This is a genomic window from Flavobacterium turcicum, assembly GCF_011365745.1.
In the GTDB taxonomy this organism is placed as follows: Bacteria; Bacteroidota; Bacteroidia; order Flavobacteriales; family Flavobacteriaceae; genus Flavobacterium; species Flavobacterium turcicum.
In genome coordinates, this window is sequence record NZ_JAAOBY010000007.1 from 1 (window position 1) to 57,671 (window position 57,671).

A 57,671-nucleotide genomic window follows, 5' to 3' on the forward strand; every position below is an offset into this window, starting at 1 on the left:
TTTATATAGTCTTCACTATAGTTTTGTTTTCGTCTATATATATGTAGCTATTGAAAAATTCGTCTATCATACGTGAAGCTCGCGTTAGGGATAGCAGCGGAAAGCCCACAGACACGACCGTTTTGAGGGAGTGTCGAGGACTTGTAGCGCATAGCCCGACGACTTTCTTGATCTTGCCCTACCAAAAGGCAAGAGCAAGAGGGGCGGAAAGCCCTACTGTGCCTTAGCAGCTTTGTTTATCCAGGACTCATTAAGATTATCAAAATCTACAGGTTGTGCAGGTTTTTGATTTTGTAATCGGCCCGATTCAAAAGCGCGCACCAATATTGTCTCTATTAAAAAATCTTCATTTACGGTGTACGGTTGGTATTTGGTCTTGAGATTGATATCGAATAAACTGGCAGCGGTGTTAGACCAAAAGGCTTTCCAACCGCTTTTGAGGCTTTTGACAAGTTCATAAGTTGTATTACCCGTTTGGCGGTGGATCAACTTAACTAAAATTTGACCTTGTTTGCGAGATAGTTTTTTAAGCTTGGCCTCGAACTCATTGGTTAAATAGGTCTCTACTATCTTGAAATACTTTTTCTTTTCCTTGTTCGTTTTTAAATTTGCCATACCTATATTAAGGTTAGTCAATCGCTCCGAAGCCAACTTGGCATAAGGATAAGTTTTGAGCACTCTGTTTTGCAGGAGTAAAAACTGTTTTTTTGCCTCCGGATCTAGTTTCTCTTTCGAGACAATGATTTCTGGAAGTTGAATGGTATCATTGGGATTAAAATCATCATCCAACTCATAGCCGATTTGAGTAGTATCTTTTGGTATTACTTGACTAAAAGCAGGCGCTAAACCAATTAAAAAGAATAAGAGGAAAAAAACTTGTTTCATGGGTAAAAATTTCAAATCAAAATTATGCAATATATCTGCAAGTGTAGTGCCAAATTTATAATTTAGCAAAAAAATAATTTTATGAGCAGTACATCTATATTAAAGGAGTCGTCTTTGGCCTTTTTAGAACAATACTTAAACAATGCTTCACCTACAGGATACGAAAGCAGCGGGCAACGCATTTGGATGGATTATTTAAAACCTTATGTGGATACCTTTATTACCGACACATACGGAACGGCCGTGGGAGTAATCAATCCTGATGCTCCTTATAAAGTAGTTATTGAAGGACATGCTGACGAAATTTCATGGTATGTAAATTACATCACTGAGGACGGATTAATCTATGTGATTCGAAATGGCGGTTCAGACCATCAAATTGCCCCGTCGAAACGCGTTAACATTCATACTAAAAATGGTATCGTAAAAGGAGTTTTTGGTTGGCCTGCCATTCATACCCGTATGAGAGATAAGGAAGAAGTTCCTAAACTAACTAATATTTTCATTGATTGTGGTTGCGAAACCAAAGCTGAAGTAGAAGCGCTTGGAGTACATGTGGGTTGCGTGATCACCTACCCAGATACTTTTACAGTTTTGAACGGCAACAAATTTGTGTGTAGAGCTATTGACAACCGCATGGGTGGTTTTATGATTGCCGAAGTAGCGCGCTTGCTGCATGAGAACAATATTAAGCTTCCGTTTGGTTTGTACATTACCAACTCGGTGCAAGAGGAAGTAGGATTGCGCGGTGCCGAAATGATTACCAAAACTATCAGACCAAATGTAGCCATCGTAACTGATGTTTGTCACGACTCAACTACTCCTATGATTGACAAAAAAATTGAAGGAGACACCAAAATAGGAAAAGGTCCCGTTGTAACCTATGCTCCAGCAGTTCAAAACAATTTAAGAGAACTTATTTTAAACACTGCAGTTGAAAAAGAAATTCCTTTTCAGAGATTGGCTTCTTCGAGAGTAACAGGTACTGATACTGATGCTTTTGCATATAGCAATGGCGGCGTTGCATCGGCGTTGATTTCATTACCATTACGCTACATGCATACCACTGTAGAGATGGTACACCGTGACGATGTTGAGAATGTCATCAAATTGATTTACGAAACATTACTAAAATTAGAGAACGAAGACACTTTTTCTTACTTCAAATAATTTTTAGGAGCTCATCCCGCTATCCGCTGTATCTTTTCCTGGCTAAAGAAGCCAGCAAAAGGATGCCGCTTTTATCGGGGCTAGCAAACCGGAATTCAATACAGAACTTAGTTTTTTTTCTGTACAACTCAAAAGATACGTTACTAAAAAACGCCATTCAAAATTTTAGTTTTGAATGGCGTTTTGATATTTAGTACAAAATAGGATTTAGCTCTTTGCTGATAAATATTCGTTTACATTTTTTGCTATACGTGCATCAATTTGTGTAATATCTGCTTTGACGAATTTTTCACCCAAAATATTCTCATACAATTCAATGTAACGTTCAGATACTGTTTCAATATATTCGTCTGTCATTTCCGGAATTTGTTGTCCTTCCTGACCTTGAAAACCATTTTCGATCAACCAACGACGAACAAATTCTTTTGATAATTGTTTTTGCTCTTGTCCGTTGTCTTGGCGCTCTTGGTATCCATCAGCATAGAAATAACGAGAAGAATCAGGCGTATGAATTTCGTCAATTAAAACAATAATTCCATCTTTTGTTTTCCCGAATTCGTATTTGGTGTCTACCAAAATCAATCCGCGACTCGCTGCAATTTCAGTTCCTCTTTGGTACAAAGCACGCGTATATTTTTCTAAAACCACATAATCGGCTTCAGTTACAATTCCTTTTGACAAAATTGCTTCGCGAGAAATGTCGGCATCATGTTCTCCATTATCCGCTTTTGTAGTTGGTGTAATAATTGGTTCCGGAAAACGATCGTTTTCTTTCAGACCCTCTGGCATAGCTACGCCGCAAAGTTCTCTTTTGCCAAGAGCATATTCTCGTGCTGCATGACCAGACAAATAACCACGAATTACCATTTCTACTTTAAAAGGCTCACATAAATGACCTACTGCTACATTAGGATCAGGAGTTGCAATTAACCAATTAGGAACAATATCCTGAGTAAGCTCCATAAATTTGGTAGCAATTTGATTTAGAATTTGACCTTTATACGGAATTCCTTTTGGCAAAACCACATCAAAAGCCGAAAGCCTATCTGTAGCTACCATAACCAAAAGATCGTCATTGATGTTGTAAACCTCTCTTACTTTTCCGCGATACACCGATTTTTGGTTCGGAAAATTAAAATCAGTAGTTGTAATTGTGTTGCTCATTGTGTTTGTTGTGTGTGTTTTTATGGATGCAAATTTAAAACTATTTCAAAGAGTTTCGCAAAGAAAAACTCGGAAGCTTTACTTACTTGCTTTTATTTATTTTTTAAGTAAGGTGCTGTTGAACAAATCAAGGATTCGGCTGTATTCATCAACCCAAGAATAGGTTTCCTTGAAACCGTGTGCTTCAACTGGAAAACTAGCTAAACTCCATTTTTTCTTGCCTAATTCAATGAAACGTTGTGACAAACGCACAATATCTTTGTACTCCACATTATCATCTACCATACCGTGTAGCATGAGCAAATCACCTTTTAAATTATCTGCAAAATAAATTGGCGAACTTTTTTTGTACGCTTCTGGATCTGTTTCAGGGAAATTTAAAATATTTCCTGTGTAACCGTGGTTGTAGTGTGCCCAATCTGTAACTGAGCGTAATGCTGCACCCGATGCAAATTCACCCGGCGTTGTAAGCATTCCCATAAGTGTGATAAACCCTCCGTATGAACCTCCGTAGATTCCTACTCGAGCTGGATCAATACCTAAATTGTTTATTAAATATTTTTTACCATCTATTTGATCTGTTAAATCTTTACCTCCCATAAAACGGTAGATTCCGGTTCTAAAATCACGTCCGTAACCATCGCTACCTCGATAATCCACATCCAAAACAGTGTATCCTAAATCGACCAAAAGGTTATGAAACATATATTCTCTGTGGTACGTACTCCAAAAATTGTGTGCGTTTTGCAAATATCCTGCGCCGTGAACGAAAATAACCGCTGCTTTGTTTGCATTTGCAACCTCCGGTTTGTACAAACGAGCATTTACAGGAGTTCCATCTTGTGCTGTAATCGTGATCACTTCAGGTTCGCGCCATGCGTATCCGTTGAAAGCTGATGTAGTTGAATTCGTAATTTGTTGCAACTTTGGATTGGAAGTATTTGGACCAATAAATAATTCCCAAGGTTTATTTTTGAAGGAATAGCGAACTAACAAAGTACTTTCGTCAGGAGAAAGTGATACTTCGTGCGCTCCATCTTTTACCAAAATTGGCTGTAAAACTGGTTTATTCGAATCTAATTTGTAAAAACTTCTGTTTCCAGGATGCGTTGTTGTGGTAGTCAAGTAAAAAGTCTTTTCGTCTTTGGCTAACAATGCAGAACGAACTTCCCAGTTGCCTTTTGTGAGTTGTGTTTTATTTTTACTTTTTAGATTATAAGTGTACAAATGCGAATAACCTGTCGCTTCTGATTGAAAATAAATAGTTTCATTATCTGCTAAAAAACCCAATGTTCCTCTGCCAAATGCGTTCGAAGGAATTCCAGGTCCTCCTATCCAAGCTTCGTCATGTTGGTGTTCTATTTCTTCAAAAGTTCCGTTTTCTAAATTCAAACTTACAATCCAACGGTCTTTGTTGTCTTGGCTGCGAATGTCAAATACCGCAAAAGTTCCTTCGTCATTGTAAACGGGTTCTTGTACCACGATTAACTTATCCTTTTTATCAGAAGGTTTTGTAGCAGGATAATCAGCCAAATATTTAGGCACATCTTGAATGTGACTTAATTTTGAAAAATTAACAAAGTAAACGGAATCCTTGGCCACGTTGTAAATTCCGAATTTGGTATTCACAAAATTGGCCGTGGATACTTTTTCTTTGGTATTTTCGATATCGTTATACCCATCATCGGTTATAAAAACTTCCATCTTTTCCGACTTTCGCTCCGCATCTTCCACTAATCGAAAAGTAGCATAAGTTCCCTTTGGGTGCGCTTTTAAACTTCCTAAAGTATTTTTTCCGTAAAAATAAGGTTTTGCAAAATCCGATTTTGTTGCTTTGGCTGCGTTCCATTTTTTCAACGCCTCTTGATCTCTCACAAATTGGAACAACTCCGTTTGTTGTTTTTTCAAGAACGATTCTTTTTCTGTTACTTGCTCCTCGCCTCTTCCTTTTCGGAAATTGGTCAATTGCACCACAGAGCCTTCTTTTTGATTGTATTGAAAAATATTATCTCCTTGTCTGAAAAACAAAACGGCCGACTCAGAACCCAATTGTAAGTTTGCAATTGGTGTGCTCATTTGAACTAGCTTCTTAGTTGTTTTCGATTTTGCATCGTACGAAAACAAGCGCCCTTTGTCTAAATAATAATGTAAATCCGAGTTAGCTGCTTTTTTTAAGTCCAATCTCGAAAAACTAGCTTGAGCTGCTGTTGCTAATTCGGGCTTACTCATTCCTTTTTTCCAGAAATAAGTTGAAGTTCCTAATTCGTTATTGGGATTCCATTCAAAGAATACTTGTTGCCCATCAACAGACCAACGTTCTCCTTCTGGCGAAACACCAATAAAACCATTGCCTTTCATGATTTCTTCCATTTTGAGCTTTTGCCCTTGCATGGACGAAAAGCAAAGCACTCCAAAAAGAAGTAGTATTTTTTTGTTTATCATAGTTCGTTTTTTTTAGTTCAGTTTTTTAATTAGTAACTGGAAGTAATATATGCTCTTTTAAATGTTTTGCTACACTTTCTTGAACATTATCTCCTATTACTTCTAAATGAGCCAATTTGGCTTGAAGGCTTTCAGGTGCATTGCTCATAATTTTTCCTTGAGCAGCAGCGTATAACATTTGTTCATCATTGTATCCGTCACCAAACGCAATTACATTTTCGAATTTCAAGTTCTCTAATTCTAGGATTTTGTCAATTGCTGTCTTTTTATCTACCGATTTCTCCATAAACTCTAAGCAATACGGTAAACTAAAGGCATGACTGAAATGACCTTCGTGCTGTTCTAAAATTTGTTCCCGCAATTCTAAAAGTTTGCTGTGTTTGTGATGAGTAAAAAACACTTTAATTGCCGTAAAATCTTCAAGAGTTGCAAAATCAACTAATTCAGGGTGGTAATGAACTTCTGGCTGAAAAGCATTTAGTTTGTCGTTGTGCTTATTTGTCAACCAGACTTTTTCTCGAAAGAGCACCGTAGTAATTTCAGGATCAACTGCTACTGAAAGAAGCGATTGAACAGACTCACTGGGCATATTTACCGAAAAAAGTAATTCTTGATTGGGTGCATGAATTCGTGCTCCGTTTGAGGTAACCAAATAAAAAGGCAATTCAAGTTTGGATACGATGGGCATTGCATCTAAATGATGGCGACCTGTTGCTATGACAATTAAAAAATTTTGGCGGTGTAGCTCTAGAAAAACACTCTTGGTGTAGGGTGCAATTTGGTGGTGTTCATTTAATAAAGTACCGTCGAGATCTGTGACCACGACTTTTATATTGTGTTGTAAACCCATTAGTAAAAAAGAAGTTTTTATTCTTTTCAAATTTATTGCATTTTTCATAGAAATAAAAAGATTGCAACGGCTTTTATTGACGAATTTAAATTGGAATATTGAAAACTATTAAAATTCAAAAAGCGTTTTTGATTCCACTTTGAATCAAAAACGCTTTTTTATCACAATAATAACTGCCAAAAAATTAATCGTTGTTCTCGATCATTTTATAGGCATCGATTACTTTTTTAACCAAACGGTGGCGTACAATATCTTTATCATCTAGATAAATAATTCCGATTCCGTCAATGTCTTTTAGTACCAAAAGGGCTTCTTTCAATCCTGAAATTGTTCGGCGAGGTAAATCGACTTGACCCGGATCACCTGTAATCATGAATTTGGCACTTTTACCCATACGAGTCAGAAACATTTTCATTTGCGAATGCGTAGTGTTTTGAGCCTCGTCAAGAATTACAAAGGCGTTGTCAAGTGTACGTCCACGCATAAATGCCAAGGGAGCAATTTGAATAATTCCTTTCAGAATATAATCTTCTAATTTTTCATTGGGTAACATGTCGCGTAAAGCATCATACAAAGGTTGCATGTAAGGATCTAGTTTTTCTTTCATATCGCCAGGCAGAAAACCGAGATTTTCGCCAGCTTCAACGGCAGGTCTAGTCAGAATGATTCTTTTTACCTGTTTTTCTTTTAGAGCTTTAACCGCCATGGCAACACCGGTATACGTTTTTCCGGTGCCAGCAGGACCTACCGCAAAGACCATATCGTTTTTCTCGAGCGTATCAACAAGTAATTGCTGGTTAGGCGTCATGGCTTTTATTATTTTACCACCTACACCGTGAACCAAAATCTTGTCCTGCGCTTGAAACTTTCTGTCCTCTTGTGCATCACCCATGATAACTCGCTCAATAACATTTGTATCTATATTATTGTAACGTGTAAAGTGGAGCATTAAGCGCTCGAAACGTTTTTCAAATTCGTCTAAAACTTCTTTTTCACCAAAAGCTTTGATAGTTGTGCCGCGAGCTACAATTTTTAACTTGGGATAATATTTTTTAATAGTTTCAAGATGAGTGTCTTGAGCGCCCCAAAACTCTTTTGGAGCGATGTCTATGAGCTCGATAATTCGTTCGTTCAAATGATAATTTATTTAGTTGTTTTAATTTAAAGTTAATCGCAAACCTATGCCATTTGTGTTACCAACAATTTCCAAATCAGTATTATTTGTTTCATAAGTTGTTCCTAGCCGATTATTGTATTGTGATATGGAATTTTTGATCTTTTTAGAAAAACCAATTTTAACTGGAATCGCAAAAAGCATTGCTGCCAAACCTGTACCCATCATGATTTTGGGCACTGTGTTTCTAGGTTCATCATAGCCAGGATTCATACCTGAATCAAAATTAGATATAACATATGCCATTGCGCCAACACCCACAAGCACTGGACCAGCTAACAACATAGTATTACCCACTGTTTTCTTGCGTCGCCCTATGTTGTACTCCTTCAACAAATCTGGATTTTCGGCCAGTGCAATACGCACCAAATTTGGGGTTAACACTGTATTTTTTTGGTTGGTAACAGTACCACTTCCCTTGTATATTAAGGTTTGGCTCCACGATTTTAAGCACATACATAAAAAGAGTAAAAGAAAAACTTTTTGCTTCATACTGACACCTGATTCAAATTGAAAATTCTATTTAAAATAACGCTGAAAATACTTTAGCTTTGCGTTTCTCAAATTTAAGCAAATTTAAGATTACAAAACAGTAATAGTTAGAAAAAAAATTATGTCAATAATTACCCTTACATCCGATTACGGCTTGAAAGATCACTTTGTGGGTGCATTGAAAGGGAAAATTTTATCTGAATTTGGAGAGGCTAAAATTATTGATATTTCGCACGATATTGACCCATTCAACACATTAGAAGCCAGTTACATAATTGAGGCCTCGTACAGCAGTTTTCCCAAGGGAACGGTACATCTTATTGGTGTAGATATTGAACGTAATAAAGAGAATCAGCATATTGTAATGCAATGGAACGATCACTTTTTTATTGCAGCCGATAATGGTATTTTAAGCATATTATCGCAAAAAATTGTTCCACAAAAAATTGTTCAAATCAATATTCACGATCGTTTTCCTACTGAAGCCACCGATTTGGATGTATTTGTAAAAGTGGCTTGCCATTTAGCAAAAGGCGGCGCTCTGAGTGTCATTGGTCGCGAAATAAATCAAATAAAACCTTTGACTAATTTTGAAGCAACCACAAACGATTCTGGCAATACTATCAAAGGACACGTAATTTACATTGACCATTTTGGCAACGTTGTGACCAATATCTCGAAAAAATATTTTATCGAAATCGCTAAAGGCAGACCTTACGAGATTGTTTTAAAAACTAAAAACATAAAAACTATTTTACCCAATTATTCGGCAGTGGCACACTCCGACAAGTATCCAATAAAATCATACGAAGGGGAAAAATTAGCACTTTTTAACGAAGCTGGTTTTTTAGAAATTGCCATCTTTAGAAGTAATCCGTCAAAAGTGGGCTCAGCAAGTAGTCTTTTGGGACTCAATTACAGAGATGTTATTACCATTCAATTTAAAGCAGAAAACAAATAAAATCAAAAACTGTAAAATATAATTCATGTTCGTACGCATCGTAAAATTAAGTTTTCATCAAGAGCATATTCCCGCTTTTTTGAGCAACTTTGAAGAAGTAAAACACAAAATACGCAATTCACCGGGCAATCGTTTTTTAGAATTGTATCAAGATAAAAGCAACCCGAGTATTTTTTTTACTTACAGTTATTGGGAAAGCGAAGCTGATTTAGAAAACTATCGAAACTCAGCTCTTTTTAAGGAAGTTTGGGCATACACAAAAGCCTTTTTTAATGACAAACCAGAGGCTTGGAGCGTTGATAAACTAGCTTCTTTACAATAAAATCAATTATTAAGTGTTGAACAGCAAGGGTACATTTGTACTTTTTTCAATTTTTAAATACATCAAATGAAAGCAATCATTTTACGAGAAATTAAATCCTTTTTCGGCTCACCGATAGGTTATTTAGTAATCGCTATTTTTTTAATAATCAACGGCCTATTTCTATGGGTTTTTGAAGGAGAATATAATATCTTAAATACCGGTTTTGCTGATCTAACACCCTTTTTCACGCTAGCGCCTTGGATTTTGATTTTCTTAATTCCGGCCGTAACCATGCGCAGTTTTTCTGATGAGCGAAAACAAGGAACCTTAGAGCTATTGCTAACCAAACCGCTTTCAGTTTGGAGCATTGTAAATGGTAAATTTATTGGCGCAATTGCTTTAATTATTTTGGCAATCGTACCCACATTTATCTATGTTTTTAGCATTTCATCATTGGGTTTACCCGAAGGAAATATTGATATGGGGAGCACAATTGGTTCGTATTTTGGGTTGTTTTTTCTCATTGCGGCCTATTCAGCCATTGGGATTTTCACCTCTACCCTATCTGATAATCAAATCGTAGCTTTTATTGTAGCGGTTTTTTTATGCTTCTTTTTCTATTTCGGTTTCGAAGGATTCTCCTCCATTTTACCGGTAGGATCTTCGTTTGTAGCCTCGTTAGGAATGCAAGATCATTTTAAAAGTATGAGCCGCGGTGTGCTCGATAGCAGAGACATCATTTATTTTTGCAGCATTGCGGTACTATTCCTTTCGTTTACTGTTTTTAATTTAAAATCTTTCAAATCGTAATGACATCTTTTAGAAAAAATAACATCAAATCGGTACTACTCGTTTTAGCAATTGTACTTGTCGTCAATGTACTTAGTCGTTCGTTTTTTCAGCGTTTTGATTTAACGGCAGACCAACGTTACACCTTGTCTCGAACCTCTTTGGGAATCATAAAACAAGTTGATAATCCGCTATCAATTAAAGTGTATATGCAAGGCGATTTACCCGCAGAATTCAAAAGATTACAGGTAGAAACCAAACAACTTTTGGAAGAATTTCAAGCCTATAACAGCAATATTGTATTTGAATTTGTTGATCCTTTGGAGAATGAAGAAAGCAGTATGGACAACATTAAAGAGCTGTACCGCAAAGGCCTTACGCCAATCAACATTACCGTTGACGATAAAGGAAAACAATCACAAGCCATGGTATTTCCTTGGGCGATTGCCGTTTATAACAACAAAGAGGTGAATATTCCTTTGCTTAAAAACATGATGGGCGCATCGACTACCCAAAAAGTGATTGGTTCTGTGCAACACCTTGAATATTCAATTGCGGATGGTTTGAATAAAATTACCAAAGCCAAGCAAAAGAAAATCGCCGTAATTAAAGGTAACGGCGAGTTGCAGGACATTTTGATGGCAAAATTTTTATTACAAGTACGTGAAAGCTATTACATCGGACCATTTACTTTAGACTCTGTAGCCAAAAGTCCCGTTGCAAGTTTAGAGGCACTTACAAAGTACGATTTGGCGGTGATTGCTAAACCAACTGAAACCTTTACCGATTCTGAAAAACAAGTCCTTGATCAATTTATCATGAACGGAGGGAAAACCTTGTGGTTGGTAGATCAAGTGGTTGCAGAAATGGATAGTTTGTATAATGATGCTGGCGCTACATTGGCCTACCCTCGCGATTTAGGACTAAACGATATGTTTTTTAAATACGGTTTCCGAATCAATCCTGATTTAATAAAAGACGAGCAAGGAAGTCCAATTAAACTGGCTTCGGGCGAGCAAGGATCGGCTACACAATACCAAGAATTTAATTGGAAATTCGCACCGCAAGTGTATCCAACAAGCACGCATCCGATTGTGAAAAATTTAGGCGGAATCAAATTTGACTTTGCCAATCCGATCGATACTTTGAAAAACGACATCAAAAAAACAGTTTTACTGCAATCATCACCTTATTCGAAAAAAATAGGAACACCAGCCGAAGTCAACTTAAATATTGTAGCCGAAAATAGCGTTCCACAAGAATATTTGAATAAAGGAAACCTACCGATTGCGGTACTTTTAGAAGGAGACTTTCACTCGGTTTATGAAAATAGAGTACTGCCATTTGATCAAAATAACTTTAAAGGCAATGGAAAACCAACTAAAATGATCGTGATCTCGGATGGAGATTTAGTTAAAAATCAGTTAGATAAAAATTTCCAACCAGTAGAACTAGGTTTTGACCAACGCTCTGGAAATGTCTATGATAATAAAGATTTTATGATCAATTGTGTAAACTATTTACTTGACGATACAGGACTTATTAACATTCGCAGCAAGGACTTGACGTTGCCATTGTTGGATAAAGAAAAAGTATATGCCTCGTATACCCAAACGCAGTTAATCACCATTGGATTGCCGCTTGTGGTATTGCTCGTTTTTGGACTGTTATTTACCTACATTCGTAAAAAAACATACAGTAATTAGCATCAAATACTAAGACTTATTAAGTTGATTCAAACAACTTTTAAAATAGTAAAACCAACAATAGCGTGGCGGTGATAGCCACAGCAAGAACAAGAGTTTGAAAAGCTTTTTTTTAAAGAAATATGTTAATAAAAAAGTTTCCATACTAGAATAGTTTACGATATATTTGTACACCCTATTGCTTTTTTGATAGATGAAAAGGCTTTAAAAATAAAATAAAACAGATGAAATTTATAGTATCGAGTTCGTACTTATTGAAACAATTACAAGTTTTAGGTAATGTGATTAACAGCAACAATACCTTACCTATTTTAGATAATTTCTTATTTGATTTAGACCAAAATGTTTTGACAGTCTCTGCATCTGATTTAGAGACTACTATGTCTGCATCATTGACAATTGATTCCGAAAGTAAAGGAAGTGTTGCGGTACCAGCAAAATTGCTTCTAGAGATTTTAAAAACATTTCCAGAGCAACCCTTGACTTTTACTGTTGAAGAAAATAGCACTATCGAAATTAGTTCTAACTCCGGAAAGTATGCTTTGGCGTATGCACCTGGTGAAGAATTTCCTAAATCAGTTCAATTAGAAGATCCATCTGTTACTTTAGTTCCTGCTGATGTCTTGGCTACTGCAATTAGCAAAACAATTTTTGCAGCCGGAAATGATGATTTACGACCGGTAATGTCGGGAGTGTTTTTTCAGTTTTCGCCACAAGGATTAACTTTTGTTGCCACTGATGCGCACAAGTTAGTAAAATATGCTCGTACTGATGTAACTGCATCGCAAGTAGCTGATTTTATCATGCCTAAAAAGCCTTTGACTATTTTAAAAAATATTTTAGGAAGTTCTGATGCAGAAGTAAAAATTGAATATAACGATTCGAATGCTACTTTTTCTTTTGATAATTACATTTTGATGTGTCGTTTAATTGATGGTAAATACCCAAATTACGAAGCTGTAATCCCAAAAGAAAACCCAAATAAATTGATGATTGACCGTTCTCAGTTTTTGAGTTCAGTACGTCGTGTGGCTATCTTTTCGAACAAAACTACACATCAAATTCGTTTGAAAATTGCTGGAGCTGAGTTGAACGTTTCGGCAGAAGATATTGACTATTCAAACAAAGCTGAAGAAAGATTGACTTGTGACTATCAAGGTGATGACATGCAAATAGGATACAATTCTCGTTTTTTAACTGAGATGTTGACCAACTTACAATCGGATATGATTATGCTTGAAATGTCGTTACCAAACAGAGCCGGAATTTTAACTCCAGTTGATGGATTAGAAGAAGGTGAAACCGTTACCATGCTGGTAATGCCAGTAATGCTTAACAGCTAAGATTACCATTTAATATACGCTATTAACCAAACCATTTTTATATTGAAAAAAACCGCTATTCAGATTTGAAAAGCGGTTTTTTTTTGACTAATTTTCGCTGAAATCAGCATTATTACAAGATTTTTTCACCTCAAAAATAGATGCGTATTTTAGTATCTTAAATGATTTTTACTCCGTATTTCTTTTAAATCACTCCCATTTTTTTCATTAAAAAAGTAGCGCTTTTGTTTTTACAAATTCCGTCACGAAGTTTGTAATCAAAATGGAGTTCATCATTAATAATCTCTACTTCAAAACATTTATTGGCTAAAACATTTGGGTATTCATTAGTTGTTAAACACACTTCGATATCGTGAGTCGCAATGGCTCCAATGGCTTTTTTACCAATGGCTTTTTTTACCACTTCAATTGTTCCGTTTCGTTTATCATCTGAGTTTGTTCCGCGTAAAATTTCATCTAATAATACAAATGCGGGTTGACTTTCAAGCTCGTCCATAATTTGCTTCAAGCGTTTGATTTCGGCAAAAAAGTACGATTCGCTATCTGCCAATGAATCAGACAAACGCATCGAAACCAAAACTGGTAACGGATGAACATTTGCAGCAGTAGCGCAAACAGGAGCTCCAATTCCAGCCAAAACCATATTGACCCCCAAACTACGTAAAAATGTACTCTTGCCCGACATATTCGAGCCCGTTAAAATTAAAAATGACTGTGGGTGAAAAGACACCTCATTGGTTACTCTGCTTCGAGAATTTAGTAAAGGATGACTCAAATCTTTAAAATCAATTTGATACTTATCGTTTATCATCGGAAATACAAAATTTGGATTGTTATAGCTCAAATTAGCAAAACTGTTTAGCATTTCCATTTCCCCAATCACTTGTAACCATTGTGGAAGCTCAGTTCCATGCGTATTTTTCCAGTGCAAAAGCTGCCTAAATACGTGTAAATTAAATAGAAAAGTACCATTAAAAACAGTAGCTGTTACAAAATTACCGATGCTATCCATCCTAGAAAACAATTCCGACAAGTATTTTAAATGCGCGCTTGCTGTACTTTGGTTACTCGATAACTGTTGTTGTAATTGCTTTAATTTTAGCGATTTGAACGACTCTTGCTCTATCTTTTGCAGTAGCAAACTGTATTGAAAAATAATCGCATCAATTTTGGTTGAAGTAGCTACATCAGCCATAATTCGTTTGACAACACGGCCTAAAATAATTAAGTTAAATACAAAAACATAGCCTGCAAGAGTGGCATAATAAGCATTAGATGTAAAAGCATACACTAACAACAAAACCAAAAATAAGACGGGAGCAGCATACATTATTACTACAATCCAACGTGGAAGCGGTGCACTGTTGAATGATTTCCAGCGGAGCAAACTTTCGTAACTAGCAGCACTGTCGTCACCTACTTTTGCTATGGCTAAAAACTCTTGACGCCATTCGATTTTTGATGCTAATTCCTGAATGGCTTCTTGATTCTGTTCTATTTCTAAAGGAGTTGCAACAGTCAATAAACGATTCGCCAAGGTTTTCTCTCCAATATGTGTAGCAGTTCTATTTATATTTTGAAATAACGAATGCCCTCCAAAAATATCCAAATCATACGCATACGGATGCTGAAAGTCATTGTAAGCGACACCATCTTTAAAAGGGATATTGCTGCCGTTTAAATAATCAATTTCATCCTTGTTGATATCGATCAGCGCTTGATTCAATTTCCTTTTTACCCCAAGTGCAGTGTGCAATCGCATTAAAATTACAAATAGCACGAAACCAATCGCAGCTGCTACTGCATATATTAAGTCTGTTGTTTGATTATAATAGTAAAGACCCATAAAAAAAAGCACAACTACCAGTAATCTACCTATACTGATTGTGTTGTGCCTTCTTGAAAAAACGAGTGCTTCGGCAGTAAAAAGAGCATGTTTTGAATTATAAATTTGCATAGTAATAAAATTGAAAAGCAAATATAGTGAAATTGCATGGAGCGCTCCTTTCTTAAAAAAACAGTGACGCTGCTATACTACAAGTCGCACAATAACCATTACTTAAGAGTCTCCATTGATTATCAAACGATTTAAAATTCGAAATACAAGACAACCAACTATTAAACATTTACAACTATGCCACAAAACAGTTCTTTTCTACTCTACCTCGGCAGGAATGGCTAAAATTGGTAAATCAGTATAATTGGCCATTTTTCGGGTTAAACTCAAATTAAAAATACTTGCCAAAAAGCTTCTTTTGTAATGCAACAAAGTGAGAATATCAATGTCTTTTTGCTGAATAAAATCGTAAATAGAACCTTGAACGTCATCGCTAATCATAACATGAAATTCTACTGGGTCGGCACTAAACTCCTCTTCCCACGCTTTAATCGTATCTTTTGTAACATCAGAACTAGCTGTTTTTACATACAAACATTTTACTTTGGCTCCTGTTTTGCGCGCTATAGCCAAAACCTGTTTTAAAGCTTTTTTGTCTTTTTTTCTAAATCGAGTGGTAAAACAAATTTCCTGAATGGGTCTGTATGCAGCATCCCCAGGAACGCACAATACGGGAACAGTTCCGTTTGTAATAATGTTTGCCGTATTGGTGCCCGCAAAAAAATCATCCCAACCTTGCACTCCATTAGTGCCCATGACAATAAAATCAATATCTTCCTCTTGCGTAATATCAAAAATACAAGAAGTCAAATCGCCTTCAGTCAATCTATGAGATAATATAATGTGCTGCAAATTGCGTTTTTCTGCAATAGCTCGCAATTTAGGAACCTCATCCTTAAACTGTTCAAAATTAGTCAACTCGACTGAGTTGTATAAAACGGTATAATTGGGCGGAAAAATCGAACTGTCAAAACTAGGCGCATCAAAGGTGTGCAACAATACGATTTCAGCTTTTACGGTATTTGCAAATTCTAAGGCATGTACAAAAGCATTTGTGGCAACAGGAGAAAAATCGGTAGGGAAAAGAATTTTTTTCATAACATTTAAAGTTAAGAGATTAGTTGTTGTAACAAAGGTAGGCTCTTACTTGCGCTAGAATTATGACATTTATCATTATAGCATCACTTTTTCAAAATTATTTTTCAGTAGCTCAGTTGTCTTGCGCTCCCACCAATTTTGGTTACTTTTGTATAAAAATAAATCAACATGATCGCTCAAGATTCCATCGTTGCCCTTGCCACACCATCAGGCGCAGGCGCAATTGCTATAATACGAATTTCTGGTCAAGATGCTATTCCTATTGCTGATAGTGTTTTTAAATCGATAAAAAATAAAAACTTAGTCTCTCAAAAAACCCATACCCTTCATTTAGGTCATATTGTGGATGGTTTCAAAACACTCGATGAAGTATTGGTTTCTGTTTTTAAAGGACCAAATTCCTATACCGGCGAAAACACCATAGAGATTTCTTGTCACGGATCAACGTATATTCAGCAGCAAATTATACAGTTATTGCTCCGTAAAGGATGTCGAATGGCCGATGCGGGTGAGTTTACTCTGCGCGCTTTCTTGAACGGAAAACTGGATTTATCACAAGCCGAAGCTGTTGCCGATTTGATTTCGTCAGACAATGAAGCCAGCCATCAAATTGCGATGCAGCAAATGCGTGGCGGTTTCTCAAACGAAATTGCCAAATTGAGAGAAGAACTTTTAAACTTTGCTTCGCTTATCGAACTCGAATTAGACTTTGCCGAAGAGGATGTAGAGTTTGCAGACAGAACCCAGTTTCACGAATTGTTAAATAGAATTGAGTTTGTCTTAAAACGTTTGATTGATTCCTTTGCCGTGGGTAACGTAATTAAAAACGGAATTCCCGTTGCCATTGTGGGTGAACCCAACGTTGGAAAATCGACGCTTTTGAATGCTTTACTCAATGAAGAACGCGCCATTGTATCGGACATTGCAGGAACAACACGTGACACCATCGAAGACGAATTAGTCATTGGCGGCATTGGTTTCCGCTTTATTGATACGGCAGGTATTCGCGAAACCAAAGATTATGTAGAGAGCATTGGCATTCAAAAGACTTTTGAGAAAATAGAACAAGCGCAAGTGGTTTTATATTTGTTTGAAAGTTTCAGGTTTCAAGTTTCAGGTTCAGAGTACATCCTTGAAATTGAAAAAGTAAAAAATAAATATCCTTTAAAACCATTACTCGTTGTAATCAACAAAATAGATTTAATTTCGGTTGAGGAAAGAGATTCTATCAGCCAGCAACTTGACAAGTTAAACGTACAGCAAGTCTTATTAAGTGCAAAACAAAAAATTGGCATTGACGAACTCAAAAACCAATTACTTTCCTTTGTCAACACTGGTGCCTTGCGCAACAATGAAACGATTGTAACCAACACTCGCCATTATGATTCCTTATTAAAAGCTCTTGATGAAATTAGCAAAGTGAAATACGGCCTTGAAACCAACCTTTCTAGCGACTTGATGGCGCTTGATATCCGCGAAGCATTATACCATTTCGGGATGATTACCGGTCAGGTGACAAATGATGAATTGCTGGGGAATATATTTGCTAATTTTTGTATCGGAAAATAGGTTTCACAAAACATCACAAAATAAAACAAAGAATCCCAGTTAAAATGTCATAAAACGGCATTTTAACTGGGATTCTTCTTTCTGTTTATTTAGCTTTATTTGCAGATAGTTTGTTCCTTTTTGTACCATTATTGTACCACGAAAATAATTTTCCTTGTTGGATTTTTTTTTGGCGAAATTATGACACACAGAGAGACACATAGACACAATGGGACACAAAATTAGTCACATTATGAGTTCTAACATTGAGGTTATCAGAATTTGTGAGCACTGCAAAAAACAGTTCACAGCCAGAACAACGCGCACACGGTATTGTTCGCACATTTGCAACAGCCGTGGTTATAAATCACTGGTACGCAAAGGAAAAGTAGAAAAAAGCAATAACGAGATCGTTCAGCTTTTAAACACAGATTTGGAAAAAATAAAGCCTCTTGAGTTTTTAAAAATTACTCAGGCAACCCTTCTTTTTGGAATCAGCAGAAGTACGCTTTACAGGTTAGTTAACAATGGACAGCTGGACATTGCAAAGTTTGGCAAACGAACTGTTATCCGCAGATGCGATCTTGAAGCTTTTTTTGCAATTCCTATACAGGATGTGACCTTGAAAACTGGACAGCAATTTCCTGGTTTTGACAATTGCTATACTATAACGGAAATTCAACAGAAGTATAATATTTCTTCAGGAGCGCTCTATCTATTGATTCAACGGCAGGGTATAGTAAAATATTCCGTTGGAAAATTCACCTGTGTATCCAAACAGGATATTGATATAATTTTTAATGCTGCGGGAAGATGAAAAATATAAATGTTACGCTAAGAAAAAGGATGCTGCCAAGTGGTAAGATTACACTATATCTTGATTTTTTCCCTCCGGTTTACAATCCTAAGACTCATAAACTTTACCGTAGGGAGTATTTAAGTTTATACCTCGTTCCTAAACCAAAAAATAATGTTGACAAGACTATGAATTCTGAGAATCTCTATAAAGCTGAAATTATCTGTGCAAATAGGTTTAATGAAGTAAATAAGTCACAGATCTACAATCCTTTTGAGTTAGAGCAACTTCGTCTTAAAGAGATTGGCGAAAAATCATTTCTGCAGTATCTCAAGCTTGTTGCAGAGCATAAAACGGGTAATAACGGTGATATCTGGACTTATGCCATTATCCACTTTGAAAATTTTCTTAAAAATGAGGATTTACTGATACAGGATATCGATGTGACTGTTATAGAAGATTTTAGGGAGTATCTCTTAAAGGCAAAATGTATCAGGAAAAAGGGTAAGTTTTTAGCTCAGAATACAGCTTTAACTTATTTCAATAAGATCAAAGCTACTCTTCGAAAAGCTTACAAAAAAGGATTACTTCAAACGGATGTTAATGCTGCGGTTGAAAGCATAAAGGAACAAGAGTCTCAAAGGAATTTTCTAACCATGGAAGAAGCTGTAAGGCTATTTAAAACCCCTTGTAAAAAGGAAATTGTAAAACGTGTCAGTCTTTTTTCTCTGCTCACAGGCATGCGCTATTCCGATATATCAAAACTTACATGGGAAGAAGTACAATACAGTAAAAGTGAAGGATATTACATAAGATTTAAGCAGCAAAAAACTGATCGACCAGTAACCCTTCCTATATCCCCCGAAGCATTCGAGTTTTTAGGTGAAAAAGTGGATCAATATAAGAGAGTCTTTTATGATTTAAAAAAATGGGATGTTGACCGGTTGCTGCCTATATGGGTTAACGACGCATCAATTGAGAAACATATTACATTTCATTGCTTTCGTCATACGTATGCAACATTGCAGATGGCAGCAGGTACCGACATTTTTACGGTATCGAAAATGCTGGGGCACAAAAACATAAAGACAACGCAGATATATACAAAAATCATCGATGAGAAAAAAAGAGAAACAACTAATAAAATTTCATTTAAATAATTTTTTTTAAAACTGGTTAAAAAAAGAAAATGAATTCTTAGCTTTTACTTTAAAGTGGCTTTGAAAGCCACTTTAAAGTCGAAGGCAAATGGTTTATATTGCAGATTTTTTATAAAAACGGACAAAATGCTGCGAGCGAGGATTTAAAGACTACATTTTTTTTCTTGCAGGCTTTTTTATTTTTCCCGCAACTATCAAAATTTTTAAAAGTGCTCAAAATTTAAATGGCAGTATCGTAGCATTTTACCATTTAAACAAAAAAATATCTAAATTTTCTTACAAAATAAATTAAACCACTGATTTAAAATATATAAACTAGACCAACGACTTAACTGAAGAACGTCATAATTATATATTTATAATTTAAAAAATTAAATTATGATAGAAACTATAATACCATTCAACGAAGCAAAATATGAGTGCTATAGTCATTAGCACTTTGTATCTAATAAAAACCTTTTACAAATAAATACTTATATCTAAGAATATATAAGAAAACACAATAACTGTTAGGGCAAATATTGATATTGTAACTCCTTTCACTATCAGTAATTTATTTCGTTGTTTTTTTATAGAAACCTTTTTAAGACTTTCTAATTTTTCTTTAATAGGCTTAAGCACAATAACTGTACTAATCAGATTAATAAATTCGTCAATATCTTCTTCAATTGCATCTATTGATTCTTTAATATTTTTTAGTAAAATGTACCATATCAAAACAAAAAAAAGAATTGATAATATTAGAATTATGACGTTTTTGAATATTAACAAACCGCTATAGTCAAAGTAATTCAATAATAAAATAAAGCCTATTGGGATTCCAAAAATATATCCTGATACTTTACTTATTGAATCATAGATACGATCTAATAATTTCTGAAAATGTTCATTTGAAGATGTTTTAATTTTCTCAAATGAAAAACCAGCCAGATATAATTTATAGCTTTTATTATAAGAATTTAGAATAGTTTTCCAATTTTTAACAATTGTCAAATAATCACTTGAATTGCACTCTATAAAATTCACCAATTCATTTACAAATAATTCCTTTTTGTCTTTATGACTTATCGGGTCTAAAAATTCCTTTTTTAATTCCTGAAATCCTTCTAATTCAGAAAAAAAATCTAAATCTTGAATTGAATATTTTATATCAATTTCAACAATACTATTTGAAATCCTGTAAAAATAATATTTCAGCTGATTTCCTATTAGATGATGAGTATGAGATAATGAATTTAAAAAATCAATAAGTTCGATGTTTTTATTGTAGTTATTAACTATTTCATTTACAACTGCTGATTCTTCTGAATAATAATCATTTTCAGCAATGTAGAATAACTCACTTTTTAATTTAAACTTATTACCATTTAGAAAATCATTTACCGTTTCAAAATAGCAATTAATATTCCCTGTTCTTATGTCCAAATAAACTTGTTGGTTGATAAAATTAGGAATGTCCTCCTTCATTATACTCTTCATTTCATTTGGTTCACCAACGCTTAGTATATCGATTATTTCACTATCAAGCAATGAATCAAAATATTCAATATTTGTTTCAGTAATAACAAGGAAACCTATTGTAGAAATTGAATCAGCACTTTGTAAATCTATAAGTCTTCTAACCTGAACTACACTATCAAGAAGTTTTTTCATCATCAAAAGCTAATTTTATCAATTCATCTGGAACATCGTTGATAATAATTTGATTACCTATGTGTGTTATTTTATTTGTTTTAATCAATGATTTATCAAAAAACAACGTATATCCTTTTTCAACAATTTTAGTTCTAACAAAAGAATCAAAATCAGTTTTTCTATGAATAGCAATTTTACCACTAACTTCTAGTTCTTTTTCTTTTATGAAATCTAAAAAAGCCTTTGGTTCTTGGTCATTAATAAGAGAGGAAATAGACTCTAATTCAGCATCTTTTTTTTGATCAAAACAAACATCGAAATAGGCTTTAAATTTGTCTTTAATTTTATCTTTTTCTAATGCTTTTATATTTTTTTCAATAAAATATCTATTTGTAGCATCCTTTAGCTTATCAAAATTTTCTTTTGAAGAAGTAATGTCAGTAGAGCCAATAAATTTAATAAAGTAATTGGAAACTGCTCTTGTTCCTTTAATAAACGATAGGTATAAAATATCTTTATCTTGCCATCTTTTAATATTTAATCTATTAGCTCTGGCTAATTTTTCAACATCAAGAGTCATCAATTTTTCAATATCTAAATTTTCGTCATCCACTGTGAATTGTGCAGCTTTATCAAGCATTGCTGTAATCAAAAAATCAACATTTTTCTCAGTATAATGCACAAAAACGACATATCCTCCTGTTGTTGTTGGTATATCTATCGCTCTTTCCAGAATTTTCATTGATTCTTGAGTAAAAGCCAAGAAATCTCCATCATTTAGATAAGATTCAACCTTTTTTTGAAATGGATAATTATCAGGATCGTCTTGAAAAGTTCCTTGAGTTGGATTTTTTGAACTGTAGTTTTTAATTAATTTTGTTACAAATTCATTGACAGTTGCATTAATGGGTAACAACTTATCAGAGCATTTTAAAGATGCTTTTCCTTTTAGTTCTTTTATTATATGGTGAAATACTACATTTACTACTGTCATAAATTTTTATTTTACACAATCAAATTAAATATTAATCATTAAAAAACGTGTCGATAAAAGTAAGAAATTTATTTAGAATAGTATCACCTACTTTTGATCTTTGTAAAATAGAGGGTTGATGTTCTAATACTTCCACTACTTCTTGTTTGGTGGGGATTCTTTGGGTGAATAAATAATCTTCTGTTAGTTTTTTTAGCTTGTCCGCATTTATCTTTTCATCTTGTACAAATTGATTGAAGGCTTTTTGCTGTTCTTCGATCATAAATGCTGCATAACCTTCCTCTATTGAAGCATCTTCAAGTAATGGCAAGTTTTCTTCAATGAAACGTTCTATCAATTCGCGTTTGCTGCGCAGTTTGACATCTCCTGCAACGATATCTAGTATTTCTTTTTGTCTGCGTTCTTTTTCCTCTGGGTTTGTTGCTTTTAACTTGGCTAATAATCCTAAAATATAGGTTACTGTAATATCATCACGATGAATCAATTCTAGTTCAAAATCGACTTCGTTAAGTATGGAGGTTTTTTCTTTTTTACCTTTATCAGATAACTCCAAGTATTTCGATTTATAGTTATCAAATTCTTGTTCTCCTAAAACAATATCGTCAAAAGTAAAATCTACAAATGATGCAATTATGTTTTTTAACCGGATAATTTCACGAAACGCTTTTACAAATTCTAGCTCTTCGTCTTCGGTATATAAATCATCAACTGATTCAAAAGTTGGAGTAATTGCTGTTAAATTATCGTAAGCTTCATTAATTTCTTTAACGTAGGTTTCGTATGGTTTTAAGATGATAATTTCTTTAGCCTTTTTATCTGAAAATAAGGCAATAGCATCATCAGTGGCTTTTTTAAGATTCCTAAATACGACAATATTTCCTTGTGATTTTTTATCACCAAGAATTCTATTAGTTCTGGAATATGCCTGAATTAAACCGTGGTATTTTAAATTTTTATCTACAAATAGGGTATTCAATGATTTACTATCAAATCCTGTTAAGAACATATTAACCACAAATAAAATATCTACTTGTTTAGAACGTACTCGTTGTGCTATGTCTTTGTAATAATTGTAAAAGGATTGACTGTCTTTTGTAGTCCAATTGGTTTTAAAGGTTTTGTTGTAATTTTCTATGTAACTTTCTAGCTTATCTCTTTTATGATAGGCATTATAAACCTCTTCCTTTTCTGCTACCTCATTAAAATCTTTACTATCATAATCGTCTGTATCGCTAATCATTTCATCATTGGCACCGAAACTAAAAATTGTAGCCATTTTTAAATCATGTTTACCTTCTTCTTTTAATTTAAGGAATAGATCATAATATTTAATCAGCATGTCTACGCTACTCACGCAAAACATAGCCGTAAACGTTTTGTTTTGCGTTTTAATGGGATGTTGCTGAATGATATAATTGGTGATTTTTTCAATGCGGTCTTTACTTTCTAACAACTCTTGAGTATCAATTGCTTCTACTTCAATGTCAATTTCGTTTTGTGAATTCTCACGTTCTTTGTATTTACCCACGTATTCTACAGAAAAACGCAATACATTGTCATCTTTTATCGCATCGGTAATGACATAACTATGCAATTGCTCACCAAATAAGCTTGCTGTTGTTTGATTTTGCTTGTTTTTAGACGAGGCATTTTCAGCAAAAATAGGTGTACCGGTAAAACCAAACATTTGATAGTTTTCAAAATATTGGGTTATCTTTTTATGCGTATCTCCAAATTGAGAGCGGTGGCATTCATCAAAAATAAAGACAATTTTTTTGTCTTTTAGATCGTCCATTGTTTTAAGATGGTGTTCTCTCGTAATAGCATTGTACAATTTTTGAATCGTTGTTACAATAAGCTTGCTATTGCTGTCTTTGAACTGTCGTACTAAGTTGGCAGTATTATTAGTTGGGTCAATACAATCTGGTTTGAAGGCATTGAATTCTTTAGCCGTTTGGTAATCTAAATCTTGTCTGTCTACACAAAAAACTACTTTATCCACCTTTGGTAATTGTGACAAAATTTGACTGGCTTTGAACGAAGTTAATGTTTTACCTGAACCTGTAGTGTGCCATATATAACCGTTGTGGTTGCTGTTTTTTACCTTGTCAATAATACGTTCTACGGCATTAAATTGATACGGACGCAATACCATCAACATTTTATCAGAATCATGCAATACGGTGTATTTCGTAATCATTTTAGATAAATGACATTTCTCTAAAAAGGTATTGGCAAAATCCTCTAATTTAGAAATACGTTTGTTGTTTTCGTCTGTCCAAAAGAAGGTTTGTTTGAAATCGGGTTTTTTGTTTCCGAAATTGCTGAAGTATTTAGTATTTACGCCGGTACTAATTACAAATAATTGCACATAATTAAACAACCCAGTATTGGCTGAGAAAGAGTGTTTTTGGTAGCGGTTGATTTGATTGTAGGCTTCTTTTAATTCTAAGCCCGTCTTCTTTAATTCTATTTGCACTAAGGGCAAACCGTTAATTAAAATGGTTACGTCATAACGGTTTTTATACGTCCCTTCAACCGTGATTTGATTGGTTACTTGATATTGATTTTGACACCAGAAATCCATATTTAAGAACTCCACATAAACCAATTCGTTATTGTCATTTTTGAAAGCAAACTTATCGCGTAGCAATAACGCCTTTTCAAAAACATTGTTAGACTTGGTTAAGTGGTTTAGTATTTGCTTAAAATCCGAATTAGAAAACACTTTGTTGTTGTGTTTTTCTAATTGCTTTTTAAGATTGACTAGTAAATTATTTTCATCTTTAATAGTTACTTTATCGTATCCATTTGAAGCTAATTGGTTTACTAGATTTTGCTCTAAAATTAATTCGGATTGTGATGTCATGTTATATTAATAGTTCGAGATTCTTTACAAATCTCGAAGTTTATTTAATTTTATATTTGGTTAATAATACTAAGAATTTTTCAGAACGCACAAAGTTTTGTTTCACTTTATTGACTTGAATTATATCTAAAAAGTCAAGATTTACGAGACCTAACAAATCAGTTCGTGCTGTAAAATTTGATATTAAAAATCTATTCTCTACTTCTTTTACAGTAAAAATACTTTCTGGTTCATCGTATAGTATTTTTAATAATTGCGCTTGACGTTCATTAACATTTGGAATTCTAACAAAACTTGCAATTTGTAAATTTTCTTTTTGTTTCAGTTGAATATATTCTTTTAATGCTTCGAACGATTTGTCCATCACCTTTAAATGATAGGTCATAAAGTAAGTCAAATCATTGGCATCTGCTTCGGTATATAAATAGGCTTTCTCGTACTGATTTTTAGTATCCTGAATAATCTTTGAAATAGATAAATACTCTGTAAGCCAATATCCTTTTTTTAATAAATACCAGTAAAACAAGGCACGCGCCGTTCTACCATTTCCATCTGTAAAAGGGTGAATGTAACCAATCATAAAATGAATAGTAGTTGCTTTAAGGATAGGGTGCATAAAAGTTTCTTTACTATCAGCATTAAAAAAGTCACATAAGTCTTTAATTAATATTTCCAGTTCTTTATGGCTAGGAGGTGTATGCACGACTTCGCCATCAATATGATTGACAACTTGTACATCATCAGATATTCTAAATGCGCCTTCCTCTTTTTTATCGTCTAATGTATCACAAGCAATTAGTCCGTGAACGTATAACAATTTTTCAGGGGTTAAATCGTCATTGCGATTTTGTGTGATGTGTTTGATTGTAACATAATTATTTACAATCATTTGTTCTGACTTGGTCTTTGGTTTTACTTCTTTACGAAGCATTTCTTTAGCTTTTTTACGGGTAGTATTGGCTCCTTCTATCTGGCTACTAGAGATAGCTTCTTCCATAATAGCACTTACCAAATATCTAGTTTTATCAGCATCTGGAACAACATTATTTGCTCCCATATAACCACCGATATTCATATCAAAATAGTGAAGTATTTTTTGAATATAATCAGTAGTCACATAATTAAATTGATAACTACCAAAAGAGATATTTTTGTAATTTACCGCTCTTGCCATTTTTACGGCAGACCAAAGTTGTATAGGATCTAAATCTAATATTTTTTTATATTTTACTTTATCCCAATATAAATACTCGTTATTAATTTCTTTTATCTTAACAACCACATCTGGTTTATTTGCCAGTGCAAATATTTTTTGATTAAAAATCATTTTCGGTGCATCTTCCATCTTAACAGTATTATTAAAGAGTTCAAATATAGTAAATACTTCGAGATTATTGATAAATCTCGAAGTATTTACACAAACATTTGCTGCAACAATACATTTTTATCATCCAATTTTTCAATTAGATTTTATTCTAATAGTATTTCGGATTAGGATATCATTTATTTATCATCGTATTTAACCATAGCCTGAGCAAAATATTTAAATACTGTCAATTTTCCAGAATCTACAGCCAATGAAATTCCTCCTAATGGAAGATATCCCTCTTTAATCTTGTTTAAAACCTCAATTACTAGAAACTCTTTTGATTCCATTTCTAAAATAATGTAATCGATAATTTTTTTATTTTCCATAGTGTTTTTATTTACACAAACATTTGCTGTAACAATCCTTTTTTATATTCTTGGGCATCTTGTGTTTGATTTGAAACCAACTCTATTTTTTCATCAATTGCCGAAAGGAAATTAGCGATTTTGGTTTGTTCTGCGAGACATGGAATTAAAAAATCCATATCAGATAAAGTTGATAAAACAATATATGGAGTGTTACCATCATTTTTCTCGCCCTTAATTCTTTTAGGCAAATTCATTTGAAGAAAATATTTTACATAAATTATATTTTCATTGAAACCATCAAGTATGTATGTTCTTTGATAAGCATTAAATTTCCCTTTGAAATGATGAATATAACCAACATTTGCTCCATTACCTGAAATTAATAATGCTTCTGTATCAAAAGCGTATTTATCAATTCTATAATAATCTTTTGCACAAGTATAAAACCTATACGCTCCATCCTCTACCATAGCATTTGCATCCAATTTACCGGTAGTGATTTTACACAAAGAACCCAAACTCTTTTCCTCCCACTCCTCAAAATCCTTTCCATTATCATCTTTGAACCTTAATTCTTGGTTGAAGATTTTTTGCATGATGCCTTTTTTGTATTCTTCTAAAAGGGATTTTTTTTCTTTTAAAAGGTTTAGTTTTTCATCTACTGAAGAAAGGAAATTGGCAATACGGGTTTGTTCTTCGAGTGATGGATAACTAAATGAAAAAGAATTAATTTGCTCTAAATTTAAATTTGGTTGCGCACCAACAGAAATATTATCTTTAATATATTTACTCATCCCTTCAGATGTCAGAATTTGAAAAATATAATCTTTATTTTCCTTTTCTTTTAATCTAATGATAGCAAGAGCTTGATTTGTATTTGCTGGTAAAGCTTCTTTTGTTACAATTGTACATTTACCTATTGTTGCACCTGCGATAGCGAAAAGCAAATCATCTTCCTTTAATATTGACCTTTTTAACTCTTTGTTATGTGTTTTTTCATCAATAAACAAACATTTACTAGTGTCTATATTATGACCATTCAAACATTCTATTTTTATAAAATTTACACCGTTTTCAGAAAAAGCCTTTGGTGTAGTACCTTTAGTTATTAATGATGTAATTTCTCTTAAACTTTTAAACTCCCAAGTACCCGCAAACTCTGGAAACCTTAATTTTGGTTGTACTATTTCCATATTAAAAAGGTGTTTTAATATTCAACTCACTACAAAACGAAGCAATGGTTTTTTCCACCTCATTCATTTTTAAATCAATGTTTTGTAGTTTTTCTGCAACTGCATTTACATCAATTGAAACAGCTTCTTCAAAGGTGTTTACATATCGAGGAATGTTCAAGTTATAATCGTTGGCTTTCACTTCTTCGAGCGTTGCCACGTTAGAGTATTTGTCTAGTACAGTCCTGTTTTGGTAGGTTTCAATAATTTTATCAATGTCAAATTCACGCAATACATTTTGATTTTTAACTTTTTCAAAATCGTTGCTGGCATCAATAAACAATATGTTTTCGGGTGTTTCTTTGCATTTCTTCAGCACCAAAATACAGGTTGGGATACTGGTGCCGTAAAACAGGTTAGACGGTAAACCAATAATAGCATCAATGTAGTTGCGATCCTCAATTAAATATTTACGAATGTGTCCTTCGGCAGCACCACGAAACAATACGCCATGTGGAGCAATACACGCCATAATACCGCTATCGTCTAGCTGATGCACCATGTGTTGGATAAAAGCAAAATCAGCTTTGGTTCCTGGTGCTAGTCTACCATATTGTGAGAAGCGCTCGTCATTGGTAAAAATAGGATTGGCCGACCACTTTGCCGAAAATGGTGGATTGGCTACAATGGCATCAAACTTAAAATCTAAGTGTTGTGGTTTTTCGAGCGTGTCTTCGTTTTTAATATCGAACTTATGATAATTGACATCGTGCAAAATCATGTTCATTCGTGCTAAGTTGTAAGTCGTACGGTTTTGCTCTTGTCCGTAAAAATGTCCTACCTCTTCTACTTCACGAGCTACACGAAGTAAAAGTGAACCCGATCCACATGTTGGGTCGTAAACTGATTTTAACTTGCTTTTGCGAGTTGTAACAATTTTGGCCAAGATACTCGATACTTGTTGCGGAGTATAAAACTCACCTGCTTTTTGTCCGGCACCTTCTGCAAATTTTGCAATTAGGTATTCGTAGGCATCACCCAAAACATCGCCTTCGGTATTGTCTAAATCAAAATCAATTTCGTCAAGGGCCGTAAGTATTTTTACAATAACATCGTTACGGTCTTTGGTGGTACGACCAATTTTAGTTGAGTTCAAATCGATATCATAGAACAGGTTGTCAAAATCGTCTTGACTCTCAGATCCCATGGTACTTTTTTCGATAGAGTTTAAAACGTTGGCTAAATCTTCGAGAATAAAAGTGCTTTGAATTTGCTCTTCATCGTCTTGATTAATAACCTTTGCATTTCCTTTTTTTGCAAGATTTGTAAACAGTTCGGATGGTTTTAGAAAATATCCTAGTGCTTCAACAATGGCTTCTTTTAACGCTTCTAAAACAGCTTTACCATCACTACTATTTTCGTCAATAGTATTAAACACGATTCCATCTGGCTTTAGGAACTCATTGGCTTTTTTTTCTAATTTTTCCGAAAGGTATTTGTAGAAAATAAAACCTAATATGTAGTCTTGAAATTGATTGGCTGATATTTTACCTCTTAGGATATTGGCAATCGCCCATAATTGGGTTTCTAAGAGTTTCTTTTGTTCGTCTGACATTGTGTTTTTTTGACTTTTTTTGAATATTGGCTAAAGTAGTTATAAACTTATATACGGTAAAAACTTATTTTTCAATTTTCTTATAAAATCCTGCATACAATTTCATACGATTTTATGCCAAAAAATGCTGGTCAATTTAACCGGTTTTCTACCCAAGAATCAAACTTATTTTTAGACAGGTAACGATGGAAAATTCATAAAAATAGGGCTTGATAAACACTCTTTCAATCCCTCATATTAAATCTTCCATGTCCTCGTTGCGCTACCGCTCCTATTCCAAATCAATTACAATCTTTTCCCACGTCACCTTAGATCATTTTATGAATACCTTATTATTTCAAAGCTCAGCCATAATGGTAAAATAATTAATGCGGCTTATAGATTGAATATACTGAATCCAATGGATGGGTCTGTAATTGAGTTAGGATATTTAATCCTTTGTCAAATTTTAATCTCATTTGCATTTGAGTAATACAAATCATCATTACTTCCCCTTCATTTTTAAATTCAATAACCAGTATGCTTTTGTCCCATTTCAAGAGCAAAGGTAACTCCGTGTTCTTAACGCAGTAGCAAGGCCGAATCTTTCAGATTTGATAAAAAATCTCCACCCATCCGGGTTGTATTTTTTATCAAAGCCTTGCTATTGCTAAACACTCACCTTTTTATGCTCATGAAACGAAACATAGCATACTCCGGCTCTTTAGACGAATAAAAAAAATGTCAGCAATGAGAAATAAAATATTACAAATGGATTTGATGAAACAAAACAGCACCTCCTCTCATTGCCGAATAAAATTTTAAAAAAAAGTAATTCACTAAAAATCGTAGAAATTATGAACATCACAGGAAGAGTGACAGCGGATGCGCAGGTACGCAACGTGTCGAACAGCAAAACAGTAGTAAACTTTTCGGTAGCCATCAACGACAGCTATAAAAACAAAGCAGGCGAGCGCATAGAGCAGACAACATACTTCGACTGTGCGTATTGGCTTAGTGCAAAAGTAGCGCAGATACTTACAAAAGGTACGGTGGTAGAACTGACAGGCAGAGTAAGTGCAAGGGCGTGGACAGGCAATGACGGACAACCACACGCAGGGCTGAACTTCAACACCTCGCAAATCAAACTGCATGGGGGTGGCAAAAAATCAGAAACGGTGCAGGCTCACGCAGGAAACAGCAACGATAAGGAAAATGACGACCTCCCATTTTAATCAAGAGCATTCAAACAATTATCAAATTTTTAAATCATTTTATCATGGCACATAATATCAATTTCAACAGCACAACAGGACGTTATTCATTCTTTAGCGTAAAAGAAAAAGCGTGGCACGGCTTAGGGCAAATCGTAGCGCAATACCCTACAAGCGAAGAAGCAATCAAGCACGCAGGATTAGATTATGAAGTCATAAAAACACCACTATATACCAAAGGTTCGGGCATCATCGAAACCAGAAACGGTATTGAAATAGGCAGTAGCGAATTGGAAGTACCTTCCTATTATGCCAATATCCGTGCCGATAACAATGCCGTATTGGGCGTGGTTGGCAAAGACTATCACATCGTACAAAACCGTGAAGCATTCAATTTTTTTGATGCTATTGTAGGTGGTTCACAAGGAATATTGTACGAAACCGCAGGAGCATTGGGACAAGGGGAACGCATCTTTATCACTGCCAAACTACCCGACTATATCCGAGTAGGAAATGGCGATGATGTAACGGAAAAGTACATTTTCCTGACCACTTCACACGATGGCAGTGGAAGCATAACAGCAGCCTTCACCCCTATCCGTATTGTTTGCCAAAATACCCTTAACGCCTCGCTTCGTTCGATGAGCAATGTGGTACGCATCAAACATACTTCGGGAGCAAAACAGCATTTGGAAAATGCCCACAAGGTTATGGGATTAGCGGATACCTTAAGCAACCAGTTAGAAGGAATATTCAACCAATGGGCTAAAGTAAAGGTGACTGACCAAGAAGTAAAAAAACTAATCCAATTGGCTCTTTGCCCGAACAAGGAAACATTGGATTTGCTTAAAAAGGGTGCGGAAGATGAAGTTTCCACCGTGTTCAAAAATGTGGTGCAAGATGCCTTTGCATACGCTATGACAAGCGACACTCAACAAATGGATACCACCAAAGGCACATTGTTCGGGGCATACAATGCTGTGACAGGGTACTATCAGAATGTGCGCAATTACAAAGATGATGAAGCCAAGTTACAAAGTATTGTAATGGGTGGAACCGCTCAAATCAAATCACAGAAAGCATTTGAATTGTGTACTTCTTTCGAGAAAATCGGTTCAGATGTATTCAATTTCAATTAATCCGAATGTTTAACCACAGGTGACCGCCTAAGGGTGGTTACCTTTAAATAGCAGAAAATGAAAGTAATAGATTTAAACGGTTGCCCTATTGAAGTAACAAACCTTAACGAAGCAATCCGTATAACCAAACGGTATAAAAAATACAGGCATGAGAATGAAAGCTACTCCGATTATGACAAAAAGCAGAACGCCTACTGGACAGATATGCACGAGAAGCTGACAACAATAAAAGAAGGATTAAACAACAATTAAAATTTTTAAAACGATGAATGCAAATTTTTTCAATCAGATAGCGCAAATAGGCATTACAGGAGATTTACAACTCACTATATCAAAGGGTATAGAAAACACCCTTATTGTTTCCATAATGCTTCAAAATGAGCAATGTGGAGATAATGCGAAACAACTGATACCACCGCTTAATCTACGGGGAACGGTAGAAGAATTGGACGAGGGATTTTTTCATCAGATAACAACGCCTTTGCAAACCGCTTCGGGTTTAATGGTAAATATGGAAGCCTTTATGAAGCAATTGGAAGTAGCCAAAAAGCAATCGGCAATGGAGAAAGGAAAAGCCGACATACAAAAGAAAGAACAGGAAGCCAAAGACAAGAAGTTTAAAGACGGTATGGTAAAGGCAGACGAATTGGAAAAAGAGGGCAAATTCCGTGAAGCATGGATGAAAGTACCCGAAATGACGGAGTTTCCCGAAAAGGCTGACGAGATACGAAAACGCAAATCGGAACTATCAAACCAATTTTCTTCAACAGGTCTGTTTGCAACAGAACAACCTAGTGTTTAACAAAAAATTCAATAGTTATGTTAGTAACAACACAGTTAGAACGAGTATTTATACTTAAAGATAAAGGACAGGAGATCAGACTGACCGACCCCGAACCACGTTGGAGTGTGGAAGCGGTACTGAATTTTTACGCCAATACGTATCCCATACTAACCACCGCAAAAGTATCTGCCCCCATCATCCGTGATGATAAGTTAGAATACAAATTAGAGAGCGTCATGGGAACAAAAGGTTAAACCAAAAATCAAAAACAATGAACTATGCAACGCAATATCCTAGCGGGAACTATCAGCATACCCGAACAGAAAACACAACGGCAACTGCACCGACAATTGGGCGAGTTCTCACAATGGATGCAAAGAGCCAAAGACACAAACGAAGTACGGAAAGACAAACAGAAATCTGTACCGATAGCAATGCTTCCAATGGTTTTCTAAAGTGTGGGTTTCTGCCTAAACTGAAAACAACACAATCCACACAGGATTGTAAGAAAACAGCAAAAACGCAAAGGGATTTTTACAAGTCCCTTTCCCAACTTACAGAGCATTACGGCATTGAACCGTTACAAACGCATGAATACGGCTATCCCTACATTATGGCTTTGGCTATGTGGGATGCTGAAAGCAAGTTAAAACAAAACAATGTCAATTGGGATAATTTACGTTTGGTACAGGATAGTAAGAAAACATTTTTTACGAGCGAAGAACGATACAGCACAGGTACAACCCTATACTATATTCCAATCGTGCCACTCTTTCAAATGCTCCATGACCCAAAGCGTAAAAAGACGGCTCAATTGCTTGTTTCGATTTGCAGTTATCTATATCATATTGTCGATATACCGTATTATAGACAGGAAAACAGCTATCTGTATTGGATGTATGAAATGATGAACGATTGGGTAGAACAGGATGATTATACCGAAGAAACGGATAGCTGTATTGCTGAGATTGCAAAAGCTGAATGGATAGGCGAACGGGTTGAACAGAAGCTATTCAACCGTATCAATTTACAGGTATTTGAACAGCGTTTAAACCACTTTAAAAGCCGTGACACATTCGACCAGGAGTGCCAAAAAGTAGCTTGCGATGCCTTTGCCCTCTATGCGCAATATCCATTTGAGAGCATTTTCCGAAACGCATCAAGACACGAAGAAGACCCCTATACTGATGAAAACGACTCCGAAACTGTTGGAATGGAAAAATACATCTCCTTTATAGCGGATACCACAGGTTGGTTGTATGAGAGGCTTGCCGATAGCATCAATAATGAGTTTAACGAGTATGGAGTAATGGAAGAACCGACCATTTGCAAACGCTTTGACGGAAGTACCATTACACAAACCAATCTTGATTTTGAGAACCGCCTGTTTGCCCTTTTGGACGAACTATGCACACTACTGTATGATTATAAAACGACAAGAAAATGAACAATGTAAACGACATAACCGAGAATTTCGGAACGCTTTACCACCCAAAATCTGCATTGGTTTTTTACCAAACCAAAGGAACGAATACCGATATGTATGTGGAGCATTTTGATATGGACAAAAATGGAAATCCTGTCAATGCCCATCCATTGACCGTAAATGAAGCTAAAGTGTTGGCAAAGGCTTTGCACACCGATAAAGAAAAGGACAAAGCCTTTTTAAAGCCAAAAGTAATTTTGCCGACCAATATACTGCATATCAATCCCAGTGAAAAAGGCAAGGTGCTTTGGTACACCAAAGCACAGAAACAGCAATTATATTTTGTGAATGGTTTAGGCATAGCCAATGGCAAAGCGTATGTACCGCCAATGCTTTGGTTTGCCAGTAAAAACAGCCTTGCAGTATTTGCTCTTGCAACTGACAGAAGACCAACAGAAAATACACCATTGTATTATGCTCCATTCTTCAATATTTATGAAGATGGTAAAGTATGCATGGGAACTGTAAATATAAGCATCAAAAATTCCGCTTCTGTAGAGGAATTTACAACTGCTTGGGAAGACTACTTTTTTAACAGCTATTTCAGCCATTTATTAGGAAAACAAAATCCCATAAAAGGGAATTGTGTAAGCCTTTGGAAAAAATTGATTGAAACAAGCGAACTCTTTCCTAAAGATACCTTGAAAAAGACCAACAAAACCCTTAAAAATCTTTTGTGATGAATACCGAGAAACTAAAAGTACATTTTACAGATAACTATCTGATAAGCCCGACCAATCCCATTGCAGTAAACTTAATCGGTGCAGGTGGTACAGGCTCAAAGGTTTTGACCGCTTTAATGGAAATGAACCACAGCTTAATCGAATTGGGACACGCAGGGTTGAAGGTGCGTTTATGGGATGATGATATTGTGACTAATGCCAACTTAGGAAGACAGCGTTTTGCAGAAAGTGAAACAGGGTTATACAAATCCGTTGCACTCATCAACCGTGCAAACCGCTTTTCAGGGACAAATTGGAAAGCCGAAACCGCAAAGTTTGAGAAGGACAGTTTGGGTAGAATACCCGAGGAAGCACAGGCAACAATTTACATTACCTGCGTGGATAATGTACTGGCAAGGTTTGGGGTTGCTGAAATACTGAAAGAAATAAGCAACCGCAGGCATCACAGGGACGAACCGAAATATTGGTTGGACTTTGGCAACAGCCAGCATACAGGGCAAGTGTTACTATCTACCATAGGAAACATTCATCAACCCAATTCGGAGAAATATGAAACGGTGGCAAGCTTGCCAATGATTACGGAAGAATTTGGAGAATTATTGAGACAGTCCGAACAACACGATGACACACCGAGTTGCAGTTTAGCGGAAGCTTTGGAGAAACAGGATTTGTTTATCAATTCCTCTTTAACACAAATGGGCTGTTCGCTTTTATGGAGCTTGTTTCGGTATGGTATAACACCGTACAGAGGCTTTTTCCACAATCTGAAAGACTTTCGTACCCACCCCATAAAAGTAGCCTGAAAGTCAAAATCGGGAGGCAAAAAGACACTCCCTCCTATGGTCGGGATAGTCTTTTTGCGCCAAATCGGTGCAACCACTTTGGTAAAATATATGTCAATCCATAAATTTCTCTCTCATATTTTACCAAACAGGTTACAATCTAATTTCTAAGGGATATTCATTATCCCTTTCGTTGTTTCAGCCGACTTCTTTTCTTTCCACAGCAGCGGTCAAAGAAAAGAAGCAAAAGAAGACCGCAATGTTAAAATTGGATTTTCTACCGTTGCTAATTACTCTATTGGCTGGGTTTTCCAAACAAAAAAGCCTTCAAAAAGATGTTCAATGTTTTCAAACTCTATAAATGCAATTAGTTCTTTTTTGCACTGTCCTTTAAATCGCCTGAAACACCCAAAACTTTTCAGAGGTATTTCAGCTAATTGACCTATGGTATCAATATCCAAAACCTCGAACATGCTATACATTCTTTTACTGAAAGGGAAATGGCTTGCAATTAGTAACTTATGCTGGTCAATTTCAATTTCAGCTTTATTTTTCCTTTTTTTGATTTGCTGGGTCTCGCATTTAAAGTCGTATTTTAACTGTTGTAATTTTTGCTTATAGTCATCAATTTCAGCAAGTAACTCCGTTACGCTTTTTACTTTTTTATATGTTCTTTCGAAAATTTGGCGGACGTTCTCACCGGTGAACCCATAAATGGACGCCACTTCCTGTAGTGTCATTTTTTCTATTAGGAGCTTCTGCAATACATCATATTCCTTTTCAGAGAGTACTTTTCGGGACATTTCGATATAAAATCTATTGGTACGTGCTATTACATCTTTCATAGGAATGCAGTTAAATTACTTTATCACTGAAATAATATCCTCTTTAGTGAAGTCTTTTTTCTATATTTTATTTAAAGATAGCAAGGTTTATGGAGTTATCCAATGTTTGTATTATAGATCCGTCTGGAAAACATTAAATGAAACAACCCGAAGCTCAACTTCGGGTTGTGATTAAATGCAAATGTTTATAATGTATACGTAAAGGAATACCTGGCAGTTAATCGCTACTGTTAAACTCAAAGCTCAACTGCCTTTCGTTCCCGAAATTATCCGAAATCCATACATCAAAGGATTGGGAGACGGTGGAGCCCGAAGTATAGTACAACCGGAATTGCTTAGCCCGCAACGGATACAAATCGTTGGGCAGATACGGCGGTTCATCGTAATACTGCAAAGTTCCTTGTCCGTCAAATTGGAAGTAACGAATAAAGTATTGTGTGTTACTGTAATTGCCGGTTGGCTGTATCGTAAGCCTAATCTCCACGGAATTGCCATTAGCAATTTCTTTGGATACTGGCATCACCTTTACCTCAAAAGGGAAATCATCTTGTATTTCCAATTCGTCTTTGCCACAGGATGTAACAGAATTTATCAGGATTGCCAATAATACATACATTGGCAGTAAGCCAATTTTGAATTTATTGAAAAATGCTATCATTGTTTTATATTTTAAAAGTTAAAAGTTAATCCTCAATCCCAGACCGGCTGAAGGTCGGAACTGTTCCAGATCCGTACCCCACAAAACTTTTGTGCGACCCTGAAGAATCAACACAAAACGGTCGGACAAGTATGTTTCAAAACACAGCCGTCCGCCTGCCCCGTAAATGAAATTGTCCTCAGTCAGTATTTTTGCCCCGTCATACAACAAAGCTTCGCCACGGTTAATGCTTTCATAACCCAGTACACCAGTTATTGCTGCATTCAGGGTAATGTTCTTACGGGTATCACCCAGCAGGAAGAAACTGTAACCGCCTTCGGCTGTATAGGTTTCGTTCGGTATACGGAGATCTTTGTATCCATAATATTGATGGGTATATTCCAAAGCCCAAAGCTTATAATTGCCGTTGTTACCGTTTACGGTCATACCTATATTAAAGTAGTAGTTCCTGCTAGGATTATTATTAGATAGAGTTCCTGCGTTTACTTCCAATCCTTTCTGTTTAGGCAACATTCGTTGTGCCTGTGCGATAGTAATACCCATAAAGGCAAACATCATCGTATAAATATACTTTTTCATTTTTCTGTTATTACGTTTAATGGATTACTAAAATTTTAGATGCATATTGTTAATCAAGCGAGCCTTGATCAAATCTGAATTTTCTATCTGAAGTGTTTGATTTCTGCCCCCATTCTTCTCGAAAATCTCAATTAATAACACTTTGTCATCGGCAATGGTAAACTGATTCAACAGAAACACATTTTGTTCGGTCATTTTCCCACCAATCTCGTCCAGCGGCTTGTAAGTGCGTAATGGCATCATTGGTCTTTCCTGCACCACGGTTCGCTTGGCAATCTTTTTATCCATCACTTTGAAATTTATAAAATCAATCTGGAAAGGAACATTGGTACGGTTTGCGAGTTCCGTATGGAAATAGTATTTACCATTATGGATGTAAATTCCTTTCAGGAGAAACTGTATGCCGAAACTTTTCGCCCCGATATGCTTTACAATGCTTTTATCGTTTTTGTAAATTGTTTCCAGTAACAAGCCTGCCAGAGATGGTGAGTTGTTACCCAACTCTTCAAAAAGTACATCACTTCCATTAGCCTTGTCCTCTGTCTTTTGCATTGTTAGCAGGTCATAACTCAACACCTCCGGGGATGAGCTGTAATTCACATTGAAACTGTAAAAATGGCCGTCATTGGTAATTACCGAAAAATTGGTTTCCGGTTCAAATTCTTTTACCGATGCTTTTACACGTAGTACATTTTCGGCATCTTCTGCTTTTCCTGCAATCAAGTATTCACTGCCCAGATCCACGTAGCGGATAGCGGTCGGAAAAATCAGATGCGAAGTCTTGTCATAAGTAACTTCCATACGGTACGGTTCTATCTTACCCAAAACAAGAGGAGTTATTGCGCTGTCCTGTGCAAAAGAGGATACGGCAAAGCCAATGATCATGGCAAATGCCCAAAAGGTTTTTAAGTAATTTTTCATTGTTTAATTCTATTTATGTTTAACATTATTTGTTGGAAACAAGTAACAGTTGATGCCCTGCCTTTAAGGTGACTTTCGGTGTCTTCACTTTTTTGGAGAAATAGCCCGAAATGCCCTGTACTACACCACGGCTCAAATCAGCGGCGACCTGTTGTCCTGCAGATTGGGTAAGCATCAGGCTTGTCCCGGATTGCTGGCTCATATTGCCAGCCATTTCGCTAAGGACATTCATTTCGGGCGAATACGGCACATACAAACCCTGCTGACCGTCCAGATCATAAACCGTAATATCAACCGGGAGGATATTTCCGTCCAGTTCTATAGAAGTAACTTTGAGCTGTAAACGTCCTTCCTCAAGTTTGGCATTAGCCGTTAAAATTGTTCCTTTGGGAATGCTACGATTAGGCGTTTGGGCGGGTTCCAGTAACCGTAATCGTACTCCAGTTTCACCAATAATGGTCTGCGTTTCCTGTACACAGGCTTTAATACTGTTTTTGGGTTGTACCACTTGTTCTGAAGCACTGGCAGTATAAAAACCGCTGTTCTTGTTTTGACTCCAATCTGCTAAAAAGGCACTATCGTTAGGCTCACGGTACAAGGCAGATACGGTGTTCTTTCTTGCAGAAGTGAATGCCACGAACTGCTCTTTTTGTGTAGATGAAGACGACTTAGAAACAGCATCATTGGCAGGTACAACTTCCCCCATATTTGTACCTGAAGGAAGATATTTTGCAGCCATCTGATAGGATTTCTCCATCAATGCTAATTGATCATCAACCGTTACTTTGGCTGGAACGTCTTTCTCAGCCAGTTTTTCCTTTAATTCTTCCAATTGCTTGCGGAGTTCCTGCGTCTCAGAATTATCGTCCTTATAGAAAGAGCCTAATGTGCTTTGCACGTTGCGGTAACTGTTTAAAGCGGGATTACTTTGTTTTCCAGATCCGTTGGCACTGCTGTAGCTTTCTTCTTCTTTAGGTAGCTCCTCCTCCGCTTCTACATTTTCGTCGGTATTCCAGTAATCAGAAAGAGATGTGAGAGCGTTCCTCTTTTCCTGATTCTTACGTTCTAGCATTTCCTCCTCGTATGCCTTACCCTTATCGGCAGGCATTCCTGCGCCAGTAGCCTGAGGTACAACCTCGTTCAGTCCGATTTTATCGATTTCCTTTTTCTCGGAAGACGGTTTAAATATCAAGTACATACAGCCGATGAACACAACACCCATCAAACCGAATATAAGTGGTTTTTTAAGCTTTTGGGCTTTGTTCTGTGTACTTTCTTGCAAAACATCTTCGGTTGCTGCTGGGTTACCTTCCGTTACCCGAACAACCGTTTTTTTATTCTCATTTTCTTTCATGAATGTCATTTTTTAAAATTGTTGATACTGTATCCTGCAAGAGTGCAGGACTTCATTTCTTTTTGAAAACAGGATTTTCGATATGCTCAATGACCATATCGTTATTGGACTTGCTGGTATCATACCATACTTTGAAAATAACCCCTGCGCTAAGCAACAGATACCCCGCAAAAAAGTAAAGCGTGTACTTGTGCTGTTTTCTTAAAGGCAGTGTTCGCCAACGTTCATCCAGTTTCTCAAACCAATTGTCCATATCAGTTCGTAATTTTTTCATATCCTACGTTTTTAGCGTTCAATGACCTCTATATCTTTGTTTTCCACAACAGTAAACTTTTCGATATTGAAGCCCTGCGGGTTATTGTCCGAACGGACAGAGTTCACAAGAAAACAGGAAGTAACCAGATTACGTTTGGTCACATTACTGGAACGGATGATGAACTGTCTGGCATAGGTACGTGCCGCATAGGGATAGGTGTCGAAATTGCAGACCACACTATCTACTTCGATACGTTGCTGTACGTTGCCCGATATAATACGGTTGTAATATCCCTTTTCCGAAAGGTCTTTGTAATAATCAAAAGCACTTTTATCGGCAAGGTTAAACGCCCGGCTCATATTACTTTCGATAGCATTTTTATCGGGAGCCAGCGTAAAGAACAGTTCGTGAAAACGTCTTACATGTTCCCTTGCTTCGACCGGTCGGTTGATGGACGCATCCTGTGCAAGTGCCAGCATTAGTGATTTGCCATTGTCCAGTACATAGATCTTCTGGCGCTGTTCTTCTGCAAAGCGGTAAGATTGCCATACTGCATATCCTGCAACACTGATGCAGAGAACGGCAAATACAAGAGCGTACAACCTGATTTGGCGAAAACTGTTTTCGATATTTCTTAGCGTTTTAAATTCCATTTTTTACTGATTAATCGTTCTACATTATTTGAGTAATTGCCCGCCAATATTTCCTGCTGCCGAGCCAGCTCCGGCTCCAGCAATATTTCCGGCTTTCATTGCGGTTTGGTTTACATTACGAGTAAAATTCCCTGCCCCACCAGCCTGAATAATCCAGCCTGTCACGGTTGGGATAGTAAAATATCCCACAATGCCAATGATCATAAAAATCACATACACGGTATTTGACGTATCGGGAATGAAAGTCGGGTCAGCAAGCATTTCGATATCCCTTTCTATAATCAGGGATTGTATCTTGGCAAGCATGCAGCTGAACAGGTCGGCAACGGGTAGCCATAGATATACACTAACGTATCGAGTAAGCCATTGCGAAAGTGTGGATTGAAAACCATCCCAAACCGATATAGCAAAAGCTATCGGACCCAAAATGGACAACACAATTAAAAAGAAAGTACGTATGGTGTCAATTACTAGAGCAGCTGCCTGAAATAGAATTTCCAGCAATTCCCTGAACCAGTTTTTTACGGACTGCTCAATGCTGTGCATCCCTCTTTCCATATACATGCCCGACATCGTGACCAAATCAGATGGCGACCAACCCAGTTCTTCCAGTTTTTTATCGAACTCTTCGTTCGATGCCAGATACGCGGTTTCAGGGTTGCGGAGCATTGCCTCACGCTCCAGCAGATCTTTTTTTTCCTGCAAATCGTTCAGGTCAAGAACCTGATTTTCGAGAATGGCATGTGTCCCCTGCACCACTGGGCTTAGCACTGCATTGATGGTTCCAAGTACCATGGTCGGGAAAAACATAATACAAAGACCCAATGCAAAAGGACGGAGCAGAGGGTACATATCAATAGGCTCTGCACGGCTTAGTGCCTGCCATACTTTAATAGCTACATAGAACAAAGCTCCCAGACCAGCCACTCCTTTAGCCACTGCCGCCATATCTGCGGACAGTGGCATCATCTCATCGTACAAGGAGCGCAGAACCTCGTGAAGATTATTAAATTCCATAACTTACCAGTATTTTTGGTTAGCTGTTCCGTAGAGTTCGAATACTCTTTTAGTATTGTTCTGCTTTTTTGCCCTTAGAAAACTTACTGAGATATTTTTGTTCGTGTAATAGCGTACAAGGCTGTGGTATTCCTTCACTTCTTTGTACACACGGTCAATAATATCCATACGTTCTTTGTCATTCAATGACAAACTGGAAGAGCTTACGATCTGTTTGAGCTCTTTCAGCAGTGCTGTACTTTCATTAAGCAGTGCTGCATAACCATTGGCGATAGCTATTAATTCCTGAGCAGAAAAATTGGTATCGTTCATCATTTTGCCAAAATTCTGAACATACATTTCGGAAACATCGCCAACCAATAGTACTGTCTGCTGCACCTTACGGGCATCTTTCACCAGATTGTTGACAGCTTGCAACTTATCATAGTATTCTTTGCCCTGTTTATATACCTTTTCGACTTCCTTGAAATTTTTAATAACATTGGATACCGTGGATGAAGTCTGTACCATTTCATTGGCACTGTTAACAATTCCCTGAGCCAGATTTGTGGGGTCTGTAACCACCCATTGGGCTTTTGCGTACGGTGCTGCAGCCAACATTAGAGCTGCATACACCATGAACAGTATTTTTTTCATTGTTCTTCGATTTTTAAATGATTAATAATTGTATTTACTTTTCTCTTCTTTGTAGGGCTATCCGTTTGATAGCGTGCTCTACATTTCCATCTAGTTCACCGGCAAGCTTCATCACCTCCATTTTCTCCGTTTCCTCGGTGGTATATGCGAGATATTCTTCAACGGACACTTCTGTGGCATAAACTGCAGAATGGGTTCCACCCAAACCAATCCAAACTTCCTTGTAGAGCCGTGATGGGTCATTATTCATATTGATGGAAAGTACCTGTGCCTTTTCTTTATCAGACAAGCCAAGCATTGCCTGTATGTCATCAAACTTGTTCATGTACTTGCGCTGGTCGAGCAGGATTTTACAATCGGAATTGTTGATGATACTTTCCTTGACGATGGGTGATTGGATGATGTCATCTACCTCTTGCGTTACTACTATGGCTTCTCCGAAAAACTTCCTGACCGTTTTAAAGAGGTACTTTATATATTCTGCCATTCCCTCTTTAGCAATCGCTTTCCAAGCCTCTTCAATCAGAATGAGTTTGCGGATACCTTTCAATCGTCTCATCTTGTTAATGAACACCTCCATGATGATGATAGTCACAATTGGAAAGAGAATTTTATGGTCTTTGATCGCATCAATTTCAAACACAATGAAGCGTTTGGAAAGCAGGTCTAGCTGCTTATCGGAATTGAGCAGGTAATCGTATTCACCTCCTTTGTAGTAAGGTTCCAGTACGTTCAAAAAATTAGCGATGTCAAAGTCTTTTTCCCTGACCTTTTTTTCTTGTAGTACTTTACGATAATCGCCCTGCACATACTCATAGAAACCATTGAATGAAGGATATGCATCATTCTGTTTGATACGCTCTATATAACCACTTACCGCATTGGATAATGCCACTTCTTCGGAACGGGTTGGTGGTTCATCATCACGTTTCCAAAGTGTAAGTATCAGGGTTTTGACACTTTCTCTTTTCTCTATGTCAAACACTCCATCATCGGTATAGAATGGATTGAAGGCAATAGGATTGTCTTCTGTATAAGTGAAGTAAACCCCGTCTTCGCCTTTGGTTTTTCCTTTGATAAGTTCACATAATCCCTGATACGAGTTACCCGTATCTACCAGCAGAACGTGTGCGCCTTGCTCGTAGTATTGCCTAACCATGTGGTTGGTAAAGAAAGATTTACCGCTTCCCGAAGGACCCAATATAAACTTGTTTCGGTTCGTGATAATACCTCGCTTCATCGGCAGGTCGGAAATGTCAAGATGGATAGGTTTTCCAGTCAGACGGTCTGCCATCTTGATACCAAATGGTGATGGCGAATTATGATAATTGGTTTCTTCAGTAAAGAAGCACAATGCGGGTTCAATGAACGTGTAAAAGCTTTCTTCACTTGGAAAATCTCCGGCATTTCCAGGCATTCCTGCCCAGTAGAGCGTAGCCACATCGGTGGTATTATGGCGGGGTTTGCATTCCATCAGTGCCAAAGCACTACCGCTATCATTCTTTAGCTGTTTGAATTCGCTAGGGTCATCCGACCAAGCCATAACGTTAAAGTGTGCTCTGATGGACGACAGTCCAAAACTGTGTGCTTCGTTCAGGTACCGCTCTATCCATTCTTTATTGATCTGGTTGGCACGACTGTATCGAGCCAGTGAGTGCATATTCCTTGCGGACTTCTCAAACTTTTGCAGGTTGTCTTCGCTGTTATCCAAAAACAGATATTGGTTGTAGATATGATTGCAGTTTAAGAGCAATCCCACGGGAGCAGCAAACGACAAACGACAGTCACTCCGGTCGGTAGATAGTTTTTCATAACGGGTATCTGCTGATACAGTTGAAGGCAGATCGTCCGTATCGGATAAAGTGTGCAGGCACAATCTTTTGTTACCAACGCGCACTTCTTCAGCTCCGATTGCTATATCCTGCATTGGTGTTACGGCTTTCCTTGACAGCGTTAAATACTGTTCCAATAATCCTTGTTTTTCATCCGTACCGATGATATCTTCTTCCGTTAGGCGTCGTAACCCGATAAATCCGCTGTCATTTGCAATACGCTCAAACTGTGCAACCGCTTCCATAAAACGATGAATCGCTTCCTTATCCCTGATTTCTTTTGGTATGAGAGCACCTTTACAAAGTGATGAAAAATTACTCTGCGTACGCATTCTTTCCTTAGTGGTTTTAGTCAGGAACAGGTAGCAATAATGGTTAAGAAAAGGACGTTCGTTAAAATGCTGTTGGTAGGATTTGCCCAAAAAGCTCAAACCGTCATCAGCAATATCGGGTGCATAATTTTCCTTAATATACCAGTCCTGTTTATGGATAACGGTATAGTCGGGCAACGTCTTGATGGCTTTGTGCCAAGCAGAATGAATGGCTTCGTATTCCGCAGAAGCTACCGTAAACAGTTCCGGCAAACGCACTTCAAAACAGGCCGTAATGTCTGCATCCTTTGACAGGATACAGTTGTTTTCTACCGCTAGTAATGGAAACTTATTTTCCAACGTTGTGGTCTTGGCTACATTCCTCATACGGCATTCGATTTAGGGGTGAACTTTAAATAGCGATGTACAGGCTTGCGACAGATGATGTAACGAGGATGCCTTTTTCTTGCACCGATTTTCATCAGACCATGTTCTCCATACTTTTTGTTCAGTGAAAAGGTCTGCCATACTATCAGCGAAGCACCACCAGTTCCAAGAAACAGGCAGATGTAGGAATTGACCCCGGCCATGTAAAGTATCATGACCAGAATAAGCGTTCCTAGCAGTCCGCCTGCGAATATGAACAGGTATTGTGCTTTCAACCCTTTAAACTCTACCGTTCTTCCGATGCCTTTGTTGATATTGTAATTCATAAGGCAAGGGATTAAAGAAAGAATGAACGCAAAATAGTAGCCGCAACAATCAAGAAGATACAGGCACCGAACCAGCTTGCTGCAGTCTTGCTTGTATCGGGGTCTCCGCTACTGAACTTGCCGTACACTTTAACCCCTCCAATGAGACCTACCACGGCTCCAATAGCATAGATGAGTTGTGTGGCAGGATCGAAATAGGACGTAACCATTTGAGTGGCTTCAGTGATACCAGCTGAACCGTCTCCCTGTGCCATCGCACTAATTGTTGATAGTACAGCCAATACCAACACTACTTTTTTAACTTGATTTCCCATGATTTGAATATTTTATTATTCTGTATTCCTACGCTTTGCAGGATTTATGGACAAATATCTTTTGCAATCGGTAAGATTATTACAAAGTGGCAGTTAAGGGAATTGTTTGACCTTAGGTAGCAGTGATAATAAATGTGTTGCAGTACTTACTATAGAAGTTGAGAAAATCCGAAACATTTTAGACTAATCGAATTTAAACATTGAAAATTATTCAACTTATATTACGACTGAATTCAACGATAGTATAACCGTAGAAATGAACAAGGACAAATTTTACTCTCAAAAATAAAACGAGAGTAAATTTTTAATCTATTTACTCTCTTAGAAAATACATTAGCATTCATTTCCATTTTTAAGATTGATTTATCTAGCGGATTAAAGCCAAATACAAAATTAAAGGAGGGGAAGACATATTTTTACAACTCAAAAATTTTTAACTGCCAATACTTATCCCTGTAAAATTTCCATTTTTTTAATGTTAAAAAAAGAGCCCAACTACATAGTAATTTGTACTATTCTTATCCCATATTCGGTTACACCACTTATTCTCAGTAAAGACACTAATAAAATCAATGCACAAAATGATACTTTAATTTGTCTTTTTTTTCTCATTAACTGAAGTTTATTTATTTATAACAATAAGATGTTATATTTGCTTAGGCAACATAAATTTCGCTCTATGAAAAATTATCTACATAATCTATTTGCATCTAAAAAGGAAGAAGTTAAGAAGCCGAATACTTTAACTAGTTCGCTTGCTCCAAAGGTTTTAACAAATGTCTTAGATATCGAAAAGATTCAGCCTTATTTAGATAAACTAAATGAAACAATAGATACAAAGGGTATTAATAATATTGCACTCACTGGTGGATACGGCTCGGGAAAGAGTACAATAATTGGAACATTTAAAGAGCTAAATCCTAAATACAAATTCTTAAATATTTCATTAGCTTCTTTTAATAAAAAAAAGAGTGATGATACGTTAACAGTAGCTGAGAAAAAAGAACATAAAGAAGAATTAGAAAGGTTATTAGAAGTTAGTATTTTACAACAAATATTCTATCACGTTAAACCAGAAGAAATTCCTGAATCTCGTTTTAAAAGAATTATTAATATTCCTGATTGGAAAATTTGGAGTATATCAATCGGTTTTATTTTGTGGATTTCAAGTTCTGTTTTACTATTAAAATACGATTATTTAGATAAAATTAGTCCAGAAAATTGGAGTACTAAAGATAGTTTTGACTGGTTTGCTCTATTCGTATTTGTAATAGCATTTATAGGTTTAGGTTTATTATCAAAATTAATTATAAAATTATTCAGTAACTCCAAAATCAATAAAGTAAACATAAAAGGAGAATTAGAATTAGGGGATAATGTAAATAAATCAGTTTTTAATGAACATTTAGAGGAAATTTTATATTTTTTTGAAGTAACTGGGTATAATGTAGTTTTGATTGAAGATTTAGATAGATTTGATAGTACTGATATATTTACAAAACTTAGAGAAATTAATATACTATTGAATAATTCAAAACTCATAGAAAGAGAAATCAATTTTGTTTATGCCGTTGGGGATGATTTATTTGATGATAAAAAGGAAAGAGTAAAATTCTTTGAATACATAATTCCTGTTATTCCTTTTATTAATTCATCAAACGCTGATGAACAGTTAAGAACATTAATTAAGGAATCTGGATTAGAGGAAAGTATATTTACCAAAGAATTTATATCCGATGTAACTACTTTTATTGATGATATTGACATGCGTTTACTTACAAATATATTCCACGAATTTGTAATCTATAGAAAAACGTTAAAGCCTGAATTCATTACGAAAAATGATGAGTTATTTGCGATGATAACTTATAAAAATATTGACCCCAAAGACTTTACGATGCTCAACAAAAAAGAAGGGAAGTTATATGAGTTAATCAAAAATAAGAGAAGTTACATAAAGAAATTCATCAATAAAATAGATGCTGAAATTGAACTTAAGAAATCTCAAATAGAAGATATTGAAAATCACTCACCAAGAGATATTACGGAATTAAGGGCAGTATATATAAATGAAGTTTTATCAAAACTTCCTGCAAGAACTGCATTATATAATATTAAAATTGATGAATTATTAGAAGATAATGGTTTTGAAAACCTATTAACTGAAAATATCTTTTATACTAATTACAATCATTATAATGGAACTTTATATTCAGAATCAGGTAATACAAAATTAAAATATATTTTTTCAGAAATTGAAAAAAATGTCAATCCAAATTACACTTATCAGCAAAGAGTTAAACTAATCGAATCAAAGCACAACAATAGAGTTGATTTGTTGAAGAGGGAAATTGATAAATTGAAAACAAAGAAATCAGAAATCGAAAATTGGGATTTAAAAAAATATTCCATGAAGTTGATATTAACGAATACCTAAACGGTTTTTCGAATAATGGTTTATTGAGGAATTTTATTTTGAATGGTTATATCAATGAAAACTACAACGACTATATCTCTTTATTTCACGAAGTATCAATAACAAAAGATGATTTGTATTTCAGAAGAAATGTTATGAGTGGAAACTCTACAGAATTCAGTTTTAAATTATATAAAATTGAAAATTTAGTTGAGAAAATCGATGGGAAGTATTTTGACAGAGAAACAATATTAAACTTTGATTTATTAGATTATTTAGGAAACAACTACAATACATATTCCAACAAATATGATTCAATAATTCGATTGTTAAGTAACGAAAAAGAAAAGTCAATACAGTTTGTAGATGAATACATTAAAAATGAAGATAGACCAATTGAAATTTTCATTGAAAAATTGGTAGAGAATTGGACAGATTTTTGGGACTTTATTTATTCGCAAAGTAAGTATAGTGAGGATAGGGTAACTAAATACCTAGATCTTATCATTAGGTTTTCAAAAAATGAAACAATTTTGAAAAGTCAAAACAAAGACTCATTAAGAACTGAAATTGGAGAAAGATCAAACTTTCTTTCATTAATTAAAAATTCAAGTGAAACCGATTATTATGATAAAATAACCCAACTCCTAAAGGAACTAGATGTTGAATTTGAAAAATTAGATAATCCAAGTGAAGTAACAGAAGAATTGTTTGAGTATGTGTATAAGAATAACCTTTACTCAATAAACAAAGATAATCTTTTACAAATGTTCTTATTATTTGGAAAGGAAAGTAAAAAAGAAGATTTCATTCGTTCTAATTATTCTACAATACTAAAATCAGACTGTGAACCATTAATTTCATACGTTGGTTTAAATATTGCTATTTATATTGAAAATGTATATTTGAAGATAGAAGAAAATAAAATTGAAGAAGAGGAGAATTTAATTAAACTCTTAAATCATAGCATAGAATTAAGTAAAAATTTAAAAATCAAAATAATAAAAAAAACTGAAACTAAAATTTCTGATTTAAAGAAAATCAGCGATATAGAAATCAAATCACAACTATTATTAAATAACAAAGTAATTCCAAAATGGTATAACTTATTAGATTATTACACTTCATCTGAAGACACAATAAACGAAAATCTAATTCAGTTTTTAGAGTTTGAAAATGTTAATACAGAATTATCAAAAGTTAAGTTATTAAAAGAGAATGAAAAATTCGAAGGAAGTCTTTTATTGCGTAATGACATTACTGATGACACTTATCGAAAAATATTAAAAAGTATTTATTTTAGATATAATAAATTAGGATTTGAAAATTTGAATGAAGACAAGATAGTTGTTTTAACTAATATGATTCTTACTACAACTAAAGCAAATTACGATTTATTAAGGGAACATTTTCCAAATCATCACATAACATTAATTGAAAAAAATTTCAACAAATTCTATGAAAAATTTGAAGATTTTGAAATTGATAAAGATGATATTGTAATGCTACTTAAATCTGATAAAATTACAATTGAAAATAGATTTAAGTTTATCTCTAAATTAGATGAACAAACAATTTTTGAGCATAAAAATATTGCAAAGAAAGTTGGAGAAATTATCATTAGTAAATCTGTAAAAATTGAATTTGATTTCAATACAATTGAAAACATCGTACAAAGTTTAGATTCTACTGAAAATAAAACTCGGTTAATTAATATGTATTTTGCTGAATTTAGTAATGAAAACATTATTTCTTTGGTAAAAGGTATTGGACATTATCATAGTGAATTATTTTTAAAACAGCATAAACCAGTTTTTATTGATAATATTTTCAATAGAGAATTGTTAACTAAATTAAAATCAAAAGGATTAATAAAAGATTTTGGTATTTACTCAAAAGATGAAACTAAAATAAGAGCTATAGCAAATTATTAAAGTAATTAACTTTCTTAACAAATATTTAGGTAGCCTACACAAACTCCCCAATATCAAAATCCTCAAAATCATTTTTCCGCAAAAAGAAAGAACCGGCATCTGTTTCAGAAAAAAGGCTCCCGTCTAATAGCTCAGCTATTTTACGGGAAGCACTTTCCATAGAATTCTCCAGTAAGGTGAATAATTCGGTTCCTTGTATTTTCTGAACTATAGCAACTGCTGTTTCCTTTTGAGATGGCTCCAATTTTTCTTTTTGCAGCAGCATCCCCACGGAGCTTAGTTCTTCAAAGGTAACCCCTTGGGCAAAACCGTTATCCCCACTAGATATTCCATACCTGTTCCATTCTTCTTCCTCTTCCTCCAAATCAGCTATATTTCCAAAAACTTTGTCCAGTTCTTCCTGTGGAATTTGTATATCGACATCTTCCTCGTCGATTTCAATATCAAAATTATCCGTTTCTTGCTCCTGGTTTTTATTTTGTCTTTCAGTGGCACTTATTGGCACTGAAAGACTTCTCATCGGTTTGGGCTGCCCCATGATATCGGGCAGGTTCGGATTAGTTTTTTCCTGTATTGGTTTTTGCTCCTCCCCTTTCCTGATGACAATCTTATCCTCCAACAACAGCCCAATAACAATCAGTAGGCATATAACGATTACTGTTTCCATAATTATAAAATAGGTTTGTATTTATCATTGAAACTTGTGGTAATCTGCTCGCCGAACTCCTGAAAATGATATTCGAGAAGATTGTCTAAGTAGGCGTAAATGGTTATCTTATCTTCGCCTATTACCTGTACGATCCGAGACAGTTTCTCATGGAAATCCGGTCGAATATATACCGTTTTGCCATCACGGGCATTGGTACCAGGTCTTTTGAAAAATATACTTTCGTAATCCTGTTCATTTACTTTTTTGGTTCTATTACGTTCCTTCAGTAAAGGTTTTTCCTGTAACGGTTTCATAGGAGCTTCGGGTTCTTCCGGCGGAAGTTGCAACCCTTCCTTTTTTACTCCATCTACCATTAAATTCATCATTAGCTCTTCGTTGATTTCAGGAATAGCTTTTTTCTTATTGTCTTTTTCCATACTATTATAATTGAACGATTCTTAAAAATTCCGTCATAAACTGGTCTAAGCGGCAAGCTTTCATCAAACGTTCATCGGGAGGCATTAAAGTTGAACGAAAAACGGTCTTGGCACCGGCTTCGCTCTCCTTGCGGAAACGTGTGCTGTTCATGATAAGGCATTGCATCAGACTTAATCCCAACTCATCAATAAATTTATTATAAACATCATACAAGGGCGAGCGTTCACGACCATCTACCTGATTCCAAAACAGGTTAATGGTTACAATGGAGGTTTCTCCTTTTTTCATAATAACATCCTTCATCAGCTGGGTAAAAATGAGCGTACTTTCCATAACTACACGATCTGCTATGATAGGTGTGAAAATATGGTGCATCCCCGCCAGAGCTTTCAAAATACCGGGAGTGTTTACTGTACCCGGAAGATCAAAAAAGATAAAATCAACCGGAAAAGAAATGGATTCTAAAAAATCATGCGCAGCTTCCAGTACACCTTCAGCTTTATGTTGAATGATTGGATAAGCTTTTTTGTTAATGGTTGTAAATTGTTTGAATGCCACCCTTTTTAAAAATTCATTTTCCATCACCATAGCCAAATCACGGGTCTTCATTTTCATTAAACTATGTTGTGGAAAATCGGCATCGAATACGGCTACATTGTAGCCCAAGCGATAATGTAGCGTACTGGCCACAAGTGCCGTAAAGGTGGTTTTGCCTACACCTCCCTTTTGGGAAGAAAAAGCAATGAATACTGTTTTGTGTTCTGTTTTCATTTTTAACTGTATTTAATTATTTACTTATATCGTTGCGTTGGTAGATACTTATCTGCTATTGCCTATACGTATGCAGTTTTGTAGAAAGCTATGTGGTCATTTAAACAGGTATTGCTCTGCTTAAATACTAACATATGTACCTCTATTTTTAGGCAGCTATACATATAGGTTTGTATCATCAGACCAAGTTATATGCAAACCCAAGTCTGTAAATATGCACATATACAACTATATGATTTCATATCCTCAACTGCATCTATCCACATCCGTACGCTTGTACATACACAAGTGACTACATACATAATTAAGGAACTACATACCAACATAGTTATCTGTTTACATCCGCTTGCAGGTACAAAGAAATGCAGATATATACGTCCTTATTCTAAGGTGGAACGAATTGGCGTTCATTGGCACTGTTTGGCACTGCAACACAGCTCAATGCTCTACTGAAGAGGAGTTTACTTTGTAAAGTGATTTTTATTAACGGACTTATGCAAAAATATTATGAAATATCAAGTAAGAAAGTGAACGGCCCGAAGCCGTTTATCCCTGCTTTATTTAATCCGTCCCGAAGGGCGGATTTTTGTGTTCACCAGAACACGGCAAGTTGTGTTTTGAGGCACTCGAAACTGAGTTCGTGCCTCAAAACAACTTGCCCTGCTGGGGGCTGAAAAGCCTTCCGAAGTCAGGCTTTTTACTAAAGTTAAAAATGGATTAATGATGAACGAAAACAGTAACAGAAAACAGAATAAAGGCGGACGGACGCCCAAGAGCAATCCGAGTATTCACCGCCACGTTTTTCGCCTTACGGACGAAGAAAATGCGAAATTATTATCGCTTTTTGAAGCATCGGGAATGGTCAATAAAGCAAAATTTATCATTTCCGTATTGTTTGGAAGAGAGATTAAAACGGTCAAAATAGACAAAGCTGTGTTAGATTTTTATATGAGGTTAACCTCTTTTCACAGTCAGTTCCGTTCCATTGGCGTTAATTATAATCAGGTCGTAAAGCTGTTGTACCGCAATTTTTCGGAGAAAAAAGCAGCAGCTTATCTCTACAAATTAGAAAAACAAACGGCTGAAATGGCAGTATTATGTCAAAAAATTATTCAGCTCACAGAAGAGTTTGAAGCAAATCATTTGAAAAAATAGTGTTGAAATGATAGCAAAAATCGGAAGAGGGAGCAATTTATACGGAGCTTTGGCATACAATCAGCTCAAAGTGGAGAAAGAAAACGGGCAAATTCTGTTTGCCAATAGAATAATTGAAACACCTAATGCGCAGTATTCCATTGCTCAATTGACCCAATCTTTCGAACCTTATCTGATAGCCAACCGCAATACTGAAAAACCAATTTTACATATTTCACTCAATCCTGACCCGAAGGATAATGTAAGTGATAAAAAGTTCAAACTGATGGCTCAGGATTATATGCAGGAGCTGGGTTATGGGGAACAGCCTTTTGTAGTATTCAAGCACACGGATATTGACCGTACCCATATTCATATTGTATCGGTTTGTGTGGATGAAGAAGGCAAAAAGATTTCGGATAAGTTTGAAAAAAGAAGGTCTATGAAGGTATGCCGTGAACTCGAAAACAAATATGGATTACTATCGGCTACGGAGAAAGGACATCGGCAGAATGACAAGATTTTTCGTCCTGTTAATTACCAAACAGGAGATATAAAAAGCCAGATTGCTTCGGTTGTCCGGTATCTGCCTAAGTATTATAAATTCCAGACGTTGGGGGAATATAATGCTTTGCTTTCCCTGTTCAATATTACCACTGAAAAAATAGAAGGCGAACTGCAAGGAAAAATCAAGCAAGGCTTATTATACTTTCCTTTAAATGAAAAAGGAGAAAAAGCTGGGCATCCACTCAAGGCTTCCCTATTCGGTAAAAATGCTGGGCTTTCGGCTTTGGAATTACATTTTGCAAAAAGCAAAGAGGCTTTGAAAGACCACCCGACAAAGCCAACCATTAAAGCTACTGTTACCATTGCCCTGCAATCAACAAGTGATGAGCAGGCTTTTAAAAAGCGATTAGGCGAACAGGGCATTAACGTAGTGGTACGGAGAAATGACAAAGGGCGTATTTACGGAATAACTTTTATAGACCATAATTCTAAAGCAATTTGGAACGGATCCCGATTGGGAAAGGAATTTTCTGCCAATACCTTTAATGATTATTGGAACCATAATATCAAACCGGAAATAAAAAGGCTTAACGAACCTCATCCAAAAATATCTCAGCACAACGCAATGAAAGATCCACCAGCCGAAAAGCCCCATGAATTATTCGATTTCCTAAACAAAGAAATCACCGCTTCCAGCACAAATGAAACTAGTATGATGGAAAGTTTTGGAGGACTGTTGCCTGAGGCACAAGGAGAAGATTACGAAGAACAGGACTTTACCAATAAAATGAAGAAGAAAAGAAGACGTAAGAGAGGTAAGTAGGTTTTACGTTTATTATGAATTCCTTATTATAAAAACACTTTCAATCCCAATGCATAGCTCCAGTACAAAATCTTCGGAGCAGTTGGTGTCTTGAACTGATAAATACCATAGACATATAATGAAAAAAGTATAAATGCTCCCCAACTCAACCCAATACACAATATACTTTGTCGTTCTGTCAGATTGAACATACCTGCAACGAATGATTTTATTATGAGTGCTGGAATAATACAGCATATTAACACACATGTTACCCAAGGTAATATCCATAACTTCCTGTTCTTTGCTTGCAAGCCAATGATAGTTCCTTTAAAAAAATAAATAATGCAGAAAATAAAGTAGGTAAATAATAGAGAGAGACCCCAAATTTTAAATTTGTCGGTTTCTTCTCCCCAGAACTTTTGAGACAGTAAAAATCCTGCATAAAAAAACATACCGAAAATAGCAGCTATTTTTAAGGCTAGAATAAAACCCCCAACGATTACAAACATTAGTCCAGTAGCAGAATCACTTTCTTCTCTTTTCTTAGCTATATATTCATCTTCACTTTCTCCTGGATCAGCATCAGGATTATTCCAATTCATATTTTTCTTCTTTAATATTGATTATCAAATTGATGATGTAACCTAAAAATTTTTCAAGAGTATAAATTTACTAAAAAATCATAATAAAATCCGAACCTAGTTGGAGCTCCTTAACGCCAAACACTGTCATGCATCGCTAATGTCTGCCACTTTTTTGTAACCATGCTGCACTGCCTTTAAATTAACAACCGAACATTTAATAATTATAAAATGCAGGGAGAAGACGATTTAAGAGGATTAGCCAAGATAATGGCTTTTATTCGGGCAGTGAGTATCCTTTTAGTACTAATGCACCTTTATTGGTTCTGTTACGGTTTCTTTATGGAACGTGGCTGGACATTAGAAATCATCAACAAAATCTTAGGTAATTTCGACAGAACGTCGGGCTTGTTTTCACACATCTTATATACCAAAGTCTTTGTTTTGATATTATTAGCATTAAGCTGTTTGGGAACAAAAGGCGTAAAGAATGAAAAGATAACTTGGACAAAAATTTATGTGGTTTTGGGAATTGGTTTTGTACTATTCTTTCTTAACACATCATTGTTAAAACTATCATTAAACATCGCTACATTTCTCTATATCCTTACCACAGGTTTGGGCTATATCTCCCTTATGGTAGCAGGAATTTGGATAAGCCGTCTGCTCCGTACCAATTTGATGGATGATGTTTTCAATAATGAGAACGAAAGTTTTCAGCAGGAAACTAAGCTAATGCAAAACGAATATTCCGTGAACTTACCCACCAAATTCTGGTACAACAAAAAACAGCACAATGGTTGGATCAATATTGTAAACCCTTTTAGAGCGACCATTGTATTGGGTACACCCGGTTCGGGTAAATCGTATGCTGTAGTAAACAACTATATCAAGCAGCATATTGAAAAAGGTTTTTCAATGTATATCTATGATTTTAAGTTTGACGACCTATCTACAATTGCCTATAATCATTTACTAAAACACACTGATAAGTACAAGGTAAAACCGAAATTCTACGTCATTAATTTTGATGACCCTAGAAAAAGCCATCGTTGCAATCCCATAAATCCAGATTTTATGACCGATATATCCGATGCTTACGAATCGGCCTACACCATCATGCTAAATCTTAACAGGAGTTGGATACAAAAGCAAGGGGATTTCTTTGTAGAAAGCCCGATTATTCTTTTAGCGGCTATTATATGGTTTCTTAAAATCTATGAAAACGGCAAATACTGCACATTTCCACACGCCATTGAACTGCTCAACAAAAAATACGCTGACGTCTTTACAATCCTAACCACCTATTCGGAATTGGAAAATTATCTATCACCCTTTATGGATGCCTGGCAAGGTGGCGCGCAAGACCAGTTGCAGGGACAAATAGCATCTGCGAAAATTCCTTTGTCAAGAATGATCTCACCGCAATTGTATTGGGTTATGACAGGAGATGATTTTTCACTGGACATCAACAACCCTAAAGAGCCGAAGATACTATGTGTAGGTAATAATCCTGACCGTCAAAATATCTATTCCGCAGCGTTGGGTTTATACAATTCAAGAATTGTGAAACTTATTAATAAAAAGGGACAGCTTAAAAGTTCAGTCATCATTGATGAATTGCCTACCATCTACTTTCGTGGATTAGACAATCTTATAGCCACTGCTAGAAGTAATAAGGTGGCCGTTTGTTTGGGCTTTCAGGATTATTCACAATTAACCCGTGATTATGGAGACAAAGAAAGTAAGGTTATACAAAATACCGTGGGCAATATATTCAGTGGTCAGGTGGTAGGAGAAACTGCCAAAAACCTTTCGGAACGTTTTGGTAAGGTGTTGCAGAAAAGGCAGAGTTTGTCAATCAACCGTAATGATACGTCGACATCCATTTCCACACAATTGGACAGCCTCATTCCTGCATCTAAAATTTCTACATTGACCCAAGGTGTTTTTGTAGGGGCTGTATCAGACAATTTTGATGAACGTATCGAACAGAAAATCTTCCATGCTGAAATTGTTGTAGACAATGATAAAGTAGCTGCTGAAACCAAAAACTATCAAAAAATACCGGAAATACTATCTTTCGTAAACGAGGCAAGAGAAGATATGATGAAGCAGGAAATCGAAGCTAATTACAGACAGATAAAATTGGATATTATTCAGGTAATTGAAACTGAATTGGAGCGTATTAAAAATGACCCTGATTTACAGCATTTGGTGCAAAAGGATAGTACAAAAAGAATCAGCCAATAAATGTAGCTTCTTGTTTTGTTCCAGATTTACATTGTTTTTAAACGCACAGAAGATTTTCCCTGAACATCATCTATTTTAATTGTACTTTTTTGCCCTTCAGTCATCTCATCTTTCGGTTCTGGAGCAATTGACAATTGTATCTTCCTATCGATGGCCGCCAGTTCAGTTTTTAGTTCGCTCAGCCTGCTTTCCTTTGTCCATGTACCATTGACCACTTCCTGAAGTACAGGCAGGTCTTTTTGCAGTTCAGCGATTTTCTTTTGTTCCTGGTCGATATAGCTGGGTA

Annotated in this window: 52 protein-coding genes and 1 pseudogene (1 of these 53 running past the window's edge); 21 read left to right on the forward strand and 32 right to left on the reverse strand. The window is 35.8% G+C overall.

Annotated elements, in window-relative coordinates:
• Nucleotides 1-213: 213 nt before the first annotated feature.
• Nucleotides 214-885, reverse strand: a complete 672-nt coding sequence (locus G9Q29_RS11850; RefSeq protein WP_166137640.1) for a DUF4294 domain-containing protein — start codon at nucleotides 883-885, stop codon at nucleotides 214-216.
• A gap of 81 nt (nucleotides 886-966) precedes the next feature.
• Here G9Q29_RS11850 and G9Q29_RS11855 point away from each other — a divergent pair, with 81 nt between their 5' ends.
• On the forward strand, nucleotides 967-2,055 hold the full coding sequence (locus tag G9Q29_RS11855) for a M42 family metallopeptidase (RefSeq protein WP_166137641.1): 1,089 nt from the start codon (nucleotides 967-969) through the stop codon (nucleotides 2,053-2,055).
• A 207-nt stretch (nucleotides 2,056-2,262) separates the two neighbouring features.
• On the opposite strand, the gene G9Q29_RS11860 is transcribed toward G9Q29_RS11855, so the two are convergent.
• The 5 genes from G9Q29_RS11860 to G9Q29_RS11880 all read right to left on the reverse strand — a co-directional run bounded on the left by G9Q29_RS11860 (nucleotide 2,263) and on the right by G9Q29_RS11880 (nucleotide 8,177).
• Nucleotides 2,263-3,219, reverse strand: coding sequence for a phosphoribosylaminoimidazolesuccinocarboxamide synthase (locus G9Q29_RS11860; RefSeq protein ID WP_166137642.1), 957 nt, complete (start codon nucleotides 3,217-3,219; stop codon nucleotides 2,263-2,265).
• Nucleotides 3,220-3,315: 96 nt separating this feature from the next.
• The gene (locus G9Q29_RS11865; RefSeq protein WP_166137644.1) at nucleotides 3,316-5,661 is read right to left on the reverse strand and encodes a S9 family peptidase; all 2,346 of its coding nucleotides are present in this window, start codon (nucleotides 5,659-5,661) and stop codon (nucleotides 3,316-3,318) included.
• A 25-nt stretch (nucleotides 5,662-5,686) separates the two neighbouring features.
• On the reverse strand, nucleotides 5,687-6,511 hold the full coding sequence (locus tag G9Q29_RS11870) for a Cof-type HAD-IIB family hydrolase (protein ID WP_166137646.1): 825 nt from the start codon (nucleotides 6,509-6,511) through the stop codon (nucleotides 5,687-5,689).
• 184 nt (nucleotides 6,512-6,695) lie between these two features.
• The gene (locus G9Q29_RS11875; RefSeq protein ID WP_166137651.1) at nucleotides 6,696-7,646 is read right to left on the reverse strand and encodes a PhoH family protein; all 951 of its coding nucleotides are present in this window, start codon (nucleotides 7,644-7,646) and stop codon (nucleotides 6,696-6,698) included.
• A 21-nt stretch (nucleotides 7,647-7,667) separates the two neighbouring features.
• The gene (locus G9Q29_RS11880; RefSeq protein ID WP_166137654.1) at nucleotides 7,668-8,177 is read right to left on the reverse strand and encodes a hypothetical protein; all 510 of its coding nucleotides are present in this window, start codon (nucleotides 8,175-8,177) and stop codon (nucleotides 7,668-7,670) included.
• A gap of 121 nt (nucleotides 8,178-8,298) precedes the next feature.
• On the opposite strand from G9Q29_RS11880, the gene G9Q29_RS11885 reads away from it, so the two are divergent.
• The 5 genes from G9Q29_RS11885 (at nucleotide 8,299) to dnaN (ending at nucleotide 13,280) form a co-directional block, all read left to right on the forward strand.
• Nucleotides 8,299-9,138 (forward strand): SAM hydrolase/SAM-dependent halogenase family protein, encoded by an 840-nt coding sequence (locus G9Q29_RS11885; protein ID WP_166137657.1) that lies wholly within the window; start codon nucleotides 8,299-8,301, stop codon nucleotides 9,136-9,138.
• Between the two features lie 25 nt (nucleotides 9,139-9,163).
• Nucleotides 9,164-9,460, forward strand: a complete 297-nt coding sequence (locus tag G9Q29_RS11890; protein ID WP_166137660.1) for a putative quinol monooxygenase — start codon at nucleotides 9,164-9,166, stop codon at nucleotides 9,458-9,460.
• 66 nt (nucleotides 9,461-9,526) lie between these two features.
• Complete coding sequence (gldF, locus tag G9Q29_RS11895) at nucleotides 9,527-10,252, forward strand: gliding motility-associated ABC transporter permease subunit GldF (protein ID WP_166137662.1); 726 nt, start codon at nucleotides 9,527-9,529, stop codon at nucleotides 10,250-10,252.
• Nucleotides 10,252-11,937 carry a gliding motility-associated ABC transporter substrate-binding protein GldG gene (gene gldG / locus G9Q29_RS11900; protein WP_166137665.1) on the forward strand — a complete coding sequence of 562 codons (1,686 nt, stop codon included), beginning with the start codon at nucleotides 10,252-10,254 and terminating at the stop codon, nucleotides 11,935-11,937. Before gldF ends, gldG begins: the two co-directional genes overlap by 1 nt.
• A gap of 224 nt (nucleotides 11,938-12,161) precedes the next feature.
• Nucleotides 12,162-13,280: a DNA polymerase III subunit beta gene (dnaN, locus tag G9Q29_RS11905; protein ID WP_166137668.1), complete on the forward strand. Its 1,119-nt coding sequence runs from the start codon at nucleotides 12,162-12,164 to the stop codon at nucleotides 13,278-13,280.
• A gap of 184 nt (nucleotides 13,281-13,464) precedes the next feature.
• On the opposite strand, the gene G9Q29_RS11910 is transcribed toward dnaN, so the two are convergent.
• Nucleotides 13,465-15,237, reverse strand: coding sequence for a MutS-related protein (locus G9Q29_RS11910; protein WP_166137671.1), 1,773 nt, complete (start codon nucleotides 15,235-15,237; stop codon nucleotides 13,465-13,467).
• Nucleotides 15,238-15,435: 198 nt separating this feature from the next.
• On the reverse strand, nucleotides 15,436-16,275 hold the full coding sequence (locus tag G9Q29_RS11915; RefSeq protein WP_166137674.1) for a universal stress protein: 840 nt from the start codon (nucleotides 16,273-16,275) through the stop codon (nucleotides 15,436-15,438).
• Nucleotides 16,276-16,443: 168 nt separating this feature from the next.
• Here G9Q29_RS11915 and mnmE point away from each other — a divergent pair, with 168 nt between their 5' ends.
• The 3 genes from mnmE to G9Q29_RS11930 all read left to right on the forward strand — a co-directional run bounded on the left by mnmE (nucleotide 16,444) and on the right by G9Q29_RS11930 (nucleotide 19,779).
• A complete protein-coding gene (gene mnmE, locus G9Q29_RS11920; RefSeq protein ID WP_166137677.1) occupies nucleotides 16,444-17,844 on the forward strand; it encodes a tRNA uridine-5-carboxymethylaminomethyl(34) synthesis GTPase MnmE in 1,401 nt (466 codons plus the stop codon).
• Nucleotides 17,845-18,076: 232 nt separating this feature from the next.
• A complete protein-coding gene (locus G9Q29_RS11925; RefSeq protein WP_225872934.1) occupies nucleotides 18,077-18,640 on the forward strand; it encodes a helix-turn-helix domain-containing protein in 564 nt (187 codons plus the stop codon).
• A complete protein-coding gene (locus G9Q29_RS11930) occupies nucleotides 18,637-19,779 on the forward strand; it encodes a site-specific integrase (RefSeq protein WP_099715403.1) in 1,143 nt (380 codons plus the stop codon). Before G9Q29_RS11925 ends, G9Q29_RS11930 begins: the two co-directional genes overlap by 4 nt.
• A gap of 459 nt (nucleotides 19,780-20,238) precedes the next feature.
• Here the strand turns inward: G9Q29_RS11930 and G9Q29_RS11935 are convergent, their stop codons facing one another.
• From G9Q29_RS11935 to G9Q29_RS11965, 7 genes are all read right to left on the reverse strand, one after another.
• Nucleotides 20,239-21,435 (reverse strand): hypothetical protein, encoded by a 1,197-nt coding sequence (locus G9Q29_RS11935; protein WP_131910829.1) that lies wholly within the window; start codon nucleotides 21,433-21,435, stop codon nucleotides 20,239-20,241.
• Entirely contained in the window at nucleotides 21,416-22,408 is a 993-nt protein-coding gene (locus G9Q29_RS11940) for a nucleoid-associated protein (RefSeq protein ID WP_166137680.1), read from the reverse strand. Before G9Q29_RS11940 ends, G9Q29_RS11935 begins: the two co-directional genes overlap by 20 nt.
• A 31-nt stretch (nucleotides 22,409-22,439) precedes the next feature.
• Complete coding sequence (locus tag G9Q29_RS11945) at nucleotides 22,440-25,277, reverse strand: type I restriction endonuclease subunit R (protein ID WP_166137683.1); 2,838 nt, start codon at nucleotides 25,275-25,277, stop codon at nucleotides 22,440-22,442.
• Nucleotides 25,278-25,317: 40 nt separating this feature from the next.
• Nucleotides 25,318-26,622 carry a Fic family protein gene (locus G9Q29_RS11950; protein ID WP_099715399.1) on the reverse strand — a complete coding sequence of 435 codons (1,305 nt, stop codon included), beginning with the start codon at nucleotides 26,620-26,622 and terminating at the stop codon, nucleotides 25,318-25,320.
• 158 nt (nucleotides 26,623-26,780) lie between these two features.
• Complete coding sequence (locus tag G9Q29_RS11955; protein WP_099715398.1) at nucleotides 26,781-26,972, reverse strand: hypothetical protein; 192 nt, start codon at nucleotides 26,970-26,972, stop codon at nucleotides 26,781-26,783.
• 11 nt (nucleotides 26,973-26,983) lie between these two features.
• Nucleotides 26,984-28,147: a restriction endonuclease subunit S gene (locus tag G9Q29_RS11960; RefSeq protein WP_166137686.1), complete on the reverse strand. Its 1,164-nt coding sequence runs from the start codon at nucleotides 28,145-28,147 to the stop codon at nucleotides 26,984-26,986.
• 1 nt (nucleotide 28,148) lies between these two features.
• Nucleotides 28,149-29,741, reverse strand: a complete 1,593-nt coding sequence (locus G9Q29_RS11965) for a type I restriction-modification system subunit M (RefSeq protein ID WP_166137689.1) — start codon at nucleotides 29,739-29,741, stop codon at nucleotides 28,149-28,151.
• 836 nt (nucleotides 29,742-30,577) lie between these two features.
• Between G9Q29_RS11965 and G9Q29_RS11970 the strand changes: the two genes are divergently transcribed.
• From G9Q29_RS11970 to G9Q29_RS12005, 8 genes are read left to right on the forward strand one after another with little or no spacing between them, the layout of a single operon-like run.
• A complete protein-coding gene (locus G9Q29_RS11970; protein ID WP_166137692.1) occupies nucleotides 30,578-30,955 on the forward strand; it encodes a single-stranded DNA-binding protein in 378 nt (125 codons plus the stop codon).
• Nucleotides 30,956-30,999: 44 nt separating this feature from the next.
• Nucleotides 31,000-32,073, forward strand: coding sequence for a DUF932 domain-containing protein (locus G9Q29_RS11975; protein ID WP_166137695.1), 1,074 nt, complete (start codon nucleotides 31,000-31,002; stop codon nucleotides 32,071-32,073).
• Between the two features lie 57 nt (nucleotides 32,074-32,130).
• Nucleotides 32,131-32,325, forward strand: a complete 195-nt coding sequence (locus G9Q29_RS11980) for a hypothetical protein (protein WP_166137697.1) — start codon at nucleotides 32,131-32,133, stop codon at nucleotides 32,323-32,325.
• A gap of 13 nt (nucleotides 32,326-32,338) precedes the next feature.
• Complete coding sequence (locus G9Q29_RS11985) at nucleotides 32,339-32,875, forward strand: PRTRC system protein E (protein WP_166137700.1); 537 nt, start codon at nucleotides 32,339-32,341, stop codon at nucleotides 32,873-32,875.
• Nucleotides 32,876-32,892: 17 nt separating this feature from the next.
• Nucleotides 32,893-33,111 carry a PRTRC system protein C gene (locus G9Q29_RS11990; RefSeq protein WP_166137703.1) on the forward strand — a complete coding sequence of 73 codons (219 nt, stop codon included), beginning with the start codon at nucleotides 32,893-32,895 and terminating at the stop codon, nucleotides 33,109-33,111.
• Nucleotides 33,112-33,128: 17 nt separating this feature from the next.
• Nucleotides 33,129-34,304: a hypothetical protein gene (locus G9Q29_RS11995; protein ID WP_166137706.1), complete on the forward strand. Its 1,176-nt coding sequence runs from the start codon at nucleotides 33,129-33,131 to the stop codon at nucleotides 34,302-34,304.
• Nucleotides 34,301-35,023, forward strand: coding sequence for a PRTRC system protein B (locus tag G9Q29_RS12000; protein WP_166137709.1), 723 nt, complete (start codon nucleotides 34,301-34,303; stop codon nucleotides 35,021-35,023). The genes G9Q29_RS11995 and G9Q29_RS12000 overlap by 4 nt, the downstream gene beginning before the upstream one ends.
• Nucleotides 35,023-35,829 carry a PRTRC system ThiF family protein gene (locus tag G9Q29_RS12005; RefSeq protein ID WP_166137711.1) on the forward strand — a complete coding sequence of 269 codons (807 nt, stop codon included), beginning with the start codon at nucleotides 35,023-35,025 and terminating at the stop codon, nucleotides 35,827-35,829. Before G9Q29_RS12000 ends, G9Q29_RS12005 begins: the two co-directional genes overlap by 1 nt.
• A gap of 269 nt (nucleotides 35,830-36,098) precedes the next feature.
• Here G9Q29_RS12005 and G9Q29_RS12010 read toward each other — a convergent pair whose 3' ends face one another.
• The 12 genes from G9Q29_RS12010 to G9Q29_RS12065 all read right to left on the reverse strand — a co-directional run bounded on the left by G9Q29_RS12010 (nucleotide 36,099) and on the right by G9Q29_RS12065 (nucleotide 45,897).
• Nucleotides 36,099-36,653, reverse strand: a complete 555-nt coding sequence (locus G9Q29_RS12010; protein ID WP_166137715.1) for a sigma factor-like helix-turn-helix DNA-binding protein — start codon at nucleotides 36,651-36,653, stop codon at nucleotides 36,099-36,101.
• Between the two features lie 217 nt (nucleotides 36,654-36,870).
• Nucleotides 36,871-37,311, reverse strand: a complete 441-nt coding sequence (locus tag G9Q29_RS12015) for a DUF3872 domain-containing protein (RefSeq protein WP_166137718.1) — start codon at nucleotides 37,309-37,311, stop codon at nucleotides 36,871-36,873.
• A gap of 18 nt (nucleotides 37,312-37,329) precedes the next feature.
• Nucleotides 37,330-37,890 (reverse strand): conjugal transfer protein TraO, encoded by a 561-nt coding sequence (locus G9Q29_RS12020; RefSeq protein ID WP_166137721.1) that lies wholly within the window; start codon nucleotides 37,888-37,890, stop codon nucleotides 37,330-37,332.
• A gap of 27 nt (nucleotides 37,891-37,917) precedes the next feature.
• Nucleotides 37,918-38,811, reverse strand: a complete 894-nt coding sequence (traN, locus tag G9Q29_RS12025) for a conjugative transposon protein TraN (protein WP_166137724.1) — start codon at nucleotides 38,809-38,811, stop codon at nucleotides 37,918-37,920.
• A gap of 25 nt (nucleotides 38,812-38,836) precedes the next feature.
• Complete coding sequence (gene traM / locus G9Q29_RS12030) at nucleotides 38,837-40,165, reverse strand: conjugative transposon protein TraM (protein ID WP_166137727.1); 1,329 nt, start codon at nucleotides 40,163-40,165, stop codon at nucleotides 38,837-38,839.
• A gap of 52 nt (nucleotides 40,166-40,217) precedes the next feature.
• Nucleotides 40,218-40,439, reverse strand: coding sequence for a nitrogen regulatory IIA protein (locus G9Q29_RS12035; protein ID WP_442899841.1), 222 nt, complete (start codon nucleotides 40,437-40,439; stop codon nucleotides 40,218-40,220).
• An 11-nt stretch (nucleotides 40,440-40,450) separates the two neighbouring features.
• Nucleotides 40,451-41,074: a conjugative transposon protein TraK gene (gene traK / locus G9Q29_RS12040; protein ID WP_131910820.1), complete on the reverse strand. Its 624-nt coding sequence runs from the start codon at nucleotides 41,072-41,074 to the stop codon at nucleotides 40,451-40,453.
• A gap of 24 nt (nucleotides 41,075-41,098) precedes the next feature.
• Nucleotides 41,099-42,091: a conjugative transposon protein TraJ gene (traJ, locus tag G9Q29_RS12045; protein ID WP_131910819.1), complete on the reverse strand. Its 993-nt coding sequence runs from the start codon at nucleotides 42,089-42,091 to the stop codon at nucleotides 41,099-41,101.
• 3 nt (nucleotides 42,092-42,094) lie between these two features.
• Entirely contained in the window at nucleotides 42,095-42,727 is a 633-nt protein-coding gene (locus tag G9Q29_RS12050; protein ID WP_166137732.1) for a DUF4141 domain-containing protein, read from the reverse strand.
• A gap of 34 nt (nucleotides 42,728-42,761) precedes the next feature.
• A complete protein-coding gene (locus tag G9Q29_RS12055; RefSeq protein ID WP_131910817.1) occupies nucleotides 42,762-45,257 on the reverse strand; it encodes a TraG family conjugative transposon ATPase in 2,496 nt (831 codons plus the stop codon).
• On the reverse strand, nucleotides 45,254-45,583 hold the full coding sequence (locus G9Q29_RS12060) for a DUF4133 domain-containing protein (RefSeq protein WP_131910816.1): 330 nt from the start codon (nucleotides 45,581-45,583) through the stop codon (nucleotides 45,254-45,256). Before G9Q29_RS12060 ends, G9Q29_RS12055 begins: the two co-directional genes overlap by 4 nt.
• Nucleotides 45,584-45,594: 11 nt before the next feature.
• On the reverse strand, nucleotides 45,595-45,897 hold the full coding sequence (locus G9Q29_RS12065; protein ID WP_131910815.1) for a DUF4134 domain-containing protein: 303 nt from the start codon (nucleotides 45,895-45,897) through the stop codon (nucleotides 45,595-45,597).
• A 679-nt stretch (nucleotides 45,898-46,576) separates the two neighbouring features.
• Here G9Q29_RS12065 and G9Q29_RS14980 point away from each other — a divergent pair.
• Nucleotides 46,577-50,247, forward strand: a pseudogene (locus G9Q29_RS14980) (YobI family P-loop NTPase).
• A gap of 34 nt (nucleotides 50,248-50,281) precedes the next feature.
• Here the strand turns inward: G9Q29_RS14980 and G9Q29_RS12080 are convergent.
• From G9Q29_RS12080 to G9Q29_RS12090, 3 genes are read right to left on the reverse strand one after another with little or no spacing between them, the layout of a single operon-like run.
• Nucleotides 50,282-50,914, reverse strand: a complete 633-nt coding sequence (locus tag G9Q29_RS12080; protein WP_131910620.1) for a conjugal transfer protein TraD — start codon at nucleotides 50,912-50,914, stop codon at nucleotides 50,282-50,284.
• Nucleotides 50,915-50,916: 2 nt separating this feature from the next.
• Nucleotides 50,917-51,333 carry a DUF3408 domain-containing protein gene (locus tag G9Q29_RS12085; protein WP_131910619.1) on the reverse strand — a complete coding sequence of 139 codons (417 nt, stop codon included), beginning with the start codon at nucleotides 51,331-51,333 and terminating at the stop codon, nucleotides 50,917-50,919.
• A 4-nt stretch (nucleotides 51,334-51,337) separates the two neighbouring features.
• Complete coding sequence (locus G9Q29_RS12090) at nucleotides 51,338-52,105, reverse strand: ParA family protein (protein ID WP_166137741.1); 768 nt, start codon at nucleotides 52,103-52,105, stop codon at nucleotides 51,338-51,340.
• 723 nt (nucleotides 52,106-52,828) lie between these two features.
• Here G9Q29_RS12090 and mobA point away from each other — a divergent pair.
• Together mobA and mobB are read left to right on the forward strand one after the other, a co-directional pair.
• The gene (gene mobA, locus G9Q29_RS12095; RefSeq protein WP_131910623.1) at nucleotides 52,829-53,260 is read left to right on the forward strand and encodes a conjugal transfer protein MobA; all 432 of its coding nucleotides are present in this window, start codon (nucleotides 52,829-52,831) and stop codon (nucleotides 53,258-53,260) included.
• A gap of 7 nt (nucleotides 53,261-53,267) precedes the next feature.
• Nucleotides 53,268-54,569, forward strand: a complete 1,302-nt coding sequence (mobB, locus tag G9Q29_RS12100) for a conjugal transfer protein MobB (RefSeq protein WP_131910617.1) — start codon at nucleotides 53,268-53,270, stop codon at nucleotides 54,567-54,569.
• A 26-nt stretch (nucleotides 54,570-54,595) separates the two neighbouring features.
• On the opposite strand, the gene G9Q29_RS12105 is transcribed toward mobB, so the two are convergent.
• On the reverse strand, nucleotides 54,596-55,153 hold the full coding sequence (locus G9Q29_RS12105; RefSeq protein WP_131910616.1) for a hypothetical protein: 558 nt from the start codon (nucleotides 55,151-55,153) through the stop codon (nucleotides 54,596-54,598).
• A 210-nt stretch (nucleotides 55,154-55,363) separates the two neighbouring features.
• Between G9Q29_RS12105 and mobC the strand changes: the two genes are divergently transcribed.
• The gene (gene mobC, locus G9Q29_RS12110; protein ID WP_166137744.1) at nucleotides 55,364-57,385 is read left to right on the forward strand and encodes a conjugal transfer protein MobC; all 2,022 of its coding nucleotides are present in this window, start codon (nucleotides 55,364-55,366) and stop codon (nucleotides 57,383-57,385) included.
• Between the two features lie 26 nt (nucleotides 57,386-57,411).
• Here mobC and G9Q29_RS12115 read toward each other — a convergent pair whose 3' ends face one another.
• A protein-coding gene (locus G9Q29_RS12115; RefSeq protein ID WP_166137747.1) for an N-6 DNA methylase crosses the window boundary here: on the reverse strand, nucleotides 57,412-57,671 show its 3' portion. Its footprint extends 5,137 nt past the window's final position; only the last 260 of its 5,397 coding nucleotides appear in the window; the start codon falls outside the window, past its right edge; the stop codon is at nucleotides 57,412-57,414.

Bases quoted from the DNA above. Each gene is read 5' to 3' on its own strand.
- G9Q29_RS11850 (WP_166137640.1), bottom strand. From the start codon at position 885: ATGAAACAAGTTTTTTTCCTCTTATTCTTTTTAATTGGTTTAGCGCCT.
- G9Q29_RS11855 (WP_166137641.1), top strand. From the start codon at position 967: ATGAGCAGTACATCTATATTAAAGGAGTCGTCTTTGGCCTTTTTAGAA.
- G9Q29_RS11860 (WP_166137642.1), bottom strand. From the start codon at position 3,219: ATGAGCAACACAATTACAACTACTGATTTTAATTTTCCGAACCAAAAA.
- G9Q29_RS11865 (WP_166137644.1), bottom strand. From the start codon at position 5,661: ATGATAAACAAAAAAATACTACTTCTTTTTGGAGTGCTTTGCTTTTCG.
- G9Q29_RS11870 (WP_166137646.1), bottom strand. From the start codon at position 6,511: ATGGGTTTACAACACAATATAAAAGTCGTGGTCACAGATCTCGACGGT.
- G9Q29_RS11880 (WP_166137654.1), bottom strand. From the start codon at position 8,177: ATGAAGCAAAAAGTTTTTCTTTTACTCTTTTTATGTATGTGCTTAAAA.
- G9Q29_RS11885 (WP_166137657.1), top strand. From the start codon at position 8,299: ATGTCAATAATTACCCTTACATCCGATTACGGCTTGAAAGATCACTTT.
- G9Q29_RS11890 (WP_166137660.1), top strand. From the start codon at position 9,164: ATGTTCGTACGCATCGTAAAATTAAGTTTTCATCAAGAGCATATTCCC.
- gldF (WP_166137662.1), top strand. From the start codon at position 9,527: ATGAAAGCAATCATTTTACGAGAAATTAAATCCTTTTTCGGCTCACCG.
- gldG (WP_166137665.1), top strand. From the start codon at position 10,252: ATGACATCTTTTAGAAAAAATAACATCAAATCGGTACTACTCGTTTTA.
- dnaN (WP_166137668.1), top strand. From the start codon at position 12,162: ATGAAATTTATAGTATCGAGTTCGTACTTATTGAAACAATTACAAGTT.
- G9Q29_RS11910 (WP_166137671.1), bottom strand. From the start codon at position 15,237: ATGCAAATTTATAATTCAAAACATGCTCTTTTTACTGCCGAAGCACTC.
- G9Q29_RS11915 (WP_166137674.1), bottom strand. From the start codon at position 16,275: ATGAAAAAAATTCTTTTCCCTACCGATTTTTCTCCTGTTGCCACAAAT.
- mnmE (WP_166137677.1), top strand. From the start codon at position 16,444: ATGATCGCTCAAGATTCCATCGTTGCCCTTGCCACACCATCAGGCGCA.
- G9Q29_RS11925 (WP_225872934.1), top strand. From the start codon at position 18,077: ATGAGTTCTAACATTGAGGTTATCAGAATTTGTGAGCACTGCAAAAAA.
- G9Q29_RS11930 (WP_099715403.1), top strand. From the start codon at position 18,637: ATGAAAAATATAAATGTTACGCTAAGAAAAAGGATGCTGCCAAGTGGT.
- G9Q29_RS11935 (WP_131910829.1), bottom strand. From the start codon at position 21,435: ATGATGAAAAAACTTCTTGATAGTGTAGTTCAGGTTAGAAGACTTATA.
- G9Q29_RS11940 (WP_166137680.1), bottom strand. From the start codon at position 22,408: ATGACAGTAGTAAATGTAGTATTTCACCATATAATAAAAGAACTAAAA.
- G9Q29_RS11945 (WP_166137683.1), bottom strand. From the start codon at position 25,277: ATGACATCACAATCCGAATTAATTTTAGAGCAAAATCTAGTAAACCAA.
- G9Q29_RS11950 (WP_099715399.1), bottom strand. From the start codon at position 26,622: ATGGAAGATGCACCGAAAATGATTTTTAATCAAAAAATATTTGCACTG.
- G9Q29_RS11955 (WP_099715398.1), bottom strand. From the start codon at position 26,972: ATGGAAAATAAAAAAATTATCGATTACATTATTTTAGAAATGGAATCA.
- G9Q29_RS11960 (WP_166137686.1), bottom strand. From the start codon at position 28,147: ATGGAAATAGTACAACCAAAATTAAGGTTTCCAGAGTTTGCGGGTACT.
- G9Q29_RS11965 (WP_166137689.1), bottom strand. From the start codon at position 29,741: ATGTCAGACGAACAAAAGAAACTCTTAGAAACCCAATTATGGGCGATT.
- G9Q29_RS11970 (WP_166137692.1), top strand. From the start codon at position 30,578: ATGAACATCACAGGAAGAGTGACAGCGGATGCGCAGGTACGCAACGTG.
- G9Q29_RS11975 (WP_166137695.1), top strand. From the start codon at position 31,000: ATGGCACATAATATCAATTTCAACAGCACAACAGGACGTTATTCATTC.
- G9Q29_RS11980 (WP_166137697.1), top strand. From the start codon at position 32,131: ATGAAAGTAATAGATTTAAACGGTTGCCCTATTGAAGTAACAAACCTT.
- G9Q29_RS11985 (WP_166137700.1), top strand. From the start codon at position 32,339: ATGAATGCAAATTTTTTCAATCAGATAGCGCAAATAGGCATTACAGGA.
- G9Q29_RS11990 (WP_166137703.1), top strand. From the start codon at position 32,893: ATGTTAGTAACAACACAGTTAGAACGAGTATTTATACTTAAAGATAAA.
- G9Q29_RS11995 (WP_166137706.1), top strand. From the start codon at position 33,129: ATGAACTATGCAACGCAATATCCTAGCGGGAACTATCAGCATACCCGA.
- G9Q29_RS12000 (WP_166137709.1), top strand. From the start codon at position 34,301: ATGAACAATGTAAACGACATAACCGAGAATTTCGGAACGCTTTACCAC.
- G9Q29_RS12005 (WP_166137711.1), top strand. From the start codon at position 35,023: ATGAATACCGAGAAACTAAAAGTACATTTTACAGATAACTATCTGATA.
- G9Q29_RS12010 (WP_166137715.1), bottom strand. From the start codon at position 36,653: ATGAAAGATGTAATAGCACGTACCAATAGATTTTATATCGAAATGTCC.
- G9Q29_RS12015 (WP_166137718.1), bottom strand. From the start codon at position 37,311: ATGATAGCATTTTTCAATAAATTCAAAATTGGCTTACTGCCAATGTAT.
- G9Q29_RS12020 (WP_166137721.1), bottom strand. From the start codon at position 37,890: ATGAAAAAGTATATTTATACGATGATGTTTGCCTTTATGGGTATTACT.
- traN (WP_166137724.1), bottom strand. From the start codon at position 38,811: ATGAAAAATTACTTAAAAACCTTTTGGGCATTTGCCATGATCATTGGC.
- traM (WP_166137727.1), bottom strand. From the start codon at position 40,165: ATGAAAGAAAATGAGAATAAAAAAACGGTTGTTCGGGTAACGGAAGGT.
- G9Q29_RS12035 (WP_442899841.1), bottom strand. From the start codon at position 40,439: ATGAAAAAATTACGAACTGATATGGACAATTGGTTTGAGAAACTGGAT.
- traK (WP_131910820.1), bottom strand. From the start codon at position 41,074: ATGGAATTTAAAACGCTAAGAAATATCGAAAACAGTTTTCGCCAAATC.
- traJ (WP_131910819.1), bottom strand. From the start codon at position 42,091: ATGGAATTTAATAATCTTCACGAGGTTCTGCGCTCCTTGTACGATGAG.
- G9Q29_RS12050 (WP_166137732.1), bottom strand. From the start codon at position 42,727: ATGAAAAAAATACTGTTCATGGTGTATGCAGCTCTAATGTTGGCTGCA.
- G9Q29_RS12055 (WP_131910817.1), bottom strand. From the start codon at position 45,257: ATGAGGAATGTAGCCAAGACCACAACGTTGGAAAATAAGTTTCCATTA.
- G9Q29_RS12060 (WP_131910816.1), bottom strand. From the start codon at position 45,583: ATGAATTACAATATCAACAAAGGCATCGGAAGAACGGTAGAGTTTAAA.
- G9Q29_RS12065 (WP_131910815.1), bottom strand. From the start codon at position 45,897: ATGGGAAATCAAGTTAAAAAAGTAGTGTTGGTATTGGCTGTACTATCA.
- G9Q29_RS12080 (WP_131910620.1), bottom strand. From the start codon at position 50,914: ATGGAAACAGTAATCGTTATATGCCTACTGATTGTTATTGGGCTGTTG.
- G9Q29_RS12085 (WP_131910619.1), bottom strand. From the start codon at position 51,333: ATGGAAAAAGACAATAAGAAAAAAGCTATTCCTGAAATCAACGAAGAG.
- G9Q29_RS12090 (WP_166137741.1), bottom strand. From the start codon at position 52,105: ATGAAAACAGAACACAAAACAGTATTCATTGCTTTTTCTTCCCAAAAG.
- mobA (WP_131910623.1), top strand. From the start codon at position 52,829: ATGAACGAAAACAGTAACAGAAAACAGAATAAAGGCGGACGGACGCCC.
- mobB (WP_131910617.1), top strand. From the start codon at position 53,268: ATGATAGCAAAAATCGGAAGAGGGAGCAATTTATACGGAGCTTTGGCA.
- G9Q29_RS12105 (WP_131910616.1), bottom strand. From the start codon at position 55,153: ATGAATTGGAATAATCCTGATGCTGATCCAGGAGAAAGTGAAGATGAA.
- mobC (WP_166137744.1), top strand. From the start codon at position 55,364: ATGCAGGGAGAAGACGATTTAAGAGGATTAGCCAAGATAATGGCTTTT.